Below are 57,084 nucleotides of genomic sequence, written 5' to 3'. Positions count from 1 at the left end.
GCTCGGCGCGTAACTCGGCCAGACCGGCCGCCTGGCCGGGCCCGTTCCATGCCGCAGCGCTTCGCTCGGCGAGCGCGCGGTAGTAGTCGCAATGTCGCTTGCGCAGGGCGTCGGTCTCACCCAGTTCGCTCAGCTGGTGCCATCCGTACTCTCGGATCGTTTCCAGCATCCGGTACCGTGGTGGGCCGTCGGTCGGCGTGAGCACGAGGATCGACTGCATGATCAAGTGGTCGATCAGGTCCATGATCTCCTCGCGCGGCAGGTCGGGGCCGGCGCACACGCCCTCCGCGGCGTCCAGGGTGAAATCTCCGGCGAACACCGACAGACGCGCCCACAGCAGCCGCTTCGCCGGTCGCAGCAGCTCGTAGCTCCAGTCGATCAGCGCCCGCAGCGTCCGCTGCCGCGGCACCGCGGCCCGCACGTCGATGTCCAGCAGGGCGAATCGGTCGTCGAGCCGTTCCAACAGCGCCGGCATTGTCAGCGATCGTAGCCGGGACGCGGCGAGTTCGATGGCGAGCGGGATGCCGTCGAGCCGGCGGCAGATTCGCGTCACCGTGTCCATATCCTCGTCGGTCACAGTGATTTCCGGACGTACTGCGCGGGCCCGTTCCACCAGGAGTGCCGGCGCTTCGAAAGTAGCCAGTGTCGCCGGTGTGACCGCCGTGCCCGAGGCCGGAATCGACAGCGGCAGTACCGGATACACGTGCTCGCAGACGATCCCGAGCGCTTCCCGGCTGGTGGCCAGAATCCGCAGGCCGGCACATGCTTTCAGGAGGTGCTCGCACAGCTCACCGGACCTTTCGACCAGGTGTTCGCAGTTGTCCAGCACGAGTAGCGCCCGCAGGGGAGCGAGATGGTCGACGAGCTGCTGCTCGGCGCTTCGGTTCGACATGTCGTTGATTCCGAGGGTGGTCAGCACTGCCCGCGCTATCAGATCCGCGTCGCCGACGCGGGCCAGATCAACCAGCCACACCCCGTCCGGAAACGACTGGTTGGCCGCGGCCGCGACCTCGGTGGCCAGCCGGGTCTTTCCGACCCCGCCCACACCGGTCAGCGTGACCAGGCGCGCACTCGTGAGAAGCTTGCGGACATTGCGGATATCCCGTGCTCGTCCGACCAAGCTGGTGACCGCGAACGGCAGGTTGCCGACCACGCGAGCAGGCTTGCTTCTCGCCACAGGACCAATCTAACCCCGCCGACTAGGATGCGGTCGTAGTTCGATCCTCGATGATCAGGGAGGGCTCGACGATGACCACGATCCAACTGACCGCACCCGACGGCCCGATCGACGCGATTCTGGAGACCCCCGAGGGCTCCGGCCCCTGGCCCGGAGTCGTGGTCTTGCACGACGGCATCGGATTGAGCGACGATGTCCGCAACACCTGCCGCCGCCTCGCCGCCAACGGCTACCTGGCCGTCGCCCCGAATCTGTACGCGCGCGGCGGCGCCCGCTGCGTGCCGGCCGTCATGCGCGAGGTCATCAGCACCGGTGGAGGTCGCGCCACCCGCGATATTCTCGCCGCCCGCGACCACCTCGTCGCCGACGCCGACTGCACGGGCAAGGTCGCGGTGGTGGGTTTCTGCCTCGGCGGCGGCTTCGTATTGCTGGTGGCCCCCAAGGGTTTCGACGCCGCAGCGCCGTTCTACCCCTCCGGCCGAGCCGGTGCTACGTGTCACCGGCCTGGGGTACAACGCGGAGGCCACCGAGGATGCCTGGCAGCGCATTTTCGCCTTCTTCGGCACGCATCTGAGCTGAGCTCACCCGGTGGCAAGGGATCGAATCCTGCTCAGTCGGTGATGTGGTCGAAGTCGATCAGCAAATGTCTAGGGCCGCGGAAGATTTGGCTGCGCCGATACGGTGGCGGATCGACGACCAGGCGGGGTGTCACGACGCGGCGAAGGAAGATTTCCAGTGTCAGGTTGACTTCCAGTCGTGCGAGCGGACCGCCGAGGCAGGTGTGGATACCGCTGCCCCAGCCGAAATGCTCGTTGTCGTAGCGGTGGATGTCGAAGTGGTTCGGGTGGGCGAACCTGTTCGGGTCGCGGTTGGCGGCGGCGTAGACCAAATGCACCGCCGCGCCTTTCGGAATGATTGTGCCGGCGATCTCGATATCGGCGGTGGCGCTGCGGCTGGGGAAGAACTGCACCGCCGCCTGTAGTCGCTGGACCTCTTCGATTGCGCGGGGGAGCAGCTCCGGTCGGCTGCGCACCTGGTCGTAGCACCCGGGATTGCGTAGCAGCGTCATCACACTGTTGGCAATTGTGTTGACCGTCGAGTCGTGACCGGCGACAAGCAGCAGCATCGCATTGGACAACGCCTGCTCGGGAGGCATCGGGCCATCGGGGCCGTCGTCGCGAATCAATGTCGACAACAATCCCTGGCCGGGCTCGCGTTGCAGCGCTTCGATCAAGTCGGCCAGATATCGCAGGAGCGCCGCACGGCTTGCACGGGCCTGCTCACTGCGGATCCTGCCCTGCTCGGTTGCCGCATCCGGGCCGAGATCGATGCCGGTCAACATGTCGTAGATCCAGGCATGGAATCGGGGCTCGTCTGCGAGCGGAACCCCGAGGATCTTGCAGATCACCGTCACCGGCACCGGGTAGGCATAGTCGTCGACCACGTCCAGCCGGGTCTTGCCGGTGGCTGCGAGGTCGTCGAGCAGCCCGTTGCACACACGCACGATGTCGGGCTCCGCGCCGGGGATGACATCGGGTGAGTGTGGTGGACCGAAGTGGCGCATCACCTGTCGGCGCGCCCGATCGTGTGCAGGGGGATCGGACACGATGATGCTCGGCCGGCGACCGTAGGCCAGCATGTCCTCGGCGCCGGGTTCGGGGTCGGCGTCTGCTGTCAATGTGGCGCCCAACGGACTGCGGCTGATGTCGGAGCTGATCCGCGGGTCGTGTGCCAGCGCCAGCAATTCCTGGTAGCCGGTCACCACGTACAGGTCCTCGGCCACTCGCGCGACCGGGGTCCGGCGCAGTTGGTCGAAGAACGGGTACGGGTCGGCGCGGTGCTCGTATTTCATCGCCTCTGCCCAGGCGGTCGCTGCAGTCATGCTGGCTCCCTTGGTCAGTGGAACTCGGCACCCCGTGATGTGGGGTCGTGGCCGGTCAGCACCACGTCGGGAAGCCCGGTCGGCTCTCGCGGGTCGGGGAAGCGGGCCGGCACGGGGGTCGGGTCGGCGGCCTGGTCGTAGCCCGGCGGTGGTGGCGGGAAAGGCGCAGAGCGCTCGATCATCGCCGCGTAGTACGGCAGCCACTTGCCGTGGTTGAACGTCACCGCACCGACGATGCGACCACGGCGGCCGTAGGCGGCGGCAAAGCGATAGTCGCCGGGGGACCCCTGGGTGAACGCGATCTCATCGCCGAACGAGCACACCCCGACACCTTTGATGTTCACCCCGAATTGCGCCGACCAGAACGACGGCAGCGGCAGATGGGGTCGCCGGTCGGTTTCCAGGCTGATCATGTTGTTCGCGGCGACCTGCGCCCCGTACGCGGCGTTGTCCCAATGCTCCATCGAGATGAACTGGTATTCGTACAGCACGTGTGGCTGACGCGCGATATCCCCGGCCACGAAGATGTTGTCGGTCACCACCGCGTTGATGTCGAACGCGCGACAGCCCGCATCACAACCGACTCCCCAGAAACCGGCGGCCAGCCCGGCGCCCTGCAACCACTCGACGTTGCGGATGGACCCCAGCGACGCGACCACCACATCGACATCCAGCGTGGTCCCATCCGATAGTCGGGCCCGGCGCACATGCCCGCCGTCGTCGCCGTCGAGCGCTTCCACCGACACGCCGGTGCGCAGGTCGACCCCGGCGCTGCGCTGCATGCGTGCGGCGATATCGCCGATCACCCCGCCCAGCGGCCCAACCAGCGGCCCGCTTCCCCGCTCGGTGACGGTCACCGGCAGGCCCAGTTGGCAGCACACCGAGGCCATCTCCGAGCCGACGAACCCCGCGCCGACGACGAGAACCCGCTTCGGGCCCGCGTGCAGCGCCGCCTGCAGCCGGGCCGCGTCATCGCAGGTGCGCAGTGTGAACACCCCTTGCAGGGCGCCCTCAGCCGGATCGAACCATGGTCGCGCCCGGACGCCGGTGGCGATGAGCAGCCGATCGTAGGGCACCGTGTCCCCGGTGGCCAGCAAGACCCGGCGGTTCACCCGGTCCAAGCCGGTCGCGGCCACACCGAGCCGCCAGTCCGCGTCGATGGCCCGCATACGGGGCAGCTTGGTGTGATCGGCGCGAACCGATCCCCCGAGGACCTGCTTGGACAACGGCGGGCGGTCGTAGGGTTCGTGCGGCTCATCACCGATGAGGGTCAAGGGCCCGCGGAAACCCTTGTCCCGCAATGTCTCCGCGGCGCGTAACCCGGCCAGCGACGCCCCCACGATCACGATGCGACCCTCGGCCCGAAACGTCGCAACGACGTCCGCGACCAGCGATGCGGTGCTCACGTCGCCTGCTCCGCCCCTTCAGGGGTGTAGCTCTCGATCAGGATCGCCTGCACCGGGCACGACGCCGCCGCCCGCAAAACCCGCTGGCGCTGGGTGTCGTCAGGATTGGGGTCGTAGGCCAATGCCTCCTCACCCAGCAGTGTGAGCACCTTCGGAGCAAGCGGAACACATTGTGCGTACCCCTGACACCGGTTCAGATCAACCACGATGCGCATCCGTCAGCTCCTCGTTCGAAGTGCTTTCCGATGTGGCCACCGCCGATGCCGTGGCCTGTTCATTCGTCGGCCGACAACCATCTACGGTCTTCAGTTTCCCACCCGGCCAAGGCCTGCACCACCACAACCCGGATCCCCGTAAGGCAGTGGCGTCGCCCAGTTCCCCCCGTCGGGCAGCCCGCCACCGCCGCTGCCCGGAGTCGATGGGCGAACTGCACCGCGCTGCGGTCGAGGTATCGGTCGGCGTGTTCGAACCAGACCATGCTGGTCCGGGCGGCGGCCTGGATCGGACGCAGCGCAGCGCGACGCTGAACCCGTAGCCCCCGAAATATGCTGTCTGGTCGTCGTTTACGTGGATTTCCTGTTCACGGCACGCTGTGCGTGTCCGGACTCGGTCACCGGCGCTAGAAGCTGCTCCAGCCACCCCAACCGGGTGGCTTCCACCAGTTCCCCCAGCCGGGACCCCAGCCCCCACCGCCGCCCCAGCCCCAGCCGTGGCCGTGGCCCCAGCCGCCGCCGTGGCCGTGGCCCCAACCACCGCCGTGGCCGTGGCCCCAACCACCGCCGTGACCCCAGCCGTGGCCGTCGACGGGCTGGGTTGCAGAGGGGGGCGCCGATGCCTGCGCGGCGGGTGCTGGTGCCGCGGCTGTAATGACCGGAATCGCAGCAAATGCGGCTATACCCGCGGCAGCCGCCAACCGTGCGAACTTGGTGTGTGAATTCTTTCTCTCGATCATGATTGGGCTCCAAATGCTGTCCCGACCTGCCCGAATTCTACGCGGTTTCGCCGAAGTCCAGAAGTTGCGGCGTTAACCCGGCTATAATCCTCGACCGATTCTCCGCGGGTGCTTCGGCCACATCTGCCGTACGGCCGGCGCGTCGTCGGCGGCCTGTCGCACACCGGCGTGGAAGGCGGCTTCGAAGGTCGCCGGGGCAAACAGATTCGCAGGGATGGTCTCGGGGCGGGGAACGATGGCAACTGTTGTGGCGCGGTTCAGTTCGTTGTCGGCCGGAGCATGCGGATACCGGTGCGCGAGCGGCTCGATGACAAGGATCCGCTCCGCGCCGGTGGCCAAATCGGCGTTGATGGTCGAGTGCATGCCGCCGTCGACGTAGGCGGCGCCGTCGATGGTGACGGGAGCGAATACCCCCCGTGCGGCGGTACTGGCTGTGACGGCTTCGGCCGGAGAGGCTGGGCCGCTCGCAGTCCACACCCGCCGTTGCTCGGTGGCGGCGTCAACAGCGGTGATGAGCAGTTCTTTCTCTGGCCACGCGGTCAGGCCGATGAGATCGGCCATGTGGGCGATGCGCATTGCGGGATCATCGGGATCGAGCTGTGGCTCGGTATGCTCGCCGGCCGGTGCGGGCGGAGTTACCAAACGCATCGGATCGTTCCCTCCTGCGATCACACATCCTGCGATTGCACCGGACGATGTACCGACGATGCGGTCGGCAAGCGCCAGATCGATTCCCGCCTCGGCGAGTCCGATCATTACTCCCGTCATCCACATCAGGCCGACCGTGCCACCGCCGCCGAGGACAAGAGCGGTGCGGCAGTCGGTGGGCGTTGGTGATGTCATGGTGTCCGACAGCTCCTTGGTTATCTGTAGGTCTCGATCGGTTTCGCATCTCCGCCCGGTGGCCTGCAGGCGTCCGCAGTCATGCTCGGGTGGTTGCCACGGTGGCACGCCGGAACAGCTCGACCAGTTCGGCCGCATACGCGTCGGGATCGGTCAAAGCGCCCGTGGCGTAGCGGATTCCGGCCGCGTCGATGGCGGACCTCAGCGTCACCGCCAAGACGTGCGGGTCGAAATCGGTGAACTCACCGGAAGACTGGCCCTCCCGGAGCTCGGCTTCCAGCCGGGCCAGTGTGGCTTCCTGATGGTGCGGAATGCGCTGTGGATCCCCGTCGGCGGCACGGACGTTGTTGGAGATCTCGATCAAGGCCCGCAGCTGTTCGGGCCGGTCTCGGTGATAGTTCAGGTTCGCTGTGATGTAGGCCGACAGCCGCGGCCATCGACCGGGACCCGCGGCCGCGAGCCGCGTGTTCATGTACTGCTCGGCATTCAGGACGATGTGGTCGACCACTGCCGTCATCAGATCGTTCTTGCCCTCGAAGTGATAGGAGATCAGTCGCGTACTGCTGATTCCGGCGCGCGCCGCGATCTTGGCGAAGGAGGTCCCGGCGTACCCGAATTCGGAGAGGGTATCGATCGCCGCCGCGACTATCTGTGCACGCCGCGCCTCACTCGTTACTGACATGAGTAAATTTTTACTCCTATCGGTAAATATGTGCAAGGCGGGATCGATGTCCTGCGGCCACCCTGCGGCTCGGTCGTGTCCGAGCCTGCAGGATGGCTGGAGGCGCTGGGCTCAGTCGGATCGGTGTGCCGACCAGGGGAGGAAGAGTGCGGTGAGAAGCGCGCCGACGATCAGCACGCCGACGCACGAGAAAACCGCATGCGTCATTCCGTGGGCGTAGGCACTGTCGGCGGCGTGGGTCAACGCGGTGCCGATCCGGGGCGGAAGAGTAGCGGCTACGCCCTGCGCCCCGGCGATGTCGCCGCGACCGGCTTATGGCGGATCTGAGATATCAATAGGCAGAATACGGGAAGCCCGCCCCACGGCTCATCCTCCAGAGTGATCTGATGGATATAGAAACGCTTCTGGTTCACGCCGCTCGGCAGACTGCGGCCGCCGCGCATTCGGTCAGCGTCCCGCTGGTGCGTACGTCGACGACCGTGTTCGACTCGTTCGACGCATACAAGCGGGCGCAGAGCGGTCTGGTGTTCGACAGTCCGCGTTACGGCAGGTCAGGCACGTCGACGACGTTCGAACTGCAACGCGCGATGGCTCAGTTCGCGAACACCGAGTCGTGCATCGCGACCAGCAGCGGACTGGCGGCGATCACCGCCGCGCTCACCGTGCACTCCGGCCCCGGGTGCCACATCTTGGTGAGCGCGGGCGTGTACGGGCCCACCCGGGTCTTCTGCGACGAGGTGCTGATCCCGTCCGGAACCGACGTGGAGTACTTCGCCCACGACGCCGACGTATCGTCGCTACTCCGCGACACCACGAGCCTCGTGTTCGTCGAAACGCCTGCCTCGTTGACGATGGAGATGTGGGATGTCCCCGCTATCTGCGCGGCGGCGCACGATCGAGGAGTTCCAGTCGCATGCGACTCGACCTGGGGGACGCCGATCTTCTTCGACGCGCACGCGCTCGGGATCGACATCTCCATCCACGCCGCGACCAAGTTCATCAACGGCCACTCCGATCTGCTGCTCGGGCTGGTCACCGGAACTCTCGATGCCCTCGCCGACGTTCGTACATACTGCGACCGCAGCGGCACCCACGCCGCACCGGATACCTGCTGGCTCACGCTGCGCGGGCTGCGCACACTGGCTGTTCGCATGGAACGCCACGAACGCTCAGCTCTCGCCGTCGCGCAGTGGCTGCAGTCGCAGCCCGGTGTTCAGCGGGTGCTCTTCCCCGCCCTCGATACCGATCCCGGCTACGAGCTGTGGCGCTCCCAATTCTCCGGTGCGGCAGGCCCGTTCACCATCGAGCTGGCCCCATGCAGCGAAGACGCGTTCACCCGGTTCATCGACCATCTCTCCCTGTTCAGCCTCGGCTCGAGCTGGGGCGGGTTCGAGAGTCTGGTCATGCCCGCCGTGCCTCACCACCTGCGGGCCCTCGCCACTTCCGCGGACACACCCCGACTGGTCCGCTTTCACATCGGATTGGAAAGCCCCCCAGACCTTTGCGGCGACCTGGCCGCAGCACTGTCCGCCATGCGACGCAATAGAGATGCCACTGCGGGCGCGCTACGGCAGGAGGCGCCGGTGCTCGATATCCGCAAGCCACAACTGATTCGGCGCATCGGTGGTGAATCACGCTGAACCGGATCAGCATGCACCGGCGGCGCAGCCGCAATAGGATGCGGCGCGATCGAGGACCTCATTTGCCTTGCTCCCCACCATCGCCCGGCTACTGCCAGCCTCGGCGCGGACGGGCGTAGCGGGGTTTCAACACGTAGTGGTAGAGGGCGCGGATCGGGGAGGGCAGGAAATTGAGCATCTTGGCTTGTGCCTCGGCGGGCGCGTCGTCGAGTGCCCACGGCAGGTATTCGGTCACGGCGCGAAGTCCGTTGCGTTTGCGCATTTCCGCGCCGAATGCCGCCCATCCGGGCCCGCCGACGGTGCGGTCGATGAGCGGCAGGGCCACCTGTTCCTCGTGGGTGAAGTGCGTGTCGAGCGCCGCGGCCAGTGCGTCCACGCAGGACCGCAACCACAAGCCACCGCTGGAGGTGGCGATTCCGGCTTCCACCTTGGTCAGCAATTCCTCGAGGCCCTCGTGTTCGGCCTCCATGTCGTCGAGGATCGCCAGGTCTGCCGGATCGGTGACCGCGGCGCGCACCCGCGGCCACAGGGCGGCGTCCTCGGTGCTGTGGTGCCGGTCGAGCTGGCGTCGGAACGTCTCCCATCCGATCCGTACGGACGGCTCGCTGAGGCGGCCCTCGGCGACGGCGGCCGTGAGGCGTATCAGGTCGCGCATGCAGGCGTCGTGGGCCAGATACATTCCGAAGAAGTCGATTGTCGTGGTTGGTCTGTGGTCGTTCATGGTCATCTGCAACCGTTCTCGTTGAAAGTTTTTGGGCGAGCTGCATGTTCGAATCGGAGGCAAGTACTCACGGCATGACCGAGCCGCCCGCGATGTCGAGCGTGATGCCGGTGATCCACGACGACGCGGCGGAGGCGAGGAACAGTGCCGCGGAAGCGACGTCGTCGGGTGTGCCCAGTCGTCCCATCGGGAAGCCGCGCAGCAGGTGCTGCCGTTGTTCGTCGGACATGAAGCGCCGCATCCGCTCGTGCTCGATCGTGGCGGGCGAAACGCAGTTGACGCGAACCCCTTGGGGTGCAAGCTCTTTGGCCAAGTGACGACTCATCGACACCACTCCCGCTTTGGCTGCCGCGTAGGCGGTCGAGGCCGGGGTGGCCTGTCGGGCCGACGATGACGCCATGGTGACGACGGAGCCGCGGCGGGCGATCAGGTCCGGTAGGAACGTCGAGATGGTCAGGAACGTCGCCGTGAGGTCGGAATCCACTACGTGACGCCAGTGTTCGGCGGTCTCCTCGATCGACGGCACCGGTTGGCCGTAGCCGCCGGCGAAGGCGATCACGATGTCGACTCCACCGAAGTGCTCCAGGACCAGGGCGCGCACCCGGTCCAGGTCGGATTTCGAGGTGCAATCGGCGACGGCCGTCAAGACCAGCCGCCTGCGACATTGATCGCGGTCGCGACGTCGTCGAGCGCGTCGCGGTCGCGGCCCACCACGGTCACCGCAACACCGTTGCGGGCCAACGCGATGGCGGTGGCCGCGCCGATTCCACGGGAGCCACCGGTCACGACGGCGGTCTTGCCCGCCAGATCCGGGTGGTTGGCCATCACTACAGATTCCCGAGTAGCCACACCGCTGTCCTTTCGTGCTTTCGATAATTTAGTTAGACTGTCTGTATGAATGAATCAGGTTGGCAAGGTATTGTCAAGGCCATGAGCCCACGCCAATACAACCTGGGAAAGCGCACCGCGCAGGTCGAGCAGAGTCGCCGGCAGGTTCTCGACGCCGCCAGGGCTGTATTGGGTGAGGCCGACAGCTACACCGGATTCACGGTGGATGCGGTAGCCAAGCGCGCGGACGTGGCCCGCGCCACGGTCTACTACCAGTTCGGGTCGAAAACGGGCCTGCTGGAAGCGGTTTGCGATGATCTCGGTATGGTCGGCGGCCTGTCCCAGCTGGTCAACGCGTTCACCAATCCCGAACCACTCGCGGGGCTCGCCGAATTCATCGTCTGCTTCGCGCGGTTCTGGCAGGCCGACCGTCCCGCCATGCGGCGGTTGCGCGCCCTGGCCGCACTCGACGCCGACGTCCGCGCGGTCATCAGCGCCCGCGACGAGCGACGCCGCGAAGGCTTGGCGGTATTGGCGACTCCCTTCACCGACGCCGACGGGGACCTGCCGGAGGAAGGCGTCGATCGGCAGGTGCGTATCCTGCTGGCCCTCACCAGCTTCGAGACGTTCGACACGATGGCCGGACCGGACGGCGACCTGCTCGACGCCGTCCCGGTGATCACCGGGATCGCGTCCACCGTGCTGGGAGCAAACGCATAGGAATATTCGGCCCCGGAAGACAAGCCCCGGCGGCGCATCGGCACGCTGTGCAGGTGCCGGTCCCGCCGTCGATCAGGCGCTGCGTACGTGTCCGGCGGTATGGACTTCGGCCTTGTCGTCGGTTGGTGTGTCGCCGGCCCCAGCCTTGATCTGGGCGATTTGCTTGGCGGCGTCCGCGGTGAAGTACCCGCCGACGACAACGCCTGTGAGCACGGTGAAGTTCGCGGTCAGCGGATCCAGGGCGTTCCCGCCTCGACTACCGACGAGACTCGAGAAGGCCGTCCAGGCAACGAGAACCAGATAGGTCACGACGAATCCGGCGGCGATGGCATCACGCATCGAGTTCCGGTTCGCCCGCCCCTGTGCTCGCTTGCGTTGCAAGAGCCAGACCCCGAAGAAGGTCGCCGCGGCTATCACTCCGGCGCCGCCCGCGAGCGGGCAGTCCCTCCTTTTGAAGAAGTAGTCCCATAGTGGGGCAACAGCCGCGACGAGGACCGACGAGGTCACGAGAACCGTGGCGCCGATCGCGGTCGCGCTGAGTTCGGAAAGTTTGGGCATGGTGTTCTCCCGAGGGTAGGTCCGCCCGGCTCGGTATCAGCCTCCGGTTCCGTTGAGGGCGTTGATATCTGCGCGGAGTGCGGCGATGTCGATGAGCTGTGTGTTGGTGTCCTCCTGGGTGATCACGACCCATGCCTCGTCCAGGCAGGCCGCCGTCCAGGCGGTGGTGGACTGCTGCTGCGCGCCCCAGGTGACCCAGGTGTCGGTGTTGTTGCCGTCGGCGGCCACCTTGAGGATGCAGTGGCCTTCGCTCGGGTCGGGCTGTTCACCGTTGGCGACGGTCCACGGCTGCTGTCGGCTGAACAGTTGGTCGGCATCGTCGGTGAGGGAGACCCCGCAGTAGGTGCCGGTGAAGGCGGCCATGGCGGCGTCGACGGCGGCCGGGTCGGTGTGGTCGACAGGGGCGAAAGCGCTGATCTTGCCGGCCCGATACCAAGCCAGCAGCAGCTGGGCGATGTTGGCGCCCTTGTCCACCCCATGATCGTATTTCAGGTATTCCGTGACGAGATCGTTTGAGCTTTCCCAGCTTTCGCTTTCCTGGCCGCGGGCGGCCTTGGCCATCCGGTAGTGCTGGCGGCCGGCGAACGTACAGTCGCCGACCCCGCTCGGGTGACTGTTACAGGTCGGGTCGGGTCCGTTGCCGAGCATGCCCCAGTCGGTGATGCCCTGGCTGACATCGACCGGGTATTCGGGTGTGGGCAACGGTTGGCCGGACCGGGTGTAGTCGTGCAGGTATTTCAGCGGAAACCGGTCGGCGGGCGCCAGTGCGGGTAGCCGGCCGCGTTTGCCGGGTGTGCGGTGTTCAGACATGTGCTTCTGCCTTTTCTGTGACGAGTTTCGTGAAAGCCGGTGCGACGCCGTTGCCCGGGCCGCCTGCGAAGAAGTAACTGCCCCAGTCGGTGCCGCTCTGCATGGTCTGGGTGATGTCGTAGTAGGTGGAATTCTCTTGGGAGGTACTGCCGTTGAGGTCCGACATGGTGCCGTCGGTAGCGGTTTGGACCTGAATGACCTTCTGGAAGCAGGCATTTGGCCAACCAGCCTCGGCGAGTTCGCCGCTGCCCATCTGCGTCGTGGTCTGGGTGGGGTCGGCCAGCGCGGAATACACCTCACCCCAGAACCCGGCCCAACCGGCGTGGTCGGCCAGGGCGGCGGTCCCGAACAGCGACGCGGGATAGTAGCCGAGCCAGACGCCCTGCACCTGGAACCACCAATTGCCCTGCCACAGCTGGAATTTCATGCTCACGCCGAGTTGCTGGCCGCCGATGACGCTGATGCCGTTGATCGCCATGCCCGGGTGGGCGGTGGCGTCGTATTGGATCCAGCCCTGCACGGCCTCGTTGTAGCCGCCGAGGTTGTCGCCGTCCTTGGTGTAGCCGTTGGTGGTGTAGTAGGTGAAGACGTGTGGGTTGGCGTCGCCGTTGAGGCCCTGATCGACGGTCCAGCCCGCCTCGAGCGACTGCAGCTGCGGATTGTCGTAATTCTGCAATCCGAATTGATTGATCGAGTGATCACTGCTGTTTTCGACCGACGGGTCGTATACCGCCTGGAAGGACTGGCAACCGTAGAACGTGCCCGTCTGGCTGCTGGTGGCGTGGTAGTAACCGAACGGATCCGGATCGGCGGCACCGCCGTCCTGCCCCGCGCCGCGACGGTCGATCCCCTTCTTGTCGGCGCCGCGCCGGGCGACGCGACGAGCGTGAACGACCAGGTCCCGCAGGATCGGCACGGTGCCCTCGGGTCCGCGTTCGGCGTTCGGGTCCTGCAGCTCGAACTCAACCGCACCGGGCTCGCCGGGAACCGGGCCGGTCGGTCGCCGCGAACCGGAATCTCCGGGGGCAGGCGGCGGTGTCGCGATCTGTCCGCCGGGAACCTGGGCTTCGATCGGTACCCAGTCGATGAGCCGTCCGCTCGCAGTGGTGGTGGTCGCCACGGCCGCGGGATGCGGTGCCACATGCCGAGCGGCGATCGCATCGGCGTCTTTGTTCGCATCTGTCTCGTTGTTCATGCTTCCTCCAGTGGAATCGGATGCCTTCCACTACAGCCGGACAGCGGACCTGCGGAAACGATCAAATCGAGCTGAGGTTTTCACCGTTCGCGATCACCGCAGGGAAACAGCGGGGATGCCGGGAGCGACGCCCGCTTCAGGCGGCGTCGTCGGCGGGGACATCCACCCGCACTTGGTCGATACCGACTTCGCGCAGCACAGAACCCAGTGCAACGCTTCGGAATCGTCGGAGGCACGCCACAACAGCGACCACGGATAGCACGTGGCAGGCTCGATCAGTGGCAGCCACCGCAGCCCGGGAATCGGTGTGCAGGACCGGGGTACGCACAGTGCGCACCGGCGCTCCCGCAGTAGGATGCGTGCGCACATCATGCTCTGGACGGTGCCCGGAAATACGGTGGGGATGAATCCCGACAGCAGGCACAGGTCCCGGACGAACTGGTTGTATTCCGGCGCACGTGTCTCGTCCGCGAACAGCAGTGCCGTGTCGGCCAGATCGGCGACCGCCACCGCATCCCGGTCGCCCAGCCGGTGCCCGTCTCCGACGAGCACACCCATCGGGTCCAGCCGTACGATCTGCGAGGCGATGCCGTTCGGGGCGTGCGCGGCGCGACCGATGCCGATGTCCAGCCGGCCCTCGGCGAGTAGCCGATACTGTTCGGGCACACCGGCTTCCACGTGATGGATCTCGATGAGTGCCGGAAGGTGATCGCGCACCGCGTCGAGAATCAGCGGCATCGTGTCGAAGCTGGCGTCGCCGACCGCGACCCGGAGTTCCGCGGCTACGGTCGCAGCGCGGGTTGCGGCGACGGCGTGGTCGAGGTTATGGAGGATGCGGCGGGTCTCCGACAGCATGACGTCCCCGGCTGGCGTGAGCCGCACGTAGTGGGTGGTGCGTTCGAGCAGTGCGACCCCGAGCTCGCGTTCCAATCGCTGAATCTGCTGGCTCAGCGCAGACTGCACAATGTGCTCGCGGGCGGCGGCGCGTCCGAAATGCAATTCCTCGGCCACGGTCACGAAGAACCGCAGCTGTCGTATCTCCACCGGTAGCCCTTCGGCGCAGCAATCTCGGTAGACACAAGTGTGCGCGGTATCCAGGGCCGAGACCTGCGTACTCGGCTACCTGTTTCTGCTGGTCACGACCTCGCGGAAGCAGGTAGGAGGCAATGCCGAAGTGGTCGGCCACCGGGGGAGCGGCTTTCAGCCATGATCGGTCCAGGCGACAGCTCGCAACGGAAATGACCCCGTCCCACGCACTGGCGCTGGCAGTGCGACCAGCCTGGCACCGATGTCGGGAACCGCGTCCAGGTTCGTCATCTGCTCGATAATCGGAATTCCCGCGCCGAGCAGTGTGTGGTGGCACGGTCGTGTCGGCAGTGTCGTGTCGTCGATGTCGAGCGAATCGATTCCGACCAGCGCTACATTGGCGGCGACCAATGCATCCGCGACCTCGCCAACCAGGAACGGATGGTCAGGGCTCCGGTACGCCGGCGCACCCCACCGGGCCGACCATCCGGTGTGCACGAGCACCGCCTTGCCCCACAACCGCGCGGGATCGCCGAGCACGTCCGGCCCCACCGCACGGGTCCCCACCGCGCGGATCATCACGATCGCCACGTTGAACAGCCGTTCCAGCGGCAACTCGGCGATGTCGGCGCCATCGGCGTGGAAAAGAAAAGGCGCGTCGATATACGTCCCGGTATTGCCGACCATATCCACACTGTCCGAGATCGGATGGGACAGCTCCACAACCGCCCTTCGGCCGCCAGGACGCCCCAACCAGGTCACCATCATTTCCGGTCAGACGCGCAGCAGGAGATAAGCGGCGGTTCCCGAACCGATCACGGCGCCGCCGTAGCAAGCCAGGCTGATCAACACGCTGAAACGCTTCAGCCGCAAGCCGTCGTAGAGCATGTACCGGAAGCGGTGTGCCCAATGGAACAGAGCCAGCACACAGAGTGCGAAAAGGACCAGCCGGGTGACAGGATTGCGCAACACCGAGAGCAGGTATGCGTGGTCCGGCGCCGAAAGCCAGCCCAGCGGGAAGGCGAGGCCGAACAGGAACAGCAGCACCGGTACGAGCAGCGCAGCGGCCATGCCGCCGACGCTGAACAGCAGCCACACCAACGGTTCCGGGGATTTCCGGTTCGTCATCGCAGCACCACCCACGCCACGATCGCCGTAAGCAGACCCCACAGCAGGTAGTTCAGCCCGACGATGACGACCGGTGCGACGCGCCGGCCCCGCACGCGCACCACGATCGCCTTGGGCGTGAGGTTGAACCAGGTGACCGTGTGCATGAGCACGAACAGCAGGGCGATCGTGTTCAGCGCGAGCACCCACGAGCCGGCGCTCCAGCTCAGAAACCGTTGGTACGCTTCGCTTCCGGAGCTGACCGCGTGGACCAGAAACAGGAGGTACACCACGAACCAGGCGACGAACACGCTGCTGAGTTCGCGCAGGACGAAGATCAGGTACGAGCGGCGGCGCACCCACCAGAACGTGGAGACCGGCTTTCGGTACAACCGGGGTGTCGTGGTCATCGTGCCCGCCAGGGCATGAGGAAGTCTCGGAGCGCTTGCGTGGCCGCGGTCAGCTTGTAGCGTTGGATCGCGCCGGCCGGGTCGACCCCCTTGGGGCAGGCGGTGGTGCACTCGCCGACAAAGGTGCAGGACCATACACCGTCGGCGGACGCGAGAACGTCCCGCCGATCTGCGGCTCCCTCATCGCGCGAGTCGAGGTTGTAGCGTTGGGCCAGGGCGATCGCAGCCGGACCCAGGAACTCGGGCTCGAGCGCGTAGACGGGGCAGGCCGAGTAGCAGAGCATGCAGTTGATGCACATGCTGTACTTCTGGTAGTCGTCCATTTCGGATGGTGTTTGGAGGTACTCGCCGCCTTCGAGTGGGCGGTGTTCCTCCCTGATCAGCCATGGCTTGACCTCGGTCAGCTTGTGCATGAAGTCGCTGATCTCGATGACGAGATCCCGGATCACCGGGAAGTTGCGCAACGGTTCGACCCGCACCGGCCCCGGCGCGTAGTCGGTCAGAAAGGTGGCGCAGCTCAGTTGTGGGTCGCCATTGACGGTCATGCCGCAGCTACCGCAGATGCCCATCCGGCAGGACCACCGGTACGACACCGTTCCGTCGAGGTAGTCCTTGATGTGGTTGAGGCCGTCGAGCACCGTCCATTCCTTGCGCAGCGGAACCTCGTACGACTGCAGTACCGGTGCGGCCTCTCGGTCCGGTCGGTAGCGCGCGACCTGCATGGTTATCCGGTCTTCCATTGCCATCACCTCCCGTATACGCGTTCGCCGGGTGGCCAGCGAGTAATCGTCACCGGGAGGTGCGAAACGCGGCCCGAGCCGTCCGGCTGCCGATGAATCACCGAATGGGCCAGGAATCGCTCGTCGTTCCTGGTGGGGAAATCGGTCCGCTGGTGCGCGCCCCGGGATTCCTCTCGCGCCAGCGCGCAGGCGATGATGCATTCCGCCACATCGAGCATGCACGACAGTTCCAGCGCCGCAACCAGTTCGGTGTTGAACGCCCGGCTGTGGTCATCGAGGCGGGCGTTGCCGAACCGATCGCGAAGCCGGCGCAACGTCTCGGCCGCCTCGGCGAGGGAGTCGCCATCCCGGTAGATCCCGGCACTGGCCTCCATCGTCTGCTGCATCTCGGTGCGGATGTCCGCGATGCGTTCGGAGCCCTCGGCGTGGCGCGTGAGGCCCCGTTCCAGCCGGTCCTGTTCGGCGCGGCCGAGCGCCGCGGCCGCCGGCGCCGGGCCGGCCGGGGCCGAGCTCGCATACTCGGCGGCGGCACGACCGGCTCGCGCACCGAAGACCAGGCACTCGGGAAGGGAGTTCGACCCGAGCCGGTTGGCGCCGTTGATGCTGACACAGGCGACCTCTCCGGCGGCGTACAGCCCCTCCAGGGGTGTCGCGCCATGGATGTCGGTATGAACGCCGCCCATCATGTAGTGAACGACGGGGCGTACCGGGATCAGCTCCCGGACCGGGTCGATGTTCTGGTACTTCAAGCACAGCTCGCGCACGAACGGCAGCTTCGTGTCGACGAGATCCGCACCGAGGTGGCGTATGTCGAGGTGGACGACGTGTCCGTACGGTGTGTCGATGGTCCGGCCCTTGGCCAGTTCGTGGACGAAGGCCTGCGACAGTCGGTCGCGTGGCCCGAGTTCCATGCTTCGCATCACCGGCTGCGGTGATGGCGTCCCGAGATCGTAATCCTGCAGGTAGCGGTAGCCGTCCTTGTTGAGCAGCCAGCCGCCCTCCGCGCGCGTTGCCTCGGTGATCAAGATGCCGGTGAACGGAAGGCCGGTCGGGTGGTATTGGACGAACTCCATGTCCTTGAGCGGCGCGCCCGCCCGATAGGCCAACGCCATACCGTCGCCGGTCTTGATATTGGCGTTGGTGGTGAACGGGTACACGCGGCCGCAGCCACCGGTACACACGATGACAGCGCTGGCGAGAATCGTTTCGACGCGTCCGGTGGCCAGCTCTATGGCCATGACACCGCACACCTTGCCGTCGTCGACGAGCAATGTTGTGGCGAACCACTCGTCGTATCGGACGATGCCCTGATAGGACAGCGCGGTCTGGAACAGGGTGTGCAGCAAGTGAAAACCGGTTTTGTCGGCTGCGAACCAGGTGCGGTTGTTCGTCATGCCGCCGAATGCCCGTACCGCGATGTGCCCGTCCGGCTGGCGGCTCCATGGGCAGCCCCAATGCTCCAGCTGGAGCAACTCCCGGGGCGCTTCCTCCACGAAGGTTTCGACAGCGTCTTGGTCGCAGAGCCAATCGCTGCCGGAGACCGTGTCGTATGCATGGTCTTCCAAGCTGTCGCCGGGACCGGCGACTCCCGCGGCGCCACCCTCGGCGGAGACGGTATGGCTGCGCATCGGATAGACCTTGGACACGATTGCGATACTCAGTTGCGGGTTGTGTTCCGCGATGGCGATCGCCGCGCGCAGACCCGCGCCGCCTCCACCAACGATCACGACGTCGTGAAAAACGGTCATGTGGCACCACCCGGGCGTCGTCTGTCAGACCTCGAAGTCGGCGCTGTGCTCGTCCATCAGGACCTTGCCGTCATGGCGGATGATTCTGATCCGAACGCTGCCGTCGTGGAATTCGTGCCGAATCCGGCGGCAGCCACAGTCGTAACGCAGATCGTCGATAATCAGGCCCGCTTCGTCGTCTTCGCGGTGGCGAGCCCCGCCCCTCAGTCTCCCGCACGGGGCGCGTTCCTTGCTGAACTGCTCGGTGGCGCTAAGCATCTCCACCTCCCGGCGAACCGGTGGCACACCTTACTGGCAGGTAGGCACATAAGCGTACGCGCATTGCGCCGCGGCCGCAGGAGGCGTTCTGCCCTGCCTGACGCTCCCAACATGCACCCGAGGCAGTCTGTGTTGCTTGGCGATCCGGCTCATTGGAGAATCGAGGAGACACGATCGAACTCGGTGTGTCGCGGGTGCCGGTTGGTTTCTGCTGCGATCGGCGGTGATGGGTCTTGTTGGCTCGGATGTCGATACGACGCGTATTTTCGGCGATCATTGTCGCGATCGCGCTGCTCTTCGGGGTGTCGGCGACGTCGGCCGTAGTGAGCAGGGCGGTAGTCGGGCGGTCGTTGGATGATTTGAATAACCGAGTTTTCGTGGCGCAACGGTCCGCCTCGGCGTTGCTGCGAGCCTATGTGGATCAAGAGACGGGCCAGCGCGGCTTCCTGCTGACCGGTGACCCGGTGTTTCTCGAGCCCTACACCGCGGGTCGCGCCCAGGCCGCACAGGCGCAGACTCGGTTACGACAAGTTCTCGCCGGCAACACGCAAGCCATGACCGCGCTCGACGCTGTATCGGCAGCCGCGAATGCCTGGGAAACGACGGCGGCCGAACCGGAAATCGCCGCTCGAATGGCCGGCCCGGTGCCTGGCGAGCAGATCGAATCATTGGGCCTCCTCGGCAAAGGCTTGTTCGATGCGCTTCGCAACAAGGCCGCCCAGCTTCAGTCTCGAACAGACGAAATGGCCGCGCGTCAACTTCACCGGGTGTCCGCTGCGCAGCATGTCGCCAGGGTCGTGACCTACATCTTGGTCGGGCTCCTGCTGTTGATCGTGGTGACGGCCCTCACGGTGCTGCCGCGACTGTTGAACAGGCCCGTCACCCGTCTGCTCAGACAAGTACGGGCAGTATCGGAAGGGAACTACGCCATCGAGATCGAGCGGAACGGGCCGGTCGAGATCGCCACCATCGCCGACGCCGTCAACCACATGCGTGCCAGCATCCTCGCGAGCATTGATGACCGGCTGGCAGCCGAGAACGCGCTGACCCGGCACGACGAGCAAGCACGGATGGCCGCCGATCTGCACGACCGCACGATCAACCGAGTGTTCGGGCTCGGGCTCTTGCTCACTTCGGCAGCGAACCGGCATCCCCGGGTGAGATCGACGTTGAAGCCACTGATTGCCGAGACCGACGAAATTATCAGCGAATTGCGTAAGGTTATCTTCGATTTGAGCCATACCGACAATCCCGGCGCCCATGCCGAGCGTGGCTTGTCGGCCACGGTGATCAGGGTCGTCGAAAACATCTTCGACGGCACCGACACCGTGCCCGCGCTGGAATTCAGGGGCGCGGTCGACGGATCCGCCGTCGAGCCTGGACTGCGACTCGCCGTGGTCGAGTTCCTGCACACGGCACTGGGCCCGATGGTTCCCGTCGTGAACCCTGCCGACCTGACCGTTCGGTTGGTCGCCACAGACGACGCACTGTGTCTACAGCTTGCGATCCGCGGCGATCACGCTGAAGCCGACCAGACTGAAAACCTCGACCGGCTCTCTGCTCTCATTGCGCGGTTGGGCGGCACGCTGAGCGCCGGCACCGACGAATCCGAGACGACCATCGCGTGGACCGTCCCGCCAGGATCGATGATCGGCCCCGGGTGACCTTCGCCTGTGAGGTGAGCCGCACCTACTTTGCCGGGTGCAGCCACCGGTTGGTGATTGATGGTTCAACGCTTTCATCCGTGGGAGTAGCGCACCGTCGCCCGGGATCTTTCCAGCATGATCAGGGCGACAGGCAACCTATCTCTACGCCTGCCCGAGGGGAGTCATGTTCGAGCAGATCCACACATCCAGAATAGGTCGCCATACATCTGCGGCATGACGACGTGCGAAACAGGTCTTGGACGGTGTGCGCGCGACGTCGTTGACTCGTAGACATGGCTAGCTACAAGGGCAAGAACGTCGTAATCACCGGTGGCAGCAGCGGTTTCGGACTGACAACGGCGCGGTTGTTCGTGGATTCCGGAGCGCGAGTACTGATCACCGGCCGCAACCGGTCGACGTTGGACACGGCGCGAGAACAGTTGGGGTCCAACGTGATCGCCGTCCAGAGCGACGCGTCGTCCCTGCCGGACATCGAGGCACTGGCGAAACGCGTCGCGACGGAATTCGGCCTGCTGGACGTGTTGTTCGTGAACGCGGGTGTGACCGCGTCGGCGCCATTCGAGTCCACATCGCAGGATATGTACGACGAACTGTTCGCGATCAACGCGAAGGGCCCGTATTTCACGGTCCAGAAGCTCGCGCCGCTGCTGCGTGAGGGCGCCGGTGTGGTACTGACGACGTCGGTGGCGAACGTCAAAGGCATCGAAATGACCAGCGTCTACGCGGCGAGCAAAGCCGCGCTGCGGTCGATGACACGGTCGCTGGCGCGAGAGTTGCTGCCGCGCGGGATCCGCGTCAACGCGATCAGCCCCGGACCGATCGACACCGGCATCCTGGACCGGTCGATGCCACCCGAGACCGCGACGGCGATGAAACAAGAGTTCCGCAGCCGTAATCCGATGCAACGCTTCGGGCTGTCGGAGGAGATCGCCACCGCGGTGGAGTACCTCGCGTTCGGCGCGACATTCACCACGGGAGCAGAGTTTCCGGTGGACGGTGGAGCATCACAGTTGTAGTCCGTCGATATCGAAACCGGCAGGAGCGGTGGCAGGCCGACTGTCGATCAGTGTGATGCGGGCGGGATGCTCTGCTCGTACCGGAAGACGTTGTGGGGGTCGTACTTCGCCTTGATCCTGCGCAGGCGCTCGAAGTGCGGTCTGCCCCAATAGGCCGTCTCCCACTCTTGCATTCCGACGTTCGGCACGTTGACGTAGGCGCCGTCCACATACGGCCGCAGCGCCTGACTGAACTCGGCGATCCAGCTCTGGGCCTGCGAGGTCAGCGGGTCGCTGACGCCCGGTTGTGGTGAACGAGTCCCCCAGGCCGCGCCGATCTCGCCGTAGAAAAGCGCGTCGCGATGCACGAACGCCGTGCCGCCGCGCGGTTCTTTGCCGATCGCCCCACCGAAGGCATCGACGAAGTAGTTGCTCTCCTGCGAAGGAGCGTTTCGCATGAAGGAACCGATCACGTCGATCGCCTCCTTCGGAAACCGCTCTTTGACGAACTGCGAGAAGAACTTCCAGTTCGCGGGCTCCTGCGCGAGCGGGACCTGGGATCCGGCAAAGATATCGCCCCAGTTACCGACCTGCACCGTGACGTCGGGCGTGCCGACCGACAGGATCGGAGCCAGCATCTGTCTGGCCTGCGCCTCTGCCCCCTCCACAAGCCACGCGGACAGCTGCATCTCGGACTTGTGGATCTCGAGCTCGGATCCCAGACGGCTGTCGGCGGACGGCACCGTACGCTGCCATGCCTCGAAGACCCCGGACAGGTCCCCGAGTCCACTCCACGTCGCCTGCACGTTGGCCAGCCGTGTGAGCGGATGCACCTTGTAGGTGAGTTGCGTGACGATCCCGAAGTTGCCGTTTCCCGCGCCGCGAAGCGCCCAGAGCAGGTCCGAGTGGTGCTGCGCGTCAACGTTGATCACCTCGGCGCAGTCGTGACCCGACGGGACGACGACCTCGACCGCCATCAGACTGTCGCAGGCCATGCCGAGCCAGCGGTTGAGAGGCCCGAGGCCACCACCGAGCGTCGCACCGCACACACTGACGCTGCCCTCGCTTCCGGTTGTGACCGCGAGGTTCTGCTTCGCGAGCGCCGTCACCGCCTCCAGCTGGTTCAGCCCGGCGCCGATCGTTGCGGTACCAGCGCCGGGGTCGATCTTGACCGACTTCAGCTCGCTGACGTCGATCACGATGCCGTTGTCCACGTTCGACCAGCCCTCGAGGGCGTGGCGGCCGCTGCGCACCCGCAACGCGACGTCGTGCTGCCGCGCCCACGTGAGAGCGTTCACCACGTCCTGGGTTTCCTGCGCGAAGACGATGACCAGCGGATAATGCGAAAAGAGCTGGTCCCAGCCGAGTCGCGCGTCGGTGTACGACACGTCACCGGGGCGGACGATGTGACCGGTCAGCGTCGCGGGCGGGCATCCCGGCGCGTTCGCTTCGGCGATATCCGGAGTGTCTGCGGCTGTAAGGCCCGAAACAACGACTGCTCCGACACCGACGGCCGCCGACGATCTGAGGAGGTCACGACGAGAAAGATCGCTCATGTCCGGGTCCTCTCGATCGGGCTACGCCAGTACCCGGCCGCTTGAGGAAACAATTACCCGTCAACCGCCGGGCAGTCCTTCGTGGTCTTCCCGAATGGCAACGGGGTCACGTGGCGGTGTGTCCCGACACACCAATCGAGGACGATCACGACCGCCCAAAGCGTAACTCAGCACCGAACGCCTACCGGCCCGATTTGAATTTCTTATCCATCGGCCGTCAGGGTGTTCGGGTGGCGGAGCGTTCGGCCCATACCCTGGTCACCGGGCATTTGGCCGGTTCGATTTGGGTCGGCGCGCCGACACTGTGGGCATCAAACGTGGCAGGGGTGGCAGCGGCGCGGACCCGGGGGAGGCATGGAACGCTTGGATCATGAGGGCGGCGAAGCGCCGGGAGGCCGCGAGGCGTGCTGCCGGCGTGGTCGCGTGGATGCCGTTGTTGGCCATGATCATGAGGATGAGGTCGTCGAGCATTAGGTCAGGGCGCAGGTGCCCGGTGTCCTTGGCGCGGCGGATCAGTTCGGCGGCGGCGGTCAGCGAGGATGTGCGGATTGCGGCGAAATCCAGCGCGTTGGGGTAGGTGGACATGAAGGCCGCGGTGAAGCCGTGGTCGCGCGCTTGCAGCTCGCAGAGCTTCTCGATCGTGAGGCAGAAGCCGTGCCAGGGATCCGGATCGGCGAGCCCCTCGTCCACGAGGGACCGGCAGGCCAGCATCTGGTCGGTGAACGCCTCCGCGACCAGCATCTCCTTGGTCGGGAAATGGCGGTAGAGGGTCGCGGGCCCGACCCCGGCACGCCGGGCGATCTCCCGCATCGGCACGTCCAGGCCCGCACTGACGAATACCGTGCGAGCCGCCTCGAGGATGCGTTCGCGATTGTCACGCGCGTCCGAACGCAGTGCGTGAGGCAAATGAGCAGTCACCGCTCTCACTTTAGCTAAACGGACGGGGGCGTCCGTTAGGTTCCGATGGTTGGTTCCGATCGAGATGAACATGGAGAAACCGGTGAAAGCAGTGATGGTCCAGGCGTTCGGAGGTCCCGAGGTGCTCGCGGTGGTCGACCTATCCGACCCGAATCCGGCTGCCGGGCAGGTGTCGATCACGACCGAGGCGATCGGCGTCGGCGGTATCGACGCTCTTATCCGAAGCGGCGCGCTGGCCGCGTACGGCGCCACACCCGGTCGCATCCTCGGCAGCGAGGTCGCGGGGACCGTGACCGAGGTCGGGGAGGGCGTCGACACCACCTGGGTCGGCCGGCGCGTGTGGGCGCTCACCGGTGAGAGCGGCGGCTATGCCGAACAGGCCGTCGCACCGGCCGAGACGCTCGTCCCTCTCCCGGCGGACCTGTCGGCCGTCGACGCAGTGACGCTCGGCAGCTCGGCAATGGTGGCCCACTTTGCCCTGCGCCATGCCCACTTCGCTCGCGGTGAGTCGGTGCTGGTGCGTGGCGCGGCCGGCGGCATCGGGGTCATGGCGGTCCAGATCGCAGCCCGTGGCGGTGCCGGTGCGGTCGCGGTCACGACATCCTCGGCCGAACGTGGCGATCGCCTGCGCGAGCTGGGCGCGACGCATGTGCTGGACCGGCTCGGCCGGGGTGCGCCGGATGCTCCTGCGAGCTACGACGTCATCCTCGACATCGTCGCCGGTGCGGATCTGCCTTCATTCTTCGCCAGGCTCGAGCCGAACGGTCGCATGGTGGCTGTCGGCGCGATGGCAGGCATGCCGCCAACGGACTTCGGCATGGAGATGGTCGCGGCGTTCCGGAAGTCGATGTCGTTCGCCACCTTCAGCGCCGACACCGTGCCCCCACTCGAGCGACGGGCCGCGACCGCCGAACTGTTCACTGCCGCCAGTCGTGGCGAGCTGAAAGCCGTTGTGCACGAAACACTTCACTTGGAACAGGCGGTTTCGGCCCACCGGAAAATGGAAGCAGGCGAGGTATTCGGCAGGATCGCACTCACACCGTCGCGAAACTAGACCACATCGCTCCTCACTCGGCGAACAACGCCCGTATTTGCCGCATGTCGCGCTGACCGAACCGGCTGGCGCGGCACGGCGAAAGATCCATCGGCCCTTCCCATCCGGAGCCGACCGAACGCACCTTCATGCGGAATGCGATGTCTCGAATGTCACCGCAACCGCGATGCAGGCCAGCAGCTTCTCGGACACCGCGCGCGGGCCGTCGCTCAATTGCGATCGAAACGAGTGGCCTGCGCCGCCGCCTGGCCGAACTGGCCGAGCAGTCCGGCGGCGATATCGACTCTGCGCGAAGAGAATTCGCCGACACCTTCCGAATCCCCAGCGGCCGTCCCGGCACCGCGGCGGAGGTCGCCGAACTCGTCGCCTTCCTGGCCTCCAACCGGGCCCGCTACATCACCGGCACCGTCCAGGTCATCGACGGCGGCTGATAGTGCACCGCGCGGGCGGCAAACTACCCCAGGAAGTCGGCGAGCACGGCGCCACCTCGGGCCGCATCCTGAAGCATCCACCAGTGCCCCAGGCCTTCCAGGCGAGCGTTCCGGGCGCCCGCGCGTTCCCCGGCGCGAATACGCCGATCACCGCCGCCGACGTAGACGTCCTCCGTGGCGATGATGTGGAGGCCGGGGCGGGCGGCGGCTTTTTGTATTCGCCGCTCGGTTCGCAGTGATGCAGTGGCTCTACCAAGCGTCTGGCCGAGTCCGCCGGGCCGACCCGATGAGCCATCGATGAATTCACTTGTCGGACAGTGCTATGCATTGGTGATCTCTGCGATCACCGTGGCCGGATGGGGGCGATCGGCGATCTCGGCTGCGATGCTGCGGGCCTGGTTGCGAAAGGCGTTGTTCCGCAGCACTTCGGTTACCGCGGTGGAGATCTCGGCGGACGAGTCGGCCGTGATCGATGTCCCCGATGCGGCGGCGCGGGCGGCGTTGATGGGCTGGTCGGCGCCTTGCGGCCAGAGCACCATGGGCAGGCCGTGTGCCAGGGTGCCGAGGACGGTGCCGACGCCGCCGGCGCCGACCACCAGGTCGACCTCGTCGAGCAGTTGGGCCAGCGGGACGAAGGGCACGTACCGCACCCGGGCAGGGGCGGCTCCGGTCAGCCGCTCCTGAGATGCCTGATCCGAGGCGGAATGCCGCAGCGACGAGCCGAGCGTGGCGATGACGTTGACCTCGGTGTCCATAACCGCCGCCACGGCCGCGGCGAGGATGTCCGGGTCGGAGAAGATCGTGCCGAAGGTGACGAGCACCGTGGGCTTGTCGCGCGCGGCGAAGTCGGGCAGGTCGAGCGTAATGTCCTTCGGTCGGCGGTGGGCCTGCGGCCGGACCGGTCGCACCGTGGTGGCGGGGATCCAGTCCGGATCCTGCAGTTGCGGCGGACACGGGTCGATATAGCTCGACGCCGCGACCGGCCGCAGGTTCGCTCGCTCGGATCGGGCCGAGGCGACGCGATCGATCTCGTCGGTGATCGCCGACGGCAGTGCCGGGCCGATGCCGGCTCGGTGCCAATCGATGCCCAGCCCAGCGGCGACGATCGGACCCACCGCATCGAACGGCTCCGCGACAATCAGGTCCGCACCCCAGTCGGCGGCCTGGTCGATGCTGTCGGTGATGGCGAGGTCGACCCGGGCGCCGCCGAAGATCTCGCCGATGACCTGAGGCGTCGGATGGAACACGTCGGCGCCGGTGCGGCGGGCCGCCTCCTCGGAGAACTCACCCGGCATTACACCCGCATCGAGGAATTCGACCTCCACAGGGAGTTCGGCGGTAGCCTCGCCCCGGAATCCAGCGCTCGACAGCAGCCCGACGGTATGGCCGGCATCGACGGCTGCCTGCATGAGCGGCGCCAGGGGCAGGACGTGTCCGAAGGCCGGGGTGGCACTGAACAACAGTTTCATGGGCATCCGTTCGCTCTTGTCGACGCGGTCGCGCCGATGGTTCCCAGTCGAGGCCATGCCGCTGCGGCATGGCCAAGGGTTGAGTGTGCCCTTGCGGCATAGTCTTTCCTGAGACTATGTCAGCTGAACATGTCCTCGCACAGCAACATTCGCATCCGAGACTTCGGACTCGCCGGTCGATCGCGGCGGCGTATATGCGGCATTGCGGGCTACTGGTTGCCGGATTTGCGGTTGTCGCAGGGGTTTTGGCGCAATCTCACCGCCGGTGACGAATCGCACCGTCATGATCCGGATCGACAATGCCGTCGTCGGCAACACACCGTCGGCGCCGTCGGGCTCGGCCGGATAGTTCGGCCCGCCATAGCACCCATCGAGAGGAGCGAGATGGCACTGTCCGATCCGACCGCGATCGGGGATCTGTACGGATATGCCGCCGGAGGACCCGACTCGTGGCGCGAGTGTTCTATCCGGATGGCGCTGTGGTTCACGCGCCCGTGGTGCGGTTGTTCCTAGGCTCGACGCGAGTCCGATCGGTCGGTTGTGGCGTTGGCAGCCGAGGACGGGCAATCGTCTTGCGAGATATGGAGTTTCCATGAATTGGTCTACTGTTCGCCGGGGCCTGTTTGCCGCGGGGTTCGCCGGGATGGCCGTGACCGGCGTGCTGGCAGTTCCGGCGCTGGCCACCGCCCAGGCGATATCGCTCGTTCCGATCGTGCATGCGGACAACGCCGGTGACCCGAACACGGGGCAGAGCGGTCCGGGCAACCCGGGAACGCCGGGATCCGATCCGGGCAACCCGGGTACGCCGGGGGCCGGTCCGGGTAACCCGGGTACGCCCGGAACTTAATCGCCAACGGCCACAGCTCATTTACAGCATCGACGGCACGCCCCCGCAGCGGAGCGGTAGCCCTTTTATCACGACACTGATCACCGGTCGACCTGCCGCCTTCCTATGATTCGAAGGCGATGGCATTTCGATGGAAGATCAGCGTCATGGAGGAAGGGGGAAGGTCATGACGGAGCCGGAGAAGTCCGGACCCGGCCCGACGTTCGTCGGGAAGGCGGCGCCCGCGCCCGGCCGGGCGGCAGAAGGCTTCGGCAGCTTCTGGCGCGGGTGGGAAGCGCAGCTGGGCCGCAAGCAGCCGCCGCGCCTGTTCACCCCGGGCGGCGGCGGTGGTGGTGACTTCCGGCTCGATGTCCGCGCCGTCACCGCACACGACATCGTGATCGCTGATGTTCGCAGTGAGTCGGCCACCGGCACGCATGCCAGTCCGTCCGGCGACAGCGACGGCCAGGTGATGCTGATGCATGTGATCAAGCAGAACTCCTGGCGGTTCGCCCGGCCGGACGAGGGCGACTATCGCGTTCCCGCAGGGAATTTCATGCTGCAGCGCAACGGCCCGCCGACGTTCGAGGACGCGCGGCATACCGCGGCGTCGGTCCTGATCGTGCCCGCATCGCCGCTGGACCGTCTGGTCCAGGACAAGCTGATCACCGGACCGGCCTCCACGGCCGAGATGCGGTTGCTCCTGGGCCACATGCATTTGGTGGAGCAGGCCGCCCCGGATCTCACGCCGGCCGGTGCACTGGCGGCCCGCAACTCTCTGCTCGAGCTCCTGGCCGGGGTGCTGCGGCAGCAGGTGGACAGCACCGAGCCCACGTTCGGCCCCGCGCTGGCGCAGGCGGCGAAGGACCTCGCGGACCGCCTGCTCGCAGACCCGGAGCTGTCGCCGTCGATGCTGGCCGGCGAGCTCAGTGTCTCCCTGCGCACGCTCCAACGGGCATTCGCCGCGGCCGAGGACAGCGTCGCGGGATACATTCGCCGCCGCAGGCTGGAGCAGGCCCGGCTCGAACTCCTCAGTGCCACAGGGCGTCCGAGCAACACGGAGCTGGCCGCCCACTGGCAGTTCGCCGACAGCAGCCATTTCGTCCGTGCCTTCAAGGGCCGATACGGTTGCACCCCAACCGAGTTCGCCCGGGGCGCGGCCAACGGTGATACCGACCTGGTTGTCGGGAGCGCTCGCAACTGACGACTTTGGCGCAAATGTTCCATCGAGATGCCGCCCTGATTCACGTCCTGGCACTGCCGACCTTCCTAAGCTTTCATGTCATACCTCGATCTGCGGTTGCGCGTGAGGTGTACGCGAGTGACCAGATGACGCTGTAGGTCACCGATTTCGAAGGTCAATCCGATGCCGGTCGGGCGCAGGTGAGGGATTCGTTGTGACAATAATGTGGCAGAGCCCGGACATTCACGAGGTGGAGTCCGACGTACTTCGATTGAGTATGTTGGGGCCGGTCGAGGTGTGGATGGGTGAGCGCCGCCTGGATATCACGGCGCCGCAGACGCTGGCCGTGCTGGCCATTCTGGCGGCCGAGCCCGGGCGCACCCTGTCGACGACCCAACTGGCCGCCCGCCTGTGGGCGGATCAGCCGCCGACCTCGGCGGCCAATGTCCTGCGCAACCATGTGCACGGCATGCGCCGCCAATTCGATGCCTACGGCCATGCCGGCGCCGGAGCGGAGTGGCTCGGCTCGACCCTCGGCGGCTATCGGCTCGGCCTGCCGGTGGAGTCCGATGTGGGCCAGGTCGAGCGGCTGATCGCGGCCGCCGAAGCCGATCGCAGCGCGGGCGCGGCCGAGGAGGCGAACGAGAAATTGGCTGCGGCGCAGCAACTGTGGCGTGGCGATCCGCTCATCGGCCTGCCCGGGCCGTGGGCGGAGAAGGAACGCGCACGCCTGGACGGGCTGCGCGCGGCCCTCGGCGAGGCCACGATATCCGTCGCGCTGGACCTGGGCCGGTATCCGGCCGCGGTCGCGGAGCTGGAGGCGTTGGTCAGGGCCGAACCGCACGGTGAGCGGTGGCACGAGCTGCTGATGGTTGCGCTGTACCGCGCGGGACGGCGGGTCGATGCGCTAGAGGTGTACCGGAACGCGCGCCGCCTGCTGGCCGACGAACTCGGCCTGGAGCCCGGTCCGCGGATGACCCGGCTGCATCAGCAGATCCTGTCGGCCGAGCCGCCGATCGTCGCCGGCGAATCGCGTTCTCCCGATAGCGAATTCCACTCGCCGCGCATCCCGGCGCAACTGCCCCCGGACGTTGCCGACTTCGTCGGGCGTGAGGATCTGGTGCAGGAGCTGACCGAGGCGCTGAGTGCGAACTGCGATCGCCGCCAGGCGGTCGCGATCACCGGGATGGGCGGCATCGGAAAAACCACGCTCGCAATACATCTCGCCCATCGCGTACGCGACCACTATCCGGACGGAGTGCTGTATCTCGACCTCGGCGGCATGGACGAGCAACCCCGCGAGGCCGATACGCTGATCGAGGTCGCATCGCGGTCGTTCGGAGTCGAGCTGAGCGAACTGTCGCTGGACCCCGCGGAGCGAACGAGCCTGTGGCGCGAGCTGATTGCGAGCAGGCGCGTCCTGCTGGTGCTCGACAATGCGCACAACGTGGATCAGCTCGCCCCGCTCCTGCCGAGTACGGGGCAGGCGGGGGTCGTGGTCACCAGCCGATCGAGTCTGGCGGAAATGTTCGACGCGCGGCTGGTCCCGCTGGATGTCCTGACCCCCGACGAGGCCTGGATGTTGCTGGAGCGCATGGTATCCGCGCGTCGCCTGGCGCAGGAATCCGATGCGGCGCACGAAATCCTGCGCCAGTGCGGTTATCTTCCGGTGTCGCTGCGCACCATCGGGGCGCGTCTGGCGAGCCGGCCCGCATGGACGCTCGCCGCGGTCGCCGAGCGCCTGGCCGAAGGGCGGGACCGGCTGGCCGAACTCGTGGTGGGCAACATCTGCGTGGAAGAGGTATTCCAGACCTCGTACCGCCGGCTCGATCCCGAGCTGTCGCGCGCGTTCGTTCTCATCGGGTTCTGTGACGCGCCCCATCTGTCCGTCGCCGCCATCGCCGCCCTGCTCGACCGGGATCGGACCGCGGCCGAGCGGCTCTGCGAGACGCTGGTGGACTCGGGCATGTTGCAGACATCGGAGCTGGGGCGCTACCGCCAACACGATCTCCTGCGGCTGTTCGCCCGCGGCGTGGCGGACGCGGCGCTGCGGCGGGAACGGCCGCAGGCGCTGCACCGGCTGGTCGACTTCTATTTGGCCAGCGCGAAAAACCTGGTGGAACTGCGTGATCCGGGCATGGGAACCGATCATTACGCGGTCACCAGCTCCGCGGGGCAGCGGTTCACCGACGAGCGGCACTGTGCCGCATGGGTTGCGGCCGAGCGATCCGGGCTTGTCGCACTCTACCGCCAGGTCGCCGATCATCCCGATGCCCGAACCCGGACGCTCGCAGTCGATCTCGCCCTCGCGGTCGTGATCTGGGGGGATGCGGGCGAGCACACGCCCGAGGTGGCGCAGGCGGTGGAGGCGCTGGGCCGGACGGCCGGGAACGACGGCGATGGCCGCACCCTGGCCCGGGCACAGCTCGCCGCCGCGGGCGCCCGCCTGATCGGTGCGGGGGATCCGGTTGCCGCTCGCACGGTCCGCACTATCGGTGGGGTCCTGCATGATGTGGGCGATGTGGTCGGGGCCATCCTCGCCGAGCAGGTGTTGAGCAGGGCCACGAACCTCCGGGGGCCGGTGGAGGGTGCCGAGGCACGCTACCGGCGCGCGCCGTCGGGCCGCGCAGCCGGAACGGCAACCTGTTCGTAGCACGACCGGGGAAGGGCGGCCATGAAAACCATTGCCGCCCTTCCCGTCGTCAGATCACCGAATCGGCGTAGGCCCGCGTCTGCCGCTGCCGGAACCGTTGCTCGAAGCCCGCGAAGTAGAGCGATGGTGCGGTCGACGACGAAGATTGTTCGATCACCCCGTCGTCGGCGATGTAGAAGATGGCGCGGCCAATGGCGATCTCGCCGGGTTCGGTGGGTACGAACACCATCCAGCCGACCTCGAGGCGTTCGGCGACGAGCTGGTCGAGCGGATACCCGGTGGTGTCGAGGCTGAGTCCGAGGATGTACTCGCGCACCAGCATGATCGCCTGGTGCTGTGGCAGTGGCTCGGGGGCCGCAGCCGTGAGGCCGGCCAGCGACAGCTGATACAGGGCGCCGTCGATGTCGTCGATGAGATCATCGAACACCGCGGTCAAGGTATCGCGGATGACCACCCCGGCCTCGGCGGCGGCAACCAGTGTGGCGGCGGCCTGTCGCTGTTGCTCGGTCGGATCGCCGCCGGCCACGCCGCAGACGATGTCGGCCACGGTCTGCGCCGACCACACCCCCGGAACGGCCGCGCTGATCAGGTCCGCGCCCGGGGAATCGCCGCGGTGCCAGCTGCCGTGCGCCCACCAGTAGCAGAACGACAGCATGCCCTGGGCCGCACGGGGATTGAGTACCTGATTGGCCACCCAGTTCGGGGCGCCGGCATACAGGTCCGGCAGTTCGTGACCGCCGTTGTAGGCGGCGTCGAGTTCGGGGGCGTTCCACATGCCGCCCGAGAGCACCGCGCGGCCGCCGGGCAGCACGAACAGCGTGGATCCGCTGCGTGCGGAACCCTCGAAGATGCCGAGCGCGGGCCGGATTCGCGGTCCCAGCTCCGAGCCGACGGCGACGAAGGCCGCCGCGATCGTCGCCCAGCGTGCCCACAACACGGGCAGCGGGGGGAAGTCTACGCGCGAGAGCTCCGAGGTGATGCCCGCGTCGCGGTCGGCGCGGGCCTGCGCGGCGGCCTCCTGGGGAGAACGCCATTGCTGTTCGTCGTGCCGGACGTAGGCGGCGAGCCACACCGGGATCTTTTCTCGCGGAAACGCTTCCAGGTCGGCGCGGTAGGCCTCGGGAGTCAGCAGCTGATCGTCGGGGAAGGGTTCGTCGCCGTAGTCGAAGTCGACCTCGACCTCGCCGGTGATCTCGAGCTCGATCGTCATGCGCCACCACGGGCCGTCGCCGAGTTGCGCGGAGATCTCGCGGTGCAGCCGGACGAGTTCGCCGACCTCTGCCGACGGTTCGGCGCGGGCGACCTGATCGGTGTCGTCGTAGTAGAGCACGTGGGCCACACCCCCGGCGACGGTCAGCGAGAAGGCCGCCTCCAGCCATTGCCAGCCTTCCGGACCGGCGACGGCCAGCTCGCGGGCGATGCGGTGGGCGAGGTCGCTGGCCTGCTCCTCGGCTGCCTGCGCGGCGGAGGCTTGCGGCTCGCTCGGCTGCTCCTCAGTGGTGGCTTGTGGCCCGAGTGGCGGTTTGGCGGTGTCGGCGGCGGGCGCGGCTCTGTAGCCCAGGTTGAAGCCGACATCGGGAAAGTCGTTCTGGGCCGAATCCGGACGTTGGGGATCGCTCATATCTATGAATCCTTCTCGCGCTTGCGCCAGGAATAGGCGTTCTGTCACGCCACGCACGGTGTGTATCCGCCCCCGAGTGGAATTCAACCTATTGACGATAAGTTTCGAGTAAAACTCGCGTAATAGGGCGTCACAGGCGAGTAAGAATGGCATGACAAATGCGTCATGACGGGATTTTCGGCCTTCGGTATGGTGAATGAGCTGACCGCCGAAGATGATTCGCGTGTTACGATACGGATGAGTTGCATGAACGATGTAACGTTACGAATGCTCCCGACTTGCTGAACTTCTTGGGCGCGTTAATATTGGACGTGCCTCACGGAGGTAGTAAGTACGCAAAACAGCGCTAGGAGGTGGCGTGATGGGCGTTCTAGAAGTAGAACCCAATGCATTCCAGCAGTACGGCGACATTGCGGCGAGCACGGCCACCATAGTCGCGACGGCAGGCACTGTCGACCAGGCCGCCAGTGTGGCCGCGGCGGCGCCGGTGTTCGGACTCATCGGCCAGGAATTTCTGGCCAGTTTCGCCTACGCCCAATGTAACCACTTCGTTGCGGTGAACCAGCTGGCGAACGTTTTCGCCAACACCTCGACCGCCGCGCATACCGCCGCTGGCGCCTACGAGCAGACCGAGTTGCATAACGCGGCCGGATTCACCGCTGCCGAACCGGTCTCACAATGAGCCCCGCCGCCGAAACCTTGGCGGCACCATTACATCCCACGGCTCTGGATGCCCTGCAGAACACGCCGGTCGCACCGTTGGTCGGCCAACCTGTCGCGCAGGTGCTGGCCACCATGGGATTGCCCACTATGCCGCAACCGCTCGCACTAGCACCGCCGCCGGGGCTGCCCCCATTACCGCCGCTCGATCCGGTCGCCCTGATCAAGCCGGTCACCGACCTGTTCAGCGGCTTCGGTACCGGCATTCTGGGCGCAGGCGGAGCCATCAACCCGCAGTCGATGCTGCAGAACGTGGTTCAAGCGCTGAACACGGCCATACAGGGGGCTCAGTTGGGCCTGCAACTACTGGAGTCGATGCGAGGCTCCGGCACCCAGGCGGCTGCAGCGTCCGGAGTTGCCGCCCAGGGCAATTCGGCGGCCGTCTCCGCCCAGGCCGCACAGATGCACGCCACGCTGGGCGCGGCATCGGTGACGGTGGCGACCGGGGCGGCCGAAATGGCCGCGGTGGCAGCCCAATTGGCCACCACCGAAGCGCTGTTGGCGCCGTTGGCCGCGACCCCGGGTGGCGCGGCCGCGCTGCTGGCCGCGGCGATGGAGGCAGCCGCCGAGGCGGCCGCGATCACCGCCCATACAAAGGCCCAGCTGCTCATGCATTCGGCCACGATGACTCAGAACGGCAGTCCGGTGCAGGTCAACGGCGGATCCACCAACCTTTCCAGCAGCAGCGCGCAATCCGTACTGCAGGAGGTGATATCGGGGGCCGAGCAGGTCGTGCAGCCGCTGCTGTCCGCGGCGCAGCAGGTCGGCGCCGGCCAGGTCCAGCGGCTGACGGCCACTCCGGTGCTGGCGCCTGCCAAGTTCGACGCGCTCGCCGGAGCCGGGGCCGGAACTGCGGCCGCACTCGCCGCCGGTTTCGGCGGCGGCTTCGCTGGCGGCGCCCTCGGTGCGGTGAGGTCCGCCCCCTTGGGGGCATGGCAGGAGGGCAACCTCACCGAGGCCGCGGCAGCGGAACCCGTGAGCGAAACCATCGCCGCCACCTCGGTGGTGTCCGAGGGCGCCGTGCTGCCGCCGATGATGATGGGTGGCGGTGCTGCGATGTCGGCGGTCCGGGCGGGCGCCTCCACCAGCACACCCGAGGCACTGGTGAACGCCCGCCACAGCGGGGAACTGGTCGGCGCCGACCCCGACGATATCGCCGCGCCGGTGATCGGCGCGATCCCAACCAGCCCAACCAGTCCGGATACCCCGTTCAGTCTGTAGGCGACCCGCCTCCCGACATCGACACTCTCACAAGGAGTTCCCGTGAGTAAGCTCGCCTTCGATCACGAACTGGCCCGGCAGGCCGCCGGTCGGCTGGACACGTTGGCCGACCGATTGGAGGGCAGTCTGCGCGACGCGCAGATCTCGCTCCGCCCCGCGGCCGCCGCCAACGATCGGGTGTCACTGCACACCGGGCAGACCTTCGATCAGGTCGGCGACTCCTTCCAGCAGTCGTATCGCACGGGCGTGCACGAGTTGCGCAAGATCGCCGCCAATCTGCGCTCGCACTCGGACTCGTTCGGCGACACCGATGACCAGTCCGTCGAGGCATTCCGCGGGCTTTTGTGACAGATCGCGAGTGACCTCCCAGCAGTGAGAACGAGACGAGGACCGAGACGATGGTGGCACCACCGAAGCCCGGGTTCACCGGCACGGTGTGGGAGGCCGTCCCGCCCGAACAGCTGGTACAGGAAGTGACCACCGGACCCGGTGCCGCACCGATGGCCGGGGCCGGGCTCGCCTACTCCGGACTGGCCGCCGAATTGGGTGAGGCCGCTACGGAATACCACGCAACCCTGTCCGTGCTCGGCGACGCATGGGCGTCCTCATCCAGCGCGGACGGCCTGAATCAGCTTGCCGCGCTGACCGAGTGGCTGGATCGAATCACCGCCTCGGCCCATGCCAACGCCGCGATCGCCACCCGGCAGGCGGCCGCCTATGAGATCGCCCGCACCACCCTCCCCCATCTCGTGGAGGTCGCCCAGGCCGCCCGCGCGGCAGAGGATTTGATGCGCAACAGCCTGCTTGGAGCCCCTCTGGCCGGCCTGCTGGATACCGCCGAACAACAGCTCGACGATATCCGGCAGCAGGCGGCGCGGGTGATGCAGGCGTACGAGGCCGCCAGCGCGCAGCTGGCCCGCCCGTGGCAGCAGGATTCCGCACCCGAGGTGTCCGCCGGCGCGAATTTCGTTGCCGAGCAGTCGCGCGGCACGCCGGCGAATGCGCAGCCGCCCGGGAGCACTGCGAGCCCGCCGCAGCTACAGCACGCCATGTCCGATCTCCCACAGATCGATCTGTCCGCGCTGCAACCACCGGCCCCGACGGTCCCGGTCGGCAGCGAGGCACTGGCCATGCCCGCGCTGCCGCTGCCCGGCGTCGCACCCGCGCCCGTGCCGGCGCAGGTGGTACAGGCGCAGCCCGTCACCGCCGCGCCACCACCGGTGGTCGCCCCAGCCTCGGCGGTCGCCCCACCCGCTCCCCTTCCAGCACCGGCGCCCCGCGCGGTCCCAGCCGACGCCGGCGGCACCGAGACGATCATTGTCAATGCCGGATTCGCCACCGCCCCTGCGGTATTGGGCGGCAGGGCACCCGCTGCCGCAGCAGAGGTCATGGCCCCCGCGACGCCGGAATTGGAGTCGTAATTGGCCACCCTCACCACAGACGGCATACTGGCCGTCGCAGCCGCACTCGATGTTCAGACGCTGCCGACCGCCCTTGCGGTGCGTCCCCGGCACACCGACCACGGGCAGCACGCAGCGGCCCGGGTCGCCGCCGAGGCCGACCTGCGTGAGCGCGGCGTGCTGGATCCCGTCGGCGACGTCCGCGACGACGACCTGATCACCGCGCTGTTCGCGCTCGCCCGGCCCGAACGCCAGCTGATCGCGCGAATCCACCGCCCCGGCATGCCCGCGTCAGGTCCGGAGGCGGCAGCGGAGCGTAACCACGCAGAACCGGCGGGCACGCCCCATGGACCCGACACGCTGATCCGGTTCTGCCTGGTCCGCCGCGGTCTCGAGCACGCCGTCGCGGTTCGCACCGGTGACGAGCTGGACGTGCGGACGGTGTGGGCCGACGAGGATCCGATGACGCTGGCCCGCCCACTGCTGGCCGTGCTCGGACCGTGCCCGCCCGCCGACGTCCCGGCGTTCAGCGCCCCGACCACCGACCTGCAGCGGTGCCTCGACGCCGCGGGCACCGACTACACGGCAGCCGCCTATGGCCTGGGCATGCCGCAGGACGACGCCGTCACCCTCGGATTGGCGCTACGCCAACGGCATTCGATTGCCGAGATCGTCTGCTACAGCCACCGCGACGGCCTCGCCGTGCGGTCCCCCGCCGCGGCCGCCGTCTACGACACGTCCGCCGGGCGGATCATCGGCGGCGGCAGCGTCACCGCCGCAGACCAGACCTGGACCACGCTCGCACCGGGCAGCGACCATCGCATGGCACAGGTGATCGCCGCGCTGGTCGAGTCGCTGCCGGAAGGCAGGTGGATGCCGTAGCTCGTGTGTGATTTCGATGCCGGGATCGACCGGCAGCCTCCGAATGTCCGAACCGCCGGAGCCATGTCTCCGCCGATACTCACCCATCCAATACTCGAAGGGATTTCCAATGGCAACCCAGTATCTTGATTTTGCGACATTCCAGAAGTACGCGAACGCCTATGCCGCGGTCATCGACCCCATCAACAAGACCGTGGATCAGCTGCGGTCCTCGGTAGAAGCCGCGAAGTCGGGCTGGCAGGGTACCGCTTACTCCGCGTTCAACTCCTTTGCCACAGAGCTGGAAGCGCAGATCACCAAGGTGAACAAGGATCTGACCCAGGTCTCCGAGGCACTGAATTCCGGCGAGAAGACCGTTGCCACATCCGACGACGAAAGCACGTCCGGATTCACATCGCTGGCCACCAGCTACAGCTAATTCCTGCGACCGCGGGCGATAAGCGCCCGAACGTGCAGTATATAGACTCGAGAAGGGATTCATCATGAGCGGCGTATTGAAATACGACGACAACACCGTCAATAACCTGGTCGGCGATCTGAGTGGTTACAACAAGTCGCTGACCACGGAGATGCAGAACGCCCAGGATGCGGCGAACAATCTGCTGAGCCAAGGCTGGGACAGCGGCAACGACAACGGCGCCTCGGCGACCTTCCAGGCGAAGCATAAAAGTCTGATGGCTGATATGGAAGGTCTGATCAACATTCTGTCCAAGGGAACCCAGCACGTGACGGACTCGCTGACTCGGGCCAGGTCGACCGACACCAAGGTCGCCGGCGACTTCACCTGGTAACCGACCCGGACTACATGTAGGCCCGTCGCCACCCGGCGCCGGGCCTGCACGTGTGCGTACCCAGGCCGGCTGCACTCATGCCGGCTGCAAGGTCTCCACCCCGCCCGGATTCGCGCCGGACAGATACCGGAGCTCCTCCGGGATCGACACGATTCGCACCTCGAACTCCCCTGCCGCGGTGCGGATACGCACGTCGTCACGCCGGTCTGCGGATTCGACGAGGACGACGTCGGCGTCGAGGATCGCCGCGGACTCATCCTCACCCGGGGCGCGCACGTGCACCACGGTCGCCTCCGATACCTGGCCGGCCGAGGCGACGCCGTCGTAGACGATCATCGTCGCGGCGGCGGTGTGCTGGGCGCCACCGCCGGGGTGTGACACCGACAGCGCCTCCGGTGCGCCGATCTGCTCGGCCAGATGCGCCCAATCCTGCGGCCGGGTGCTGTGCACGATCACCCGGGCGCCCACCGCCATCGCCCGCAGTGTCGTTTGCTGCACCAGCCACAGACTGCCCACGATCTCCACGCGCCGCACCGCCGGTCCGAACAGCGGCACTGCCACACCGAACCCATCGGTGGTCGCGCCGATCACCTGCCCACATCCGCCGGACGGCACGGTCAGCCAGGTCAGGGCCGCGGGCACGCCGAAGGAGGCGGCCCCATGGTCCCCGCCTTCCAGCAGCATCTGCCGCTGTACCCCGGTGAGCGGCCGCAAACCCAGTCCGGACAGTCTCGTGCGTACCTCCTCGGTGGCCGCGCCCGCGGTGTCGTGCCGCACCAGCGCGGTGACCGCCACCCGCCCACCGGACTCGCGGCGGGCGGCGGACCCCCCGGCCGGGCGCACCTGCAACCGCACCATGGTCGAGAGTCCGGGCACCGCCCAGATCCCCGCCATCACATCGGAGTTCAGCCGATCGGGCTGGATCGTATACCCGGCGAGTTCGATACCGTTGCAGCGCAGCGCATGCCAGTCCTCGAGCCACTGTCCCGGATCGATGTCGTGCCCGGTGGCCGATTCCGCGGCGGTCAACTCGGCGGCGGTCAGCACCCGCACCCGGACACCATGCCGGGCCAGTCGGTTGACGACCCGGCGGGTGGCGACCATGGCGGTGCGGACGGCGCCCTCGGTGCCGCCGCCGCGATTACCGATCGCCTCGGTGTTGTCCATCGGATCCAAGCGCAGCGTCAGCCACACTGTACGTGTCGCCGTCGCCGGCAGCGATCCCAGTATCTGCTCGTATATCCGCACCGCCTCGTGGTTGCCGCCGGCGCGGACCCCGAGCGCGACGACGTCGATGGCGGCCAGGCGGATGTCGAACTGGGACAGGCAGCGCGCCACCTCGTCCAGCGGGATCTCGTCGGCAGTGCGGATCACCGTCGGGGAGAGCAGGGTCGGTGCCACACCTCGCGGCTCGACCCGCACCATGGTGATCAGGCACCGGCCGTCCCAGCGCATTCCGTATATGTTGCCATCGGATTCCGGGACCGGCACATCGAACGGTTCCACGCTCGGCGTAACACCGCTCTGACGCCTTTCGCGCCACCGCAGTGCCAGGCGCATTGCAAGAATTCGCCAGACATTTCTCCCATGTACTCGCAGAGCTCCGAATGCGGCCACGACAACCCCCGCGGCGAGTGCGGCCAGGAGCGGTCCGTGGAATGCGATCACCGCAGTGCCCACCCCTGCCCCGAGGGTGGCCGCGGGCAGAATCACCGGCAGCGGGAGATGATGAAATACATCGGGCTTATCCGATGTCAATGGCGGCGGCCCCGCGGGTGGCTCCTGGGCCGATTGCATGATTGTCTCCGGATTTGTTGTGGCCGATGCGGTCTGCTCCGGCGCGGCGGCAATGTCACCCATTCGGCATGTCTCCCATCAGCATTCATCCCCGCATTACGGTAGCCTCTCACACGTCCGCCAGTTTCGGGTGATCGCGGGCATAGTGGAGGAGTTTGCAGTGCCGGCACAACTGACCACTCGAGCGCAGGTCAATGGTTACCGATTTCTGTTGCAGCGCTTCGAGCACGCACTAGTGCGTCGTGATGTCCGCATGTTGCATGATCCCATGCGCATACAGTTCCGTTCCATGATCACCGGTCTGGTGCTGGCGGTGCTGTGCACCGGCGGCTGCGCGGTGCTGGCCTTCATACACCCGCAGGGGCAGGTCGGCGAGGCCAAGATCATCATGGGTTCGGACAGCGGCGCAATGTACGCCATGGTGGGCAACACCCTGCACCCGGTGCTGAACCTGGCCTCGGCGCGCCTGATCACCGGCAGCAGTGAGACGCCGACCTCGGTGAAGGACAGCAAGCTGGCGACATTGCCGCGCGGGCCGCTGCTCGGCATCCCCGGCGTGCCGGGGGCGCTGCCCGGCCCGGCCGACCACGACAGGTCCGACTGGACCTTGTGCGACGACATCTCCACCGGAGTGAAATCCACGGTCCTGTCCGGCCCGCCACAACTGGGCCCCATGACCCGCGGGGTGGCCGCCGACGAGGCGCTGCTCGTATCCCAGGGCCGGGCAACCTATCTCGTCTACGACGGCAAGCACGCCCGCATCGACATGCGTAACACCGCGATCGTGGCAGCCCTGGGACTGCAGGGGCTGCGACCGCGGCCGATCAGCGACGGGCTGCTGAACGCCACGGTGGCAGCGCCGGACCTCACCGCCCCGGCGGTCCCGGGCTCAGGGGCGCCGAGCCCGGTGCGGTGGGCGAACGTCACCGCAGGTGCGGTGATCCAGGTCGACAACGTCGGCGGCACCATGCTGTACGTGGCGCTGCCGAACGGCGTGCAGCGGCTCTCGCCGTTCGCGGCACAGGTCGTGCGCACCGCCGGCTCCATGGGACTGACCGACATCGTGCGGGTACCGCCGGACGCGCTCGCCGGCGTGCCGGTGGTCGACGAGCTTGCGGTGGACCAGTTTCCGGCGCAACAACCGCGCATCGTCTCCGCCGACGACGAGCCGGTGGCCTGTGTGCACTGGTCACGTAACCGGCGCAACCCGTCCGCGCAACTGGAACTGCTGGTGGGCAAGCAGGTGCCCCTGGCCGAGAACATGCATCCGGTCACGTTGGTCGACGGCGGGCGCGGTCAGCGCGCCGACGCCGCCTACATACCACCGTCGACCGGTGAATACGTGCAGGTGACCGGCATCGATCCGAACAGCGCGCGGCGGGAGGTGCTGTTCTATATCACCGACACCGGAGTACGGTTCGGCATCCCCGATGCCGCCACGGCGACCATGCTGGGCCTGTCCTCTCCGAAACTGGCGCCCTGGCAGATCGTGAGCCTGCTGCCGGCCGGTCCGATGCTGGACCGCCAGTCCGCGCTGGTCGCGCACGACACCCTGGGCACCGGGCGGCCCGATCCGCCCGGCGGACCGCCCCCCGGCCAGGGTGGCGGTCAGTGATCGGCCCGGCCCGATTACTCACCGCGCCAACCCATTACCGACGAGCACCAAGTGAGCCGATGAGATTCCACGTCGCTGCGCTGCCCCACACGCAGACCACCAAGTACTACTCGCCGTGCGCCTACACGCAGAAGGTGCGCAAGTTCTGCGACATGATGATGAGCTTGGGCCACGAGGTGTTCCTGTACGCCTCGCAGGAGAACGAGGCCGCCTGCACCGAGCTGATCACCGTCACCACCGAGCAGGATCGGCGAGAATGGTTCGGCGAGAAGACACTCGCGGACGGATTCGACTGGTTCAGCTGGAACTCGCAGGACCCGCACTGGCTGATCACCAACGCTCGTACCATCGCCGAGATCTCCAAGCGCAAACAACCGCGCGACATCATCTGCGCCATCGCCGGATCCGGCCAGCAGCCACTGGCCGACGCCTTCCCCGACCTGCAGACGGTCGAGTACGGCGTCGGCTACAGCGGAGTATTCGCCAAGCACCGGGTGTTCGAAAGCTACGCCTGGATGCATGCGGTGCACGGCGCGCGCACCACTGTCGAGGGAGTCATGTCCGACCGCGGCCAGTTCTACGACGCGGTGATCCCGAACTACTTCGAGGTCGAAGACTTTCCGTTCTCCGCCGAGAAAGACGACTATTTCCTGTTCATCGGCCGTCTGATCGAGGCCAAGGGCTTTCAGATCGCCGTCGACACCTGCAAGCGGCTGGGCGCGAAGCTGATCGTCGCCGGCGCCGGCCACCCGCCGGATTACGGCGAATACGTCGGAGTCGTCGACGTGGCGCGGCGCGGCGAGCTGATGAGCCGGGCCCGGGCAGTATTCACACCGTCGCTGTATCTGGAGCCGTTCGGCGGCGTGCACGTCGAGGCCATGCTGTGCGGGACACCCGTGATCACCACGGACTGGGGCGCATTCAGCGAGACGGTGCAGCAGGGCGTGCAGGGCTTCCGTTGCCGGACGCTGCGCGAGTTCTGCGACGCCGCGGAGGCGGTCGGCAAGCTCGACTACCAGGGGATCCGCGACTACGCGGTGTCCAAGTTCTCCACCGAGGCGGTCGCCAAGCAGTACGACGAGTATTTCCGGCGCCTGCACACCCTGTGGGGCGACGGCTTCTACACCCTGTAGGGCGGTGATCATGCAATTCAATGTCACACTGGCGGATCCGAGCCTGGTCACACCGGCCTTCGACGACGTGGTTACCGGCGTCGACGCCGCTTTGCGCGATCTCGGCTACACCACCACGAACGCCGGCGGGCACGCTCCCGAGCACATCGATGTGGTGTTCGGGCACTACGTCGCGCCGGAGCGATTCCCCGATAGATCGGTCGTTTATCAGCTGGAGCCGGTGTGCGGACATACCCTGCGGATGGGTCATGTCGCCTTGGATGCGCTGCGGCCCAATGTCGTATGGGATTATTCGCGGCTCAATGTCGAGCAACTGCGCGCGCGGGGAGTGCACGCGCATTACGTGCCCATCGGCCACCACCCGTGTCTGCAGCGTGTCCCCTCGATGCCCGAGCAGGAGGTCGACGTGCTGTTCTACGGCCGCGGCACCCAGCGCCGGCTCGCGATTCTGTCCGCGCTACGCAGGGCGGGCCTGCGCACGATCCATGTCGGCCACGGTATCCACGGCAGTGCGCTGGATCAGATCATCGGCAGTGCCAAGGTGGTGCTGAACCTGCACGCGCTCACCGAATACCGGGTGCTGGAAACCGTGCGCGTCGGATATCTGCTGAGCAACCGCAAGGCGGTCGTCGCCGAGGTCGGCCACAGCGACGACGACGACGACGAACTGGGCGGCGGCATCGCCGCCGTCCCGTATCCCCAGCTGGTGGACGCCTGCGTCGACCTCGTCCGGGACGATGCGGCCAGAGCCGAGTTGGAGGCCGCGGGTTTCGCGGCCATCTCCCGTCGCCCCACGACCGATATCCTCGCCGGTGTCCTGCACACCGCCGAGGCACTCGACCCGCTGGCAGGTGCCTGGGGCCCGCGCTACTGAGGCACGTTCCCACGCAGTGACCTTCGCTCGCGCTGGCGCTGAGAGGGGAGTCAGCGCCGGACGAAGCGCGCCAGCGCGGCCAGCGTCTGCTCCATCGTCTGCCGGTTGCGCACCGAGCGGCGCCCGAAGCCGGTGGTGACCACCGAGGTCATCTTGTAGAACAGGTCGCGCCGGTCGGTGAATCGCTCGATGACTTCGCACCCACCCGGTTGCGCGGTGATCTCGAATTCCCAAGCCGACACCGGCCGACCCGAGGCGTGGACGGCGAAGGCGAAGCGCTTTCCGGGGTCGGCCGCCGTCACCGTGCAGATCGTGCTCCACTTGATCCACGGACGCCGATTGTCGCCGCGGAAGGTCGATCCGACGGCGCCAGGTTCGCCGGTGAGCCACTCGCCGCCCGCCGACTCCGGACTCCACTCGCCCATCCGGGTCACGTCGGCGATCAGTTCGTACACGGTCTCCGGGTCGGCGGCCATCATGTGCCGGACCTCGACTGTCGTCATGAAACCTACCTCGCGCCTCGCCCGGAAGCCTTCGCGCGACCGGAATTCTCTTGCTTCACAGTCATTCTCGCCCGTCCAGCAGCGTTCGACACCGCTCGTTCGGCTACTGTCCTACGGTACGTAAGCGAGCACGGCATGCGCTTGAACCACAGCGCCACACGGACAGGACATTTGCGCCGAAGCCGATCGGGTTGTGGCAGTGGGCAACAGCGCGAGCGGCCTCGGGTTGTCCGGTGCTGGACCGATTTTCAGTGACGATAGGTTATAACCGCAGTGACAGATTTCAGCCCTGATCGTTCCTCGACCGGGTACCGCGAATCGGATCCGAGTGCGCCGCGAGAGGAGTTCGTCATGGACTCCACGCCGCCGGACGCCCCGCCGCGTTCCTTCGACTCGAACCGGCACAGATGGGAGGCACGGTTCCCCGGGGGACGAGCACTTCCCACCTTCACCCCGGATACGGTCGGTGACTTCCGGATCAAGGCTCATGCGGTCCGGATGCGTGAGCTGACGATGGTGGACATCCACGGCGCATCGACGATCCGCACGACGCGTCCGGTCGAGGGCGTCGAGGGGCAGGTCCAGCTGCACCTGGTGTCGCGCGGCGCCTGGACGCTGGACGGCCGGTCCGATCGCGGCGAGCACACCATACAGGCCGGGCAGTTCCTGCTCCAGCATCTCCGGAAGCCGACGCATTTCGAAACGGCGCCGCACACGACGGCGAAGATCATCACCGTCATGCCCCCCACCCCGCTCGAGCCGATGCTTCGGGACCGGATGATCACCGGACCGGCGGACTCGACCGAGATCCGCCTGCTGGTGGCCTACGCGGACATGGTCCGCACCACGATGCCGGATCTCGGTCCGGCCGGCATACACGCCGCCAACGGCGCCCTGCTCGAGCTGATCAAGGGTGTCGCCCTGGGCGGGTTCGACGACGCGGAACCCCAGCTCGCTCCCGCGCTCGCCCAGGCGGCGAGGGACCTCGCGGACCGCTGGCTCGCCGATCCCGGCCTCTCCACGACAACGCTGGCCCGCGAACTCAATGTCTCGATCCGCACCCTGCAGCGCGCGTTCGCCTCGGCGGGAGAACCGGTGACCGCCTACATCCGCCGCCGCCGTCTGGAAGAAGCCAGACGCGCCCTCACCGCATCGCCCGACCGGCCGAGCATCTCGGAAATCGCCGCCCACTGGCAGTTCTCGGACAGCAGCCACTTCATCCGAGTCTTCAAGAGCGCCTACGGCCGAACCCCCGCCGAGTACACCCGCTCGATATGGGCACGCCGTGAGTGCGAGCGAACTACTCGCCCGTAACACCATCCTCCGTTTATCGTGCTATCCGACAATGGCGTCGGGTCAGCGCACATGCGCAAACTTCTGCCCGAACGGATTCGACAGTGTCCTGCGCTATTCATCGTTTTCTGGTCCAGCCCGCCGACGCGGGCATCGTGGGGTCGGTCGACGGCGGCAAACTCCTGGAGTGGATCGACAAGGTGGCCTACGCCGCCGCAGCCCAGTGGAGCGGCCGATACTGCGTCACGGCCTACGTCGGAAACATCCACCTCGACAGGCCGATCGCTGTCGGTGAACTGGTCGAATTGCATGCGAATCTCGTGCATACGGGACGAACCAGCATGCACATTCTGGTGACGGTGTACTCGACCGATCCCACCCGGGTGAAGCCGGTGCAATCCGCCCAGTGCCTGACGATCTTCGTCGCCGTGGACGATGATCGCCGAACCGTCGAAGTGCCGCAATGGGTTCCATCGACAATTCTCGAGCAACAACGCAGTCGGCAAGCGCGAGTACGGATTTCGGTTCGCAAACACATCGAGGACGCGATGGCCGGGCAGTCCTACACCAGCGCGGGCACCGCACCCAGCGCGACGCTGCGCTTCCTGGCCGCACCGTCGGATATCAACTGGGGCGGGCGGGTGCACGGCGGTCGCACGATGCACTGGATCGACGAGGCCGCGTACGTGTGCGGCGCGGGGTGGGCCGAACAACACGTGCTCGCCTCGTACTTCGGTGGCATCCGTTTCTACCGGCCCATCGCGATCGGCGACGTCGTCGAGATCACCGCTCGTCTCATACACACCGGACCGCGCAGCATGCACATCAGCGTGCACGTGACCTCGGCCGACAACCAGACGGACGAACCCGCACTCGCCGCACACGGCCTGGCCGTGGTCGTGGCCCTCGACGACGATGGCAAGGCCCGGCCCGTCCGCGCCTGGCAGCCCGTCACCGCCGAGGACCACGACCTCGATGCACACGCGCGGCATCTCATCGAGCTGCGAAGCTCCGCAGAGCCGTTCACCTCCGTGAGCGCAACGTCGGCAGGCATCGAACCGAGCTACTTCCGCGTGCCCGCCCACACCGCCTGACCCGCCGCAGCCTTCGAAGGACGGAGGCCGCGACGGATTCGGTTGGGGTCGTGGATGATTGGCTAAGTGGTCGGCGGTGGAAGTTCCGTGGCTTCGAAAAGCATTGCCGCGGCATTGGTCTGCCTGTCACCGTGAGGTCATCCGGTTCCAGTGAGGTGGAAGCAGTATTCGAGGGTCGCCGGAGGCTGGGCCAGGAGGTAGTTGATATGAGCACTGCGGGCACGGTCGAGGTGCTGCCGGATCGGCTGAGTAAGGCTGCCGACGAGATGTATGCGCTGGCAGGCGATATGGATACCATCGTGCAGACGCTGTTCAACACATTGGCCTCTGTCGGCACACCGTGGGGGCAGGACAGCTACGGGGACAAGTTCGCCAACGGCACCACGGGGTATCTGGCGGTTAAGCAGAACCTGATCGGCGACGGGTCCGCCTCCGGCACCGCCACCACCGCCACCGGCGCGAAGCCCGGCGCGCAGGGGCTCGCGGCCACCCTGCGATCCTTCGGTGACGGGATGACGGCCACGGTGCAGCAGGCGAACGAGAATGAGCAGACCGCCGTCGACACATTCCAGGCGGCCTGAACGGCGCAGGGGTGGGACTATACCTGCCGCCCGAGCTGTCCTGGCTGGGATACATCGCCGGGGCACCGTGGCCGCAGGGCGATGAGGACGGCCTCTGGGCGATGGGCGATGCCTGGCAGCAGGCGGCCGACCAGGTCAGGGCCCTGATCACGGCCGTTGAGCAGGCGCAGCGCGATACCGCGGCCGCCTATCCCAGCGGAACGGGCAGCGATCAGATCGCGCAGTCATTCGGTGAGCTGGAACAGGGTACGGGTTCGCTGGCCGATCTGGCCGATCAGTTGGCGCAGGCGGCGACCGCGTGCACCGGCACCGGAACGCAACTGCAGGCCACCAAGCTGACGATCATCGTCTCCCTGGTCATGCTGGGCTACGAGATCATGATGGCCTGGCTGTTCCCGCCGACGGCTCCGGCGGTGGAGGCCAGTGCGATCGGGGCCACCCGGCTATTTGTGCAACAGCTGGTGGAGCAGACCTTCGGCCGGATCGCGGCCTGGGTAGAGCGGCTGATCGATGCGCTGCGCGAATTCGCGCCGTTCATCGTCCGTGCGGAACAGATTCTCAGTGATACCAAGGCCGCTGTGGTGAGGTCGATCGAGAACGTGGGCAACCGGGCGGCGACGGCGATCAGCGACGTGGCCGGCGATACCGTCGCCGATGTGGTGTCGTATCTGCCGAAGCTGGCGTGGGACAAGGGCTTGGACACCATGGTGTTCTCGGTAAAGCAGGATCTGGCGGTGCAGCTGATACAGATCGCCGAGGGGAAGAAGAAGGGGCTCGACTGGGAGGAGCTCGGCGTCTCGGCGGCGGCCTCGCTCGCGGGCACCCTGGCGGGGGTGCCGCTGGCAAATTTCGCTGCCAAGAATTTCGACCGGCTGGCGGTGGGCGTGTTCGGTGCCGATGTATCCGGCGGGCTGGCCGGTGGGGTGCGCGGCGCGTTCGCGGGTTCGTTCGGCGGTCTGGCCAGCGGGGTGGCCGGAAATATCGTGTCCGACCTGGCATACACCGGTTCGCTCGATCCGAGCGGGTGGGGTGCGAGCCTGATCGGCGGCGTCGCGCGCGGCGCCGCGGTCGGCACGACCAAGGGGTCTGTCGGTGAGCTCGGCCTGAAGGCGCCCGGTGCGGGGGCGGACCGCGCCGATGTCAACCCCGATGACGGCCTGAGGGGACCGACCACTACGCGATCCGCTGATGGCCGCACCACCACGACGGGCCGCACCACCACGGTCACCACCGGCAGCGGCGACGGTGCCGTCACCACCCGTGGTCCGGACGGCGTCACCACGACCACGCGCGCCGGCGCCACCACCCGGACCTCCACCGACGACCAGGGCAGAACTATCACCGAGACCTCGGCGGGAGACGGTTCGGTCACGCGGACCGTCACACGGCCCGACGGTACCGGCACCTCCGAGACCACACGCGCCGGCGCCACGACGACCACCGAGCTCGACGCCGCCGGCAATCCGGTGTCGACGACCACCGAACAGGGCCTGGTGACCACCACCCGTGCCGGCGGCGTCGCTGTCACCCAGGATGCGCTGGGCACCGAGACCACCACCGGCACGGACGGTGCCACGTGCACGGTCCGGATCGGCTCGGGCGGCGATCGGCAGGCTACGGACGAGCACCTGTCGCATCTGCCCGAGCAGCAGGGTAATCCGCACCAGGATCATCAGGATTATTTGGCGCACAATAAGACTCAGGCCCGGCTGTCCCAGTTCCGCAGTCAGCAGCGCGACTCCGAGGCGCAGGGCAAGCGCGATGATCTCGGCGTAACGCAGGACCGTGCGAGCAGGTGGCTGCAACAGCGGCAGCAGCGGGAACCGCAGCGCCCGAACGAGACCCAGGAGCAACGTGCCGAGTGTCAGGGCACAGAGCGTGCGGAACTCGCTGCCGCGCACCAGCGTGCATCGAACGCCTTGGACAGCAAATTGGCCCGCAACGTCCAGACGACGCAGCAGGGCGCAAGTTTGCGCGCCAAGACCCGGCCGAAACAACACAAAGAATCCTATGCGGAGCCGGCGGGCTTCACCGCGGTCGCTGCCCCGTCGTCGTGGCCGGGCGACAGCCGACCCAGTACCGGTCCGCATGCGGGCGGTGGTTCCGGCGGCGGTGCCGGACCCGATGGCGGCGGAGATCACCCGAACGGTTGCGCCGACCTTGACGCCGCACCTGATTTCTATCGGGGCATACTGTCCACCCTGGCCGGCGCCGAGCGGTGGCCCGCAACCGATTCGGGTAATCCGCGCGACGCGCCCGGGTGAGCGGGACCGTGCAGGAGAAGGCGCACGGCCCCTGAGGTCGGTCTGCCGAGCCGCTGTTCCAGGCATGAGGCGATTCGAAAACTTGCGCCGAGGCAGATCGTGGACCAGTCTGTGATCGGAGCGGTGCTGTCGCGAAACCTGCCGCCGGACCTGCACCCCATGACCACTGATCCGATCGAGATACGGTGCCCGCGATGCGTTTCCACGTTGTCAATCTGCCCCACACGCAGACCACCAAGCACTACTCGCCGTGCGCCTACACGCAGAAGGTGCGCCGGTTCTGCGACATGATGATGGCGATGGGGCATGAGGTGTTCCTCTACGCCTCGCAGGAGAACGAGGCCGCCTGTACAGAGTTGATCACCATCGTGACCAAACAGGAGCAGCTGGAGTGGTTCGGCCACAACGACTTCTTCGAGGGCCCCATCAATATCACCTGGGGTACGAAGGACAAGCACTGGGTGGTCACCAATCACCGGGCGATCGCCGAAATCGCCAAGCGTACCGAGCCGCGCGACTTCATCTGCATCATCGGCGGGACCTGCCAGGAGACCATCGGCGGTGCCTTCCCGGATATGATCACCGTGGAATTCGGCATCGGTTACAGCGGCGTATTCGCCAAGCACCGCGTCTTCGAGAGCTACGCGTGGATGCATGCGGTACACGGCGCGCACACCACGCTGCCGGGGATCATGAGCGACCGCGGACGCTTCTTCGACGCGGTGATCCCGAATTACTTCGAGGTCGAGGACTTCCCGTTCTCCGCGGAGAAGGACGACTACTATCTGTTCATCGGTAGGTTGGTCGAGGCCAAGGGTATTCAGATAGCCGTCGACACCTGCCGCGCCCTGGACCGGAAGCTGATCGTCGCCGGTGCGGGCACACCCCCGGACTTCGGCGAATACGTCGGTATCGTGGATACCCAACGGCGCGGCGAGCTGATGAGCCGGGCGCGGGCGGTCTTCGTGCCGTCGTTGTATCTGGAGCCCTTCGGCGGTGTCCACGTCGAGGCGATGCTCTGTGGTACCCCGGTAATCACCACGGACTGGGGCGCTTTCAGCGAAACCGTGCAGCAGGGCGTCACCGGCTTCCGCTGCCGCACACTGCGCGAATTCTGCGATGCCGCCGATGCCGCCGACAAACTCGACTACCAGGCCATTCGCGACTACGCCATCTCCCGTTTCTCCACCGATGTCGTCGCCGAACAGTACGACAGCTACTTCCGTCGCCTCGAAACCCTGTGGGGCGAAGGATTCAACGCCTTCTGAGCCTCATACCGGCGGCAGGTAGCAGACCTGGACAAGCTCCAGGTCCCGGTTGCGCGAGACCAGCATGCCGCGGCCGGGCGGGTACTTGGCGGGCCGGACGTCGCCGAGCAGCACACCCTCGTCCTTGGGAGTGCTCATCAGGATGCCGTCGACGGACATGTCCTTCATCGGGCCGAGCACGTTGTCGTAGAGCGCCCGGGCGGCGCCACCGGACCGGCGCGCGATGATGACGTGCAGGCCGATATCGCGGGCCTGCGGAATGAGATCCATCAGCGCCAGCAGGGGATTGTTGGAGGCCACCATGTCGTAGTCGTCGACGATCACATACACCTCCGGTCCGGTCCACCAGCTGCGCTCACGCAGCTGCGCCGGGGTGATGTCGGAGCCGGGGATGCGCTTGGTCAGGAAGCCCGCGACCTCCTTGAGCGTCCCGATCGAGGTCTGCGCCGAGGTCGAATAGCCGGCCAGATGCGGTCCTTCGACCACGCCCAGCATGGTGCGGCGGTAGTCGACCAGGATGATCCGCGCATCGTTCGGATGCGAGTTCTCCACGATCCCCATCGCGATATTGCGTAGCAGGGTGGTCTTGCCGCAGCCCACATCGGCGAACACCATCAGATGCGGTTGTTCCTCGAAATCCAGCACCATCGGCTGCAATTCGGATTCGCCCAGACCGATCAGCAGATGCTTGTGATCCAATTGCACGCCCAGCTCGCGCGCCGCGGCCAGCGCCTGCTCGCGGGGGATCTGCATCGGCAGCATGCGCACGTCGGGCGCCCGGCGCTCGCCGTACATCTCGGTCAGCCCCGCCTTCGCCGCGGTCACGCCCTCGGACAAAGTCTCCGGGTCGGAGTCGGAGTCCAACCGGGGCAGGGCCAACAGCATGTGCAGTCTGCCGCTGGCCATGCCGCGGCCCGGCCGGTTGAGCGGAACCCCGGCCGCGGCCCGGCGGTCGATCTCGGAGTCCGACGGGTCGCCCAGCCGAAGCTCGATGCGGGTGCCGATCTGATCCCTGATCACCGGACGGATCTCCGCCCAGCGGCTGGCTCCGAGTATGACGTGGATGCCGTAGGACAGGCCGCGGGCCGCCAGCGACACCACATGTCCGTCGAGGGCCTCGAACTCCTCGCGGAACGCGGCCCAGCCGTCGATCACCAGGAACACGTCGCCGAACAGGTCCTCCGCCAGCGGATCCGCTGCCCGCTCCGACTGGGGCTTGGCGGCGAGTTCGGCCTTGAGCCTGCGGAATTCGCGCATGTTCTCGATGCCCAGCCGCAGGAATCGGGCCTCGCGTTGCCGGAGCAGCGTGACGAGTTCGGCCACGGTGCGGCGTACCCGGTCGACCTCGAGCCGGCTGGCGGCCGAACCTACGTGCGGCAGGCCGCCGAGTGCGGCGAGCGTGCCACCGCCGAAGTCGACACAGTAGAACTGCACCTGCTCGGGACTGTGGGTGGTGGCCGCGGCCATGATGATGGTGCGCAGCGTGGTGGACTTGCCCGACTGCGGACCGCCCACCACCGCCACGTTGCCCTGCGCACCGGCCAGGTCGACGGTGAGCACGTCACGCTTCTGCTCGTAGGGTTTGTCGATGATGCCGATCGGCATCCACAGCTTGCCGTGCTGGTTGTCGGAAGATTGCCAATCTGGTTCGGGCAGCAGCATATCCACGGTGGGGGAGATGTCCAGCGGTGGCAGCCAGACCTCGTGCGCAGGGCGCCCGTGGCCGACGAGCCGGTCGACCACCACCTGCAGCAGGCTGCGTTCCGGGCCGGACGCATCCGGTTCGGCGAGCAGCGCGTTCAGATCTGGCAGCTCGACCCGCACTGGTCCCGGCGTCTCGGGGGTCTCGGGGGTCTCGCGCATCGCCACCGGCCCGGCGGTGAACAGGTCCGCCGAGCCTGCCGCGGCCGGTCCGATGCCGGTCCGCGGTCCCGTGGAGGCCGGCGGCACATACGCGCCGGAGACGTAACTGCCGTTGAAGCGCAGCGGGTCGGCCGCATCGCTCTTCAAGTAGGCGGCGCCGGGTTGGCTCGGCAGGTGGTAGGCATCGGTGATGCCGAGTACCTGCCGTGATTCGCTGGCCGAGAAGGTGCGCAGGCCGATCCGATAGGACAGGTGCGAATCCAGGCCGCGCAACCGGTTCTCCTCCAGCCGCTGCGAGGCCAGCAGCAGATGCACCCGCAGGGACCGGCCCAGCCGGCCGATCATCACGAACAGCTCGGCGAAGTCCGGCTTCTGCGACAGCAGCTCGGTGAACTCGTCGACGATGACGAACAACGCCGGCAGCGGGTCGAGCTGGGCGCCGTGCGCGCGTGCCTTCTCGTACTCGGTGACGTTGGCGAAATTGCCTGCCGCACGCAACAATTCCTGACGACGGTTCATCTCGCCGGCCAGCGCGTCGCGCATGCGATCCACCATCGAGAGCTCGTCTTCGAGGTTGGTGATGACCGCGGCCACATGCGGCAGCGGATCCAGCCCGAGGAATGTCGCGCCGCCCTTGAAGTCGACCAGCACCAGGTTCAGCAGATCCGGAGAGTGGGTGGTCACCATCGAGAGCACCAGGGTGCGCAGGAACTCCGATTTACCCGAACCGGTTGCGCCGATGCACAATCCGTGCGGTCCCATGCCGTTCTCCGCGGCTTCCTTGATGTCCAGTTCCACCGGGGTACCGTCCGGGGTGGTACCGATCGGCACCCGCAGTCGTTCCCGGACCGACCGTGGCCGCCACACCTTGTCCGGATCGATCGCCGCCGCGTCCGGAATCTTCAGCAGCGCCATCAGACCCGGGTCGGCGACGATATCCTCGCCCAGGTCGACGATCTGGCTGGCGGTTGCGATGCGGTAGCGGGACATCCCCCGGGCGAGGGTCGCGGACTCGGCCATGCTCACCTGGTCGGGCCCGGCGAACTTCTCCACCGTGCCGGACGTGCGGGCCCCGATCACCCCGTCCTCCACTACCAGCTGCAGGCCGCGGCGTACCGCCAGACCGGTCTGCGGCGCGGTCAGATCCAGCACGGTCACCGAGTCCAGGCCGGCGTCGCTGATGATGCGCTCGGAACCGCTGACATAGCCGTCGTCGATCACCACCACCAGATGCAGCCGCCCGGCGGTGGGCGGTGTGTTGCGCAGGAACCGGCCACGTTCGATCAGGTCCTCCGACAGTGCGGTCTCCAGTTCGGACAGCGACTCGTACAGCATCCGAGCCGAGCCGATGGCGTCCCTGTCCCGTGGATGCTGCAGGTGCGGCAGCCATTTCGCCCATTGCCAGTGCACCGCATCGGGATCGGCGGTGACGATCGCGATCGCCAGATTGTCGGGGCCGTGGAAGGTGGTCAGCTCCATCACTACCGCGCGCGCCAGGGCCCGCCCGTGCTCACGCGGGCCCTCGATGTTGATCGCGGGGAAGGCGCGCAGTGAGATCGCGGTCGGCAGGCCGTGTACCACCGAATGGGTGCGCACGAACCGGCGCAGCGCCACCGTCGCGACCGGTTCCAGATCCTCCAGTGGCCCGGTTTCGGGCCGGGCGAGTTTGGTGGCGAGGCGGTGGCTGCCGACACCGATGCGGACGTGCCCGAAATCGGGGTCGTTGGGCCGGCGCTCCCACATGCGCCGGGTGCCGATGAGGGCGTGCAGGTCCCGGGGATGCGGATGGCTCCACTCCAGGGCCTCGCGCTGTGATTTGCCGGTCTGGCGCACGTCCTTACGCAGCTGCTCGAGGTAGCGGAAGTAGTCCTTGCGTTCCTCGTTGAGTTCGCCGGCTTTTTTTCCACCGCCGCCACGGTTACCCGCGAACATGCCGACCATCGACATCAGCATCATCATCGGGAACATCATGGTCAGCGGGTTGCTCAGCATGGCCTTGCCGCTCATGGTGAACATCAGGCCCATCATGCCGAGCATGGCGACCACCATCACCAGCGGCATCAGCCGCTGCCACAGCGGGTTCGGGATCGGTGAGGTGATCTCCGGCGGCGCATCGAGGATCACCTCGCCGCCCGGCGAGCGGGGCGGGGCGATCCGGGCCAGCCGGACGAAACCCTGTGTAGTCATGCTGGTTCCCTCAGTTGTTGTCGTCGTCGCCCGGCAGGACGAGTGGGCGCCGTCGCTCGCGGCGGAACGGAATCGATACCGCCAGCACGATCGCCAGCAGGGCCAGACAAGCCAGTGTGCCGCCCACTGCGATGCGGCGCGGCCATGGGTCTATCCGCGGCGGTAGCGGCGGTGCGGGAATCGCGTGCCCGCGATCGGGCGCGTCGGACTGCGCCGGCAGCACCGCCGTCAGCGCGGCCACCGGATCGACCAGGCCGGCGCCGATGCGGTCGTCGTGGCCGTTGCCGGGTGCGTGCGCGGTGCGCACGATCCGGTCGATGACCTGTGCGGCGGACAGATCGGGGAAGCGGGCGCGCACCAGCGCGGCCGTCCCGGCGACGAATGCGCTGGAGAAGCTGGTGCCGTCGACCGGGGCGACCGTGCCGTCGGCCTGCGGGGTGCCGTTGACCAGGCCAGTCCCGCCGGGGGTGCTGTCCAGCGACATCAGGTTGCTGCCCGGCGCGGCCACCCCGACCCACGGGCCGTAGAGCGTGAACGAGGATGGCATGCCGTCGGTTTCGACCGAGGCGACCGACAGCACGTACGGACTGAACCACGCCGGGGTGGCGATGGTCTTCACCGAATCCCAGCCGGTGGTGCCGTTCTGGGCCTTGCACGCGCCCTGGCTCTCCAAGTTGCCGGCCGAGGCGACCACCACCACGTTGTGGTTTGCGGCGTACTGCAACGCCGCCCCCAGCGCGCCATCGCCCGAATTCTGGCCCACGGCAGTGCATGACACCTCGGAGATGTTGATGACGGTCGCGTGCAGGTCGACCGCGTGCACGATCGCGTAGGCGAGGGTGGTCACGGTGCCGTAGCCGCCGGCCGACATGTGTCCCGGGCTGTCCTGCTGCGCGCTGTTCCTGGCCTGATAGGCCAGGCTGGTCTGGCGGATGGACAGGATGGCCGCGTCGGGCGCCACCCCGGAGAAACGGTCGCTGCCGTCGGGGACGGGGTGGCCGGCGATGATGCCGGCCACCAGAGTGCCGTGCCCATCGCAGTCGACGGTGCCGTCGGAGTTGGACACGTAGTCACCGCCGGGGATGACGGTCAGCCGTGGGTGCCTGTGCACGCCGGTATCGATCACCGCCACCACTTGGCCTGCACCACGGCTGAATTCCCAGGCCCGATTGAGCCCGAGTGCCTGCTGTGCCACCGGGTCGCTGGTCGGTGCGGGTCCGGTCCAGATGGGATGCGAGCACACCAGATGCTGCTCGGTGGGATCCGGCGGTGCCACCGGGGCGCCGAGCACCAATGCCCCGGGGTTCACTCCTGGCGGTGCGACGCCCTGGGCGGTGCCTGCCGTCGCGAGCGCCAGCACCGCGGCGGCAGCCCCGAGGCGGTAGGCTGCCGCCCTGAGCCGGGGTGCGGCAGCGCGTGCGGGGATGCCGAAGCTAAACATTCCGAGCGAGGCTGTAGATATCGATGATCCAAAAAGCCAGCGGACCGATCACACAGATGAGCAGGTATTCCAGTATCTCGCCGAGCCGCTGCACCACCGGCGACACCTCCACCCGCGGGCCGATGACGCCCACGACCACCGCGCCGGCCGAGAACACCACGAGCATCTCGGCCGCGGACAAAGCCAGGTTGTGCTGCCTGGTTCCCAGCAGTATCGGCAGGGCCACCAGGATCGTGCAGCCGCCCAGTACCAGGGTCGCCGCCTGGGTCAGGTCCGCGAAGGCGCGGGCGCGCCGGCACAGCACCAGGCCGGCCGAGGCCGCCAGCGCAGCGCCCTGCCAGCGGTGCTCGGCCGATCCGGTCGCTGCGAGTGCCGCGCACACCGTCGCCAGCACGAGCCCGATGAGCATGCCGGACTGGTACTCGTTGGCCAGCTTGGACCGCTGGCCCAGCCCGGCGGCCGAGGGGATCGCGGTCGCCCCGATCGCCCCGATGCCCTCGATGGTGGGCCGCTGCTCGTGGTCGCGCGGATCGATCACACCGCCGGCCGTCGGCACCGGTGGCACCGGCAGCCAGGCCGCCGCTACCGCGATGCGTGGCGCGAACGTGACGCCCAGCAGGGCGCAGATCACCGCGACCACACCTACCTTCGGCAGTGCCGGGTGCCACAGCGTCGTCGCGCCGGCGCCGGCGATACCGAACACCGCGGTGGTGATCACCGCCGCGAATACGGTGCTGCCGGTGCGGACCAGGCGCAGCGTCAGCACGGCCAGCAATAGGGTCACCGCGCAGCCGAGCAATAACTGCGGGGCGCCGACACCGCCGGGCACCAGTACCGCCGCACCGGCACCGCTCAGTACCAGCCCGCACAGTGACAGCGCGGTCGCCGCTCGCTCGTCGGCATAGAATCGCGCGGTGAGTGCCGCCGCCACCAGCGTCAGCAGGCCCACGCCGAGACCGACCCCGCCGGCCGGCAGGCCTCGGCCCTGTGCGGCGGTCACCAGCAGAAGCAGTGCCGCGCCGATACTGCCCGCGATCGCGGCGGCCAGCCCGGCACGCCCGGCGGTTTCGGAACTCCAACC

54 protein-coding genes and 1 pseudogene (2 of these 55 cut by a window edge) are annotated in these 57,084 nt (G+C 67.1%); 26 read left to right on the top strand and 29 right to left on the bottom strand.

Going from position 1 to position 57,084, the window contains the following annotated elements; translation table 11 throughout:
- On the bottom strand, positions 1-1,177 hold the 5' portion of the coding sequence (locus tag KO481_RS28400; RefSeq protein ID WP_215921596.1) for an ATP-binding protein. It extends 1,139 nt beyond the left edge of the window; 1,177 of the gene's 2,316 nt are visible here — the first part of the coding sequence; the start codon lies at positions 1,175-1,177; its stop codon lies beyond the left edge, outside the window.
- Between the two features lie 71 nt (positions 1,178-1,248).
- On the opposite strand from KO481_RS28400, the pseudogene KO481_RS28395 reads away from it, so the two are divergent.
- A pseudogene (locus tag KO481_RS28395) lies at positions 1,249-1,756 on the top strand (dienelactone hydrolase family protein).
- Between the two features lie 31 nt (positions 1,757-1,787).
- Here KO481_RS28395 and KO481_RS28390 read toward each other — a convergent pair.
- The 6 genes from KO481_RS28390 to KO481_RS28365 all read right to left on the bottom strand — a co-directional run bounded on the left by KO481_RS28390 (position 1,788) and on the right by KO481_RS28365 (position 6,942).
- Positions 1,788-3,059, bottom strand: coding sequence for a cytochrome P450 (locus KO481_RS28390; RefSeq protein ID WP_215921594.1), 1,272 nt, complete (start codon positions 3,057-3,059; stop codon positions 1,788-1,790).
- 14 nt (positions 3,060-3,073) lie between these two features.
- Positions 3,074-4,465: an NAD(P)/FAD-dependent oxidoreductase gene (locus KO481_RS28385; protein ID WP_215921592.1), complete on the bottom strand. Its 1,392-nt coding sequence runs from the start codon at positions 4,463-4,465 to the stop codon at positions 3,074-3,076.
- Entirely contained in the window at positions 4,462-4,680 is a 219-nt protein-coding gene (locus tag KO481_RS28380; RefSeq protein ID WP_215921590.1) for a ferredoxin, read from the bottom strand. The genes KO481_RS28385 and KO481_RS28380 overlap by 4 nt, the downstream gene beginning before the upstream one ends.
- A 404-nt stretch (positions 4,681-5,084) precedes the next feature.
- Positions 5,085-5,417 (bottom strand): hypothetical protein, encoded by a 333-nt coding sequence (locus tag KO481_RS28375; protein ID WP_215921582.1) that lies wholly within the window; start codon positions 5,415-5,417, stop codon positions 5,085-5,087.
- Between the two features lie 81 nt (positions 5,418-5,498).
- Complete coding sequence (locus tag KO481_RS28370) at positions 5,499-6,173, bottom strand: patatin-like phospholipase family protein (protein WP_215921580.1); 675 nt, start codon at positions 6,171-6,173, stop codon at positions 5,499-5,501.
- A 166-nt stretch (positions 6,174-6,339) separates the two neighbouring features.
- Entirely contained in the window at positions 6,340-6,942 is a 603-nt protein-coding gene (locus KO481_RS28365; protein WP_215921578.1) for a TetR/AcrR family transcriptional regulator, read from the bottom strand.
- Between the two features lie 386 nt (positions 6,943-7,328).
- Here KO481_RS28365 and KO481_RS28360 point away from each other — a divergent pair, with 386 nt between their 5' ends.
- On the top strand, positions 7,329-8,582 hold the full coding sequence (locus tag KO481_RS28360) for a trans-sulfuration enzyme family protein (protein WP_215921576.1): 1,254 nt from the start codon (positions 7,329-7,331) through the stop codon (positions 8,580-8,582).
- Positions 8,583-8,670: 88 nt separating this feature from the next.
- On the opposite strand, the gene KO481_RS28355 is transcribed toward KO481_RS28360, so the two are convergent.
- From KO481_RS28355 to KO481_RS44065, 3 genes are all read right to left on the bottom strand, one after another.
- Positions 8,671-9,309, bottom strand: a complete 639-nt coding sequence (locus KO481_RS28355; RefSeq protein WP_215921574.1) for a hemerythrin domain-containing protein — start codon at positions 9,307-9,309, stop codon at positions 8,671-8,673.
- Between the two features lie 61 nt (positions 9,310-9,370).
- Positions 9,371-9,949, bottom strand: a complete 579-nt coding sequence (locus KO481_RS28350) for an SDR family NAD(P)-dependent oxidoreductase (protein ID WP_215921572.1) — start codon at positions 9,947-9,949, stop codon at positions 9,371-9,373.
- Positions 9,946-10,152, bottom strand: coding sequence for an SDR family NAD(P)-dependent oxidoreductase (locus KO481_RS44065; protein WP_215921571.1), 207 nt, complete (start codon positions 10,150-10,152; stop codon positions 9,946-9,948). The genes KO481_RS28350 and KO481_RS44065 overlap by 4 nt, the downstream gene beginning before the upstream one ends.
- A gap of 81 nt (positions 10,153-10,233) precedes the next feature.
- Here KO481_RS44065 and KO481_RS28340 point away from each other — a divergent pair, with 81 nt between their 5' ends.
- Positions 10,234-10,851, top strand: coding sequence for a TetR/AcrR family transcriptional regulator (locus KO481_RS28340; protein ID WP_215921568.1), 618 nt, complete (start codon positions 10,234-10,236; stop codon positions 10,849-10,851).
- Between the two features lie 72 nt (positions 10,852-10,923).
- On the opposite strand, the gene KO481_RS28335 is transcribed toward KO481_RS28340, so the two are convergent.
- The 10 genes from KO481_RS28335 to KO481_RS28290 form a co-directional block, all read right to left on the bottom strand.
- Positions 10,924-11,409, bottom strand: a complete 486-nt coding sequence (locus KO481_RS28335) for a hypothetical protein (RefSeq protein WP_215921566.1) — start codon at positions 11,407-11,409, stop codon at positions 10,924-10,926.
- A gap of 36 nt (positions 11,410-11,445) precedes the next feature.
- Positions 11,446-12,219: a hypothetical protein gene (locus KO481_RS28330; protein WP_215921564.1), complete on the bottom strand. Its 774-nt coding sequence runs from the start codon at positions 12,217-12,219 to the stop codon at positions 11,446-11,448.
- On the bottom strand, positions 12,212-13,414 hold the full coding sequence (locus tag KO481_RS28325) for a neprosin family prolyl endopeptidase (protein WP_215921562.1): 1,203 nt from the start codon (positions 13,412-13,414) through the stop codon (positions 12,212-12,214). The genes KO481_RS28330 and KO481_RS28325 overlap by 8 nt, the downstream gene beginning before the upstream one ends.
- Positions 13,415-13,507: 93 nt before the next feature.
- Positions 13,508-14,458 carry a LysR family transcriptional regulator gene (locus KO481_RS28320; RefSeq protein ID WP_215921560.1) on the bottom strand — a complete coding sequence of 317 codons (951 nt, stop codon included), beginning with the start codon at positions 14,456-14,458 and terminating at the stop codon, positions 13,508-13,510.
- A 156-nt stretch (positions 14,459-14,614) separates the two neighbouring features.
- Positions 14,615-15,205, bottom strand: a complete 591-nt coding sequence (locus KO481_RS28315; protein ID WP_281066212.1) for a cyclase family protein — start codon at positions 15,203-15,205, stop codon at positions 14,615-14,617.
- 9 nt (positions 15,206-15,214) lie between these two features.
- The gene (gene frdD, locus KO481_RS28310) at positions 15,215-15,568 is read right to left on the bottom strand and encodes a fumarate reductase subunit FrdD (protein ID WP_215921556.1); all 354 of its coding nucleotides are present in this window, start codon (positions 15,566-15,568) and stop codon (positions 15,215-15,217) included.
- Complete coding sequence (locus KO481_RS28305; RefSeq protein WP_215921554.1) at positions 15,565-15,957, bottom strand: succinate dehydrogenase/fumarate reductase transmembrane subunit; 393 nt, start codon at positions 15,955-15,957, stop codon at positions 15,565-15,567. Before KO481_RS28305 ends, frdD begins: the two co-directional genes overlap by 4 nt.
- A complete protein-coding gene (gene sdhB, locus KO481_RS28300; RefSeq protein WP_215921551.1) occupies positions 15,954-16,697 on the bottom strand; it encodes a succinate dehydrogenase iron-sulfur subunit in 744 nt (247 codons plus the stop codon). The genes KO481_RS28305 and sdhB overlap by 4 nt, the downstream gene beginning before the upstream one ends.
- 5 nt (positions 16,698-16,702) lie before the next feature.
- Positions 16,703-18,445 carry a fumarate reductase (quinol) flavoprotein subunit gene (gene frdA, locus KO481_RS28295; protein ID WP_215921549.1) on the bottom strand — a complete coding sequence of 581 codons (1,743 nt, stop codon included), beginning with the start codon at positions 18,443-18,445 and terminating at the stop codon, positions 16,703-16,705.
- Between the two features lie 24 nt (positions 18,446-18,469).
- Positions 18,470-18,703: a hypothetical protein gene (locus KO481_RS28290; RefSeq protein ID WP_245401627.1), complete on the bottom strand. Its 234-nt coding sequence runs from the start codon at positions 18,701-18,703 to the stop codon at positions 18,470-18,472.
- A gap of 245 nt (positions 18,704-18,948) precedes the next feature.
- Here KO481_RS28290 and KO481_RS28285 point away from each other — a divergent pair, with 245 nt between their 5' ends.
- Both KO481_RS28285 and KO481_RS28280 read left to right on the top strand, forming a co-directional pair.
- Positions 18,949-20,367: a CHASE3 domain-containing protein gene (locus tag KO481_RS28285; RefSeq protein WP_215921547.1), complete on the top strand. Its 1,419-nt coding sequence runs from the start codon at positions 18,949-18,951 to the stop codon at positions 20,365-20,367.
- Positions 20,368-20,642: 275 nt separating this feature from the next.
- Entirely contained in the window at positions 20,643-21,386 is a 744-nt protein-coding gene (locus KO481_RS28280; RefSeq protein WP_215921545.1) for an SDR family oxidoreductase, read from the top strand.
- 47 nt (positions 21,387-21,433) lie between these two features.
- Here the strand turns inward: KO481_RS28280 and KO481_RS28275 are convergent, their stop codons facing one another.
- Both KO481_RS28275 and KO481_RS28270 read right to left on the bottom strand, forming a co-directional pair.
- Positions 21,434-22,921: an FAD-binding oxidoreductase gene (locus KO481_RS28275; protein ID WP_215921543.1), complete on the bottom strand. Its 1,488-nt coding sequence runs from the start codon at positions 22,919-22,921 to the stop codon at positions 21,434-21,436.
- A gap of 258 nt (positions 22,922-23,179) precedes the next feature.
- A complete protein-coding gene (locus KO481_RS28270; protein WP_308166809.1) occupies positions 23,180-23,839 on the bottom strand; it encodes a TetR/AcrR family transcriptional regulator in 660 nt (219 codons plus the stop codon).
- 82 nt (positions 23,840-23,921) lie between these two features.
- Here KO481_RS28270 and KO481_RS28265 point away from each other — a divergent pair, with 82 nt between their 5' ends.
- The 3 genes from KO481_RS28265 (at position 23,922) to KO481_RS28255 (ending at position 25,563) form a co-directional block, all read left to right on the top strand.
- Entirely contained in the window at positions 23,922-24,893 is a 972-nt protein-coding gene (locus KO481_RS28265; RefSeq protein ID WP_215921541.1) for a zinc-dependent alcohol dehydrogenase family protein, read from the top strand.
- A 149-nt stretch (positions 24,894-25,042) separates the two neighbouring features.
- On the top strand, positions 25,043-25,324 hold the full coding sequence (locus KO481_RS28260; protein ID WP_245401626.1) for an SDR family oxidoreductase: 282 nt from the start codon (positions 25,043-25,045) through the stop codon (positions 25,322-25,324).
- A gap of 83 nt (positions 25,325-25,407) precedes the next feature.
- A complete protein-coding gene (locus tag KO481_RS28255) occupies positions 25,408-25,563 on the top strand; it encodes a hypothetical protein (RefSeq protein WP_215921537.1) in 156 nt (51 codons plus the stop codon).
- 81 nt (positions 25,564-25,644) lie between these two features.
- On the opposite strand, the gene KO481_RS28250 is transcribed toward KO481_RS28255, so the two are convergent.
- The gene (locus tag KO481_RS28250) at positions 25,645-26,793 is read right to left on the bottom strand and encodes a glycosyltransferase (RefSeq protein WP_215921535.1); all 1,149 of its coding nucleotides are present in this window, start codon (positions 26,791-26,793) and stop codon (positions 25,645-25,647) included.
- 592 nt (positions 26,794-27,385) lie between these two features.
- Here KO481_RS28250 and KO481_RS28245 point away from each other — a divergent pair.
- The 3 genes from KO481_RS28245 to KO481_RS28235 all read left to right on the top strand — a co-directional run bounded on the left by KO481_RS28245 (position 27,386) and on the right by KO481_RS28235 (position 31,455).
- Complete coding sequence (locus tag KO481_RS28245; RefSeq protein ID WP_215921533.1) at positions 27,386-27,640, top strand: hypothetical protein; 255 nt, start codon at positions 27,386-27,388, stop codon at positions 27,638-27,640.
- 166 nt (positions 27,641-27,806) lie between these two features.
- Entirely contained in the window at positions 27,807-28,823 is a 1,017-nt protein-coding gene (locus KO481_RS28240) for a helix-turn-helix domain-containing protein (RefSeq protein ID WP_215921532.1), read from the top strand.
- Between the two features lie 202 nt (positions 28,824-29,025).
- Positions 29,026-31,455 (top strand): AfsR/SARP family transcriptional regulator, encoded by a 2,430-nt coding sequence (locus KO481_RS28235; protein WP_245401669.1) that lies wholly within the window; start codon positions 29,026-29,028, stop codon positions 31,453-31,455.
- A gap of 49 nt (positions 31,456-31,504) precedes the next feature.
- Here KO481_RS28235 and KO481_RS28230 read toward each other — a convergent pair whose 3' ends face one another.
- Positions 31,505-33,076, bottom strand: a complete 1,572-nt coding sequence (locus KO481_RS28230; protein ID WP_215921529.1) for a hypothetical protein — start codon at positions 33,074-33,076, stop codon at positions 31,505-31,507.
- 361 nt (positions 33,077-33,437) lie between these two features.
- Between KO481_RS28230 and KO481_RS28225 the strand changes: the two genes are divergently transcribed.
- The 7 genes from KO481_RS28225 to KO481_RS28195 all read left to right on the top strand — a co-directional run bounded on the left by KO481_RS28225 (position 33,438) and on the right by KO481_RS28195 (position 38,090).
- Positions 33,438-33,758, top strand: a complete 321-nt coding sequence (locus KO481_RS28225) for a type VII secretion target (protein ID WP_215921527.1) — start codon at positions 33,438-33,440, stop codon at positions 33,756-33,758.
- Positions 33,755-35,017, top strand: a complete 1,263-nt coding sequence (locus KO481_RS28220; protein ID WP_215921525.1) for a hypothetical protein — start codon at positions 33,755-33,757, stop codon at positions 35,015-35,017. The genes KO481_RS28225 and KO481_RS28220 overlap by 4 nt, the downstream gene beginning before the upstream one ends.
- A gap of 42 nt (positions 35,018-35,059) precedes the next feature.
- On the top strand, positions 35,060-35,365 hold the full coding sequence (locus KO481_RS28215; protein WP_215921518.1) for a PE family protein: 306 nt from the start codon (positions 35,060-35,062) through the stop codon (positions 35,363-35,365).
- 50 nt (positions 35,366-35,415) lie between these two features.
- Entirely contained in the window at positions 35,416-36,438 is a 1,023-nt protein-coding gene (locus KO481_RS28210; RefSeq protein WP_215921517.1) for a PPE domain-containing protein, read from the top strand.
- Entirely contained in the window at positions 36,439-37,299 is an 861-nt protein-coding gene (locus KO481_RS28205; protein WP_215921516.1) for an ESX secretion-associated protein EspG, read from the top strand. It begins immediately after the preceding gene.
- 109 nt (positions 37,300-37,408) lie between these two features.
- The gene (locus KO481_RS28200; protein WP_215921515.1) at positions 37,409-37,717 is read left to right on the top strand and encodes a WXG100 family type VII secretion target; all 309 of its coding nucleotides are present in this window, start codon (positions 37,409-37,411) and stop codon (positions 37,715-37,717) included.
- Between the two features lie 64 nt (positions 37,718-37,781).
- A complete protein-coding gene (locus KO481_RS28195; protein WP_215921514.1) occupies positions 37,782-38,090 on the top strand; it encodes a hypothetical protein in 309 nt (102 codons plus the stop codon).
- Positions 38,091-38,165: 75 nt separating this feature from the next.
- Here KO481_RS28195 and eccE read toward each other — a convergent pair whose 3' ends face one another.
- Entirely contained in the window at positions 38,166-39,950 is a 1,785-nt protein-coding gene (gene eccE / locus KO481_RS28190) for a type VII secretion protein EccE (RefSeq protein WP_215921513.1), read from the bottom strand.
- Positions 39,951-40,017: 67 nt separating this feature from the next.
- Between eccE and eccB the strand changes: the two genes are divergently transcribed.
- The 3 genes from eccB to KO481_RS28175 are packed head-to-tail and all read left to right on the top strand — an operon-like array spanning position 40,018 to position 43,509.
- Positions 40,018-41,502, top strand: a complete 1,485-nt coding sequence (gene eccB, locus KO481_RS28185; RefSeq protein WP_308166808.1) for a type VII secretion protein EccB — start codon at positions 40,018-40,020, stop codon at positions 41,500-41,502.
- Between the two features lie 59 nt (positions 41,503-41,561).
- Entirely contained in the window at positions 41,562-42,635 is a 1,074-nt protein-coding gene (locus KO481_RS28180) for a glycosyltransferase (protein ID WP_215921509.1), read from the top strand.
- Positions 42,636-42,645: 10 nt separating this feature from the next.
- Positions 42,646-43,509 (top strand): CgeB family protein, encoded by an 864-nt coding sequence (locus KO481_RS28175; protein WP_215921507.1) that lies wholly within the window; start codon positions 42,646-42,648, stop codon positions 43,507-43,509.
- 50 nt (positions 43,510-43,559) lie between these two features.
- Here the strand turns inward: KO481_RS28175 and KO481_RS28170 are convergent, their stop codons facing one another.
- Positions 43,560-44,012: an SRPBCC family protein gene (locus KO481_RS28170; protein ID WP_215921505.1), complete on the bottom strand. Its 453-nt coding sequence runs from the start codon at positions 44,010-44,012 to the stop codon at positions 43,560-43,562.
- A gap of 351 nt (positions 44,013-44,363) precedes the next feature.
- On the opposite strand from KO481_RS28170, the gene KO481_RS28165 reads away from it, so the two are divergent.
- The 5 genes from KO481_RS28165 to KO481_RS28145 all read left to right on the top strand — a co-directional run bounded on the left by KO481_RS28165 (position 44,364) and on the right by KO481_RS28145 (position 50,512).
- A complete protein-coding gene (locus tag KO481_RS28165) occupies positions 44,364-45,326 on the top strand; it encodes a helix-turn-helix domain-containing protein (RefSeq protein WP_215921503.1) in 963 nt (320 codons plus the stop codon).
- A gap of 83 nt (positions 45,327-45,409) precedes the next feature.
- Positions 45,410-46,399, top strand: a complete 990-nt coding sequence (locus tag KO481_RS28160; protein WP_215921501.1) for an acyl-CoA thioesterase — start codon at positions 45,410-45,412, stop codon at positions 46,397-46,399.
- A gap of 206 nt (positions 46,400-46,605) precedes the next feature.
- On the top strand, positions 46,606-46,980 hold the full coding sequence (locus KO481_RS28155) for a hypothetical protein (RefSeq protein WP_215921499.1): 375 nt from the start codon (positions 46,606-46,608) through the stop codon (positions 46,978-46,980).
- Between the two features lie 11 nt (positions 46,981-46,991).
- Entirely contained in the window at positions 46,992-49,244 is a 2,253-nt protein-coding gene (locus KO481_RS28150) for a WXG100-like domain-containing protein (RefSeq protein WP_215921497.1), read from the top strand.
- Between the two features lie 194 nt (positions 49,245-49,438).
- Complete coding sequence (locus KO481_RS28145; protein WP_215921495.1) at positions 49,439-50,512, top strand: glycosyltransferase; 1,074 nt, start codon at positions 49,439-49,441, stop codon at positions 50,510-50,512.
- Positions 50,513-50,515: 3 nt separating this feature from the next.
- Here KO481_RS28145 and eccCa read toward each other — a convergent pair whose 3' ends face one another.
- The 3 genes in view from eccCa to eccD are tightly spaced (at most 10 nt apart) and all read right to left on the bottom strand, a layout consistent with a single transcriptional unit that may run on beyond the window.
- Positions 50,516-54,562, bottom strand: coding sequence for a type VII secretion protein EccCa (gene eccCa / locus KO481_RS28140; RefSeq protein ID WP_215921493.1), 4,047 nt, complete (start codon positions 54,560-54,562; stop codon positions 50,516-50,518).
- A 10-nt stretch (positions 54,563-54,572) separates the two neighbouring features.
- On the bottom strand, positions 54,573-56,003 hold the full coding sequence (gene mycP / locus KO481_RS28135) for a type VII secretion-associated serine protease mycosin (RefSeq protein ID WP_215921491.1): 1,431 nt from the start codon (positions 56,001-56,003) through the stop codon (positions 54,573-54,575).
- Positions 55,996-57,084, bottom strand: partial view of a type VII secretion integral membrane protein EccD gene (eccD, locus tag KO481_RS28130; RefSeq protein ID WP_245401625.1) — the 3' portion only. Its footprint extends 372 nt past the window's final position; 1,089 of the gene's 1,461 nt are visible here — the last part of the coding sequence; its start codon lies off the right edge, out of view; its stop codon occupies positions 55,996-55,998. The genes mycP and eccD overlap by 8 nt, the downstream gene beginning before the upstream one ends.

It is taken from the genome of Nocardia albiluteola (genome assembly GCF_018860155.1).
In the GTDB taxonomy this organism is placed as follows: Bacteria; Actinomycetota; Actinomycetes; order Mycobacteriales; family Mycobacteriaceae; genus Nocardia; species Nocardia albiluteola.
This window is presented reverse-complemented; position numbering and strand designations above follow the sequence as displayed.

What these genes read in the sequence shown, in the direction of transcription:
- KO481_RS28390 (WP_215921594.1), bottom strand. Translation starts at nt 3,059, where the DNA reads ATGACTGCAGCGACCGCCTGGGCAGAGGCGATGAAATACGAGCACCGC.
- KO481_RS28380 (WP_215921590.1), bottom strand. Translation starts at nt 4,680, where the DNA reads ATGCGCATCGTGGTTGATCTGAACCGGTGTCAGGGGTACGCACAATGT.
- KO481_RS28375 (WP_215921582.1), bottom strand. Translation starts at nt 5,417, where the DNA reads ATGATCGAGAGAAAGAATTCACACACCAAGTTCGCACGGTTGGCGGCT.
- KO481_RS28370 (WP_215921580.1), bottom strand. Translation starts at nt 6,173, where the DNA reads ATGATCGGACTCGCCGAGGCGGGAATCGATCTGGCGCTTGCCGACCGC.
- KO481_RS28365 (WP_215921578.1), bottom strand. Translation starts at nt 6,942, where the DNA reads ATGTCAGTAACGAGTGAGGCGCGGCGTGCACAGATAGTCGCGGCGGCG.
- KO481_RS28360 (WP_215921576.1), top strand. Translation starts at nt 7,329, where the DNA reads ATGGATATAGAAACGCTTCTGGTTCACGCCGCTCGGCAGACTGCGGCC.
- KO481_RS28355 (WP_215921574.1), bottom strand. Translation starts at nt 9,309, where the DNA reads ATGACCATGAACGACCACAGACCAACCACGACAATCGACTTCTTCGGA.
- KO481_RS28340 (WP_215921568.1), top strand. Translation starts at nt 10,234, where the DNA reads ATGAGCCCACGCCAATACAACCTGGGAAAGCGCACCGCGCAGGTCGAG.
- KO481_RS28335 (WP_215921566.1), bottom strand. Translation starts at nt 11,409, where the DNA reads ATGCCCAAACTTTCCGAACTCAGCGCGACCGCGATCGGCGCCACGGTT.
- KO481_RS28330 (WP_215921564.1), bottom strand. Translation starts at nt 12,219, where the DNA reads ATGTCTGAACACCGCACACCCGGCAAACGCGGCCGGCTACCCGCACTG.
- KO481_RS28325 (WP_215921562.1), bottom strand. Translation starts at nt 13,414, where the DNA reads ATGAACAACGAGACAGATGCGAACAAAGACGCCGATGCGATCGCCGCT.
- KO481_RS28315 (WP_281066212.1), bottom strand. Translation starts at nt 15,205, where the DNA reads ATGGTGACCTGGTTGGGGCGTCCTGGCGGCCGAAGGGCGGTTGTGGAG.
- frdD (WP_215921556.1), bottom strand. Translation starts at nt 15,568, where the DNA reads ATGACGAACCGGAAATCCCCGGAACCGTTGGTGTGGCTGCTGTTCAGC.
- KO481_RS28305 (WP_215921554.1), bottom strand. Translation starts at nt 15,957, where the DNA reads ATGACCACGACACCCCGGTTGTACCGAAAGCCGGTCTCCACGTTCTGG.
- sdhB (WP_215921551.1), bottom strand. Translation starts at nt 16,697, where the DNA reads ATGGAAGACCGGATAACCATGCAGGTCGCGCGCTACCGACCGGACCGA.
- frdA (WP_215921549.1), bottom strand. Translation starts at nt 18,445, where the DNA reads ATGACCGTTTTTCACGACGTCGTGATCGTTGGTGGAGGCGGCGCGGGT.
- KO481_RS28290 (WP_245401627.1), bottom strand. Translation starts at nt 18,703, where the DNA reads ATGCTTAGCGCCACCGAGCAGTTCAGCAAGGAACGCGCCCCGTGCGGG.
- KO481_RS28285 (WP_215921547.1), top strand. Translation starts at nt 18,949, where the DNA reads ATGTCGATACGACGCGTATTTTCGGCGATCATTGTCGCGATCGCGCTG.
- KO481_RS28280 (WP_215921545.1), top strand. Translation starts at nt 20,643, where the DNA reads ATGGCTAGCTACAAGGGCAAGAACGTCGTAATCACCGGTGGCAGCAGC.
- KO481_RS28275 (WP_215921543.1), bottom strand. Translation starts at nt 22,921, where the DNA reads ATGAGCGATCTTTCTCGTCGTGACCTCCTCAGATCGTCGGCGGCCGTC.
- KO481_RS28260 (WP_245401626.1), top strand. Translation starts at nt 25,043, where the DNA reads ATGTCACCGCAACCGCGATGCAGGCCAGCAGCTTCTCGGACACCGCGC.
- KO481_RS28250 (WP_215921535.1), bottom strand. Translation starts at nt 26,793, where the DNA reads ATGAAACTGTTGTTCAGTGCCACCCCGGCCTTCGGACACGTCCTGCCC.
- KO481_RS28245 (WP_215921533.1), top strand. Translation starts at nt 27,386, where the DNA reads ATGAATTGGTCTACTGTTCGCCGGGGCCTGTTTGCCGCGGGGTTCGCC.
- KO481_RS28240 (WP_215921532.1), top strand. Translation starts at nt 27,807, where the DNA reads ATGACGGAGCCGGAGAAGTCCGGACCCGGCCCGACGTTCGTCGGGAAG.
- KO481_RS28235 (WP_245401669.1), top strand. Translation starts at nt 29,026, where the DNA reads ATGTGGCAGAGCCCGGACATTCACGAGGTGGAGTCCGACGTACTTCGA.
- KO481_RS28230 (WP_215921529.1), bottom strand. Translation starts at nt 33,076, where the DNA reads ATGAGCGATCCCCAACGTCCGGATTCGGCCCAGAACGACTTTCCCGAT.
- KO481_RS28225 (WP_215921527.1), top strand. Translation starts at nt 33,438, where the DNA reads ATGGGCGTTCTAGAAGTAGAACCCAATGCATTCCAGCAGTACGGCGAC.
- KO481_RS28220 (WP_215921525.1), top strand. Translation starts at nt 33,755, where the DNA reads ATGAGCCCCGCCGCCGAAACCTTGGCGGCACCATTACATCCCACGGCT.
- KO481_RS28210 (WP_215921517.1), top strand. Translation starts at nt 35,416, where the DNA reads ATGGTGGCACCACCGAAGCCCGGGTTCACCGGCACGGTGTGGGAGGCC.
- KO481_RS28200 (WP_215921515.1), top strand. Translation starts at nt 37,409, where the DNA reads ATGGCAACCCAGTATCTTGATTTTGCGACATTCCAGAAGTACGCGAAC.
- KO481_RS28195 (WP_215921514.1), top strand. Translation starts at nt 37,782, where the DNA reads ATGAGCGGCGTATTGAAATACGACGACAACACCGTCAATAACCTGGTC.
- eccE (WP_215921513.1), bottom strand. Translation starts at nt 39,950, where the DNA reads ATGGGTGACATTGCCGCCGCGCCGGAGCAGACCGCATCGGCCACAACA.
- KO481_RS28180 (WP_215921509.1), top strand. Translation starts at nt 41,562, where the DNA reads ATGAGATTCCACGTCGCTGCGCTGCCCCACACGCAGACCACCAAGTAC.
- KO481_RS28175 (WP_215921507.1), top strand. Translation starts at nt 42,646, where the DNA reads ATGCAATTCAATGTCACACTGGCGGATCCGAGCCTGGTCACACCGGCC.
- KO481_RS28170 (WP_215921505.1), bottom strand. Translation starts at nt 44,012, where the DNA reads ATGACGACAGTCGAGGTCCGGCACATGATGGCCGCCGACCCGGAGACC.
- KO481_RS28165 (WP_215921503.1), top strand. Translation starts at nt 44,364, where the DNA reads ATGGACTCCACGCCGCCGGACGCCCCGCCGCGTTCCTTCGACTCGAAC.
- KO481_RS28155 (WP_215921499.1), top strand. Translation starts at nt 46,606, where the DNA reads ATGAGCACTGCGGGCACGGTCGAGGTGCTGCCGGATCGGCTGAGTAAG.
- KO481_RS28145 (WP_215921495.1), top strand. Translation starts at nt 49,439, where the DNA reads ATGCGTTTCCACGTTGTCAATCTGCCCCACACGCAGACCACCAAGCAC.
- eccCa (WP_215921493.1), bottom strand. Translation starts at nt 54,562, where the DNA reads ATGACTACACAGGGTTTCGTCCGGCTGGCCCGGATCGCCCCGCCCCGC.
- mycP (WP_215921491.1), bottom strand. Translation starts at nt 56,003, where the DNA reads ATGTTTAGCTTCGGCATCCCCGCACGCGCTGCCGCACCCCGGCTCAGG.